The following is a 57671-nucleotide window of genomic DNA, read 5'->3' on the forward strand; positions in this document are numbered from 1 at the left end:
GAGACCGCTCAGGCCGGCACGCGGTCCGCGCGAAAGATTGAGGTTAAATAATGACAAGCAACGCTATTCAATCGGCCGCCGATAATTCTCTCGGCAGCCTCATTCACGATGCGCGACTAAATGCAGGCTTCACGTTCCGCGCACTCTCGGAGGCTTCCGGCGTCGCACAGGGTCAGATATCCAAGCTGGAGAAAGGTCAGGTACTGAAGGTCAATCCGGCGCACATTGCGGCACTCGCCGAACCGCTCGGGCTATCGCTGTACAGCATGTACGCCGCCGCCGGCTACAAAACGCCCGCATCGCTCTCGCAGCTCGGTGACGACCTCGAAGAGAAGATCCGCCGGCTGCCACCGGACGCGGTCGCCCGCCTGGAGCGCTACGTCGAACGCCTGCTGGACACGACCACGACCGAACTTGCACCGGCATCCCTGTACGACATCGATCCGGCGACCAGCAGCTAGCCCAGCTCGGGCAGAAAGGAGGAACAGGGACATGACAAACCACACCACGACCGGTCCGCAGATCGCCGTCTCGTACCTGCGCGTCTCGACCACGAGACAGATGGACACCGGCGCTGACGTCGACGCCGAAGGCAACTCGATTGCCACCCAGCGTGAGGCCAACAACGCCAAGGCCGCTCGGATGGGCGCCCTGATCGAGAAGGAGTTCGTCGAGCCGGGCGCATCGGCGCAGACCATCGACAAGCGGCCGGTCTTCAATCAATTACTCGCCTACCTCGGCGAACATCCGGATGTCTCGCTGGTGATCATCTACATGCGCTCGCGCGCCTTCCGCAACCTCGGCGACGCGGTCATCACCAAACGACGGCTCGAAGCGATGGGCGTCAAACTGGTCTCCGCCAAAGAAGACTTCGGCGAGGGCATCATGGCCGACGCCATGGAAGCAGTCACCGACATCATCAACGAGGTCCAGGTGCGGATGTCCGGAGAGGACATCAAGGTCAAGATGCGGCACAAGGCGCAGATGGGCGGCACCAACGGCCGCGCTCCGATTGGTTACCGCAACGTGCGCATCGAACACGACGGGCGGCAGGTCAACGGCATCGCCGTCGACGAGGAACGTGCACCGCTGATCAAGCAAGCCTTCGAAATGTATGCCACCGGCGACTACTCTATCGACCGCCTCCAAGAAACCATGGCCGACCTCGGGCTCCGGGCTCGCCCGCAGGGACGCGGCGGCGCAAAGGAACTGTCACGATCACACCTGCACCGGATGCTGAGCGACCCGTACTACATCGGCATCGTCCGCTACAAGGGCGAAATCTTCCCGGGTCGACACCAGCCGATCATCCCCGCCGACCTGTTCGAGCGCGTCCAGAAGGTCATCGAAGACCGCTCCGCCCGAGGACAACGTGACCGCGTGCTCTACCACTACCTCAAGGGCCTGCTGTACTGCGAGCGCTGCCGCGTCAACGGTCGCATCTCGAGACTGGTCTACACCGAGGCGAAAGGCAACGGCGGCAACTACGCCTACTACCTGTGTCTGGCCCGCCAACGCGGTGAATGCAATCTCCCGCATCTGCCGGTGCTCGACGTTGAGTGGTACGTCCTCGACCACTACGCCAAGCTCGGACTGCCACCGGAGTTCCTGGACTACATTCGCGAGGCCATCGACGTCGCGATGGCTGATGCGCAGGCTCGTGTCCGTGACCTGTACACCGCCTACTGCAAGAAGCTCGACAAGCTCGCCCAGCAGGAGGAGCGACTGATCGATCTCGCCTCGGACGGTGAGCTCGCGGCCGACAAGATCCGCGCACGGCTGCGCAAGATCCAGGTCGAACGCACCCGCGCGCAGCAGGGCCTCGACGACACCGGCGACCAACTCGAACTCGGTGCCCGCAAGCTCCAGCAATACCTCGACCTGCTCGACGACCCGCAGTCGCTCTACCTGCGCGCGCCCGAGGATGGACGACGCGACCTCAACACCGCCAGCTTCAGCAAGCTCTGGCTCGACGACGGCGGTGTCGTCACCGACGAACTCACACCAGCCATCCATGAGCTGCGCGACGCAGCACATGCGTTCACACGCTGGCAAGACGCCGACACGGAGGCCAGTGACGTCGAAGCACTGCACGTCTCTGACGTGCTGAAAAACCAAAAACTCCCCGGAGATTCCGGGGAGTCTGGATTGAACCATCGGTTCCGGCTCGCCGACATGTTCCGTGTCGGTTCGAGTAAGAACGTTTTGGTGCCCCCGGTGAGACTCGAACTCACACTGGACGGGTTTTGAATCCGTTTCCTCTGCCAATTGGGATACGGGGGCGTTGCGGACACCACTGTAGAGGATCGGGCGAAGCGGGCGCGCACCGGTACCCTTCTTACGTTCCACCCTGCACCGGGGACCGCCAGTACCGAGGGGAAGGCCCGACCATGACCTCCGCGCCGCACGACAGCACACCAACTCCTCGTCGGGTCGTCGTAGCGGAAGACGAGGCCCTGATCAGGCTCGATCTCGTCGAAATGCTGCGCGAGGAGGGCTACGAGGTGGTCGGTGAGGCCGGCGACGGACAGCGTGCCGTCGAACTCGCCGAGGAACTCCGGCCCGACCTGGTGATCATGGACGTCAAGATGCCGCGCCGCGACGGCATTGACGCCGCCTCGGAGATCGCACAGCGGCGCATCGCCCCTGTGGTCATTCTCACAGCCTTCAGTCAGCGCGAGCTCGTCGAACGCGCCCGCGACGCAGGCGCCATGGCGTATCTCGTCAAGCCGTTCTCGAAGAGCGATCTCGTGCCCGCCATCGAGGTGGCCGTCAGCCGCTTCTCCGAGCTGCGCGAGCTCGAGCGGGAGGTGCAAGGGCTCAACGAGCGATTCGAGACCCGCAAGCTCGTCGACCGGGCCAAGGGGCTGCTCATGGAGAAGCATGCGATGACCGAACCGGAGGCGTTCCGCTGGATCCAGCGCGCCGCGATGGACCGCCGCACCACCATGAAGCAGGTCGCGGTGGTCGTCCTCGAGACCCTCGGAAGCGACACCGCCGGCTAGCCGCGCGAACCGGTTTCGAGTGCTCACGGCGCCCGACGCGTTACCGCCACATCAAATCTCCGCCCCGCAGATAACGGTCGTATCACAAGGATTTCGGCCGGGTTCGCGGGGTGCTTCCGACCGCTATGTTTCGACCACATCCGGAATCCGCCGGATGCGGTGTCAGGCGTTCGAAGGAGAGTTGAATGGCAAGACGGACTCTGGTCCGCGCCGTAGCGGTACTCGGTGCTGCGACGCTCGCCCTCACCGGGTGTGGTTCGGACAGCGACGATTCGGCATCCGGTACGTCGGCCGGTGACGAGGGGGCGGCGGCCGCGACGACCGTCGAGACCGACTGCGAACCACAGCAGGCCACAGCAGGGGCGACTCCCGCCACGGGACCGCTGAAGATCGGCACGATTCTCCCCGAGACCGGCAGTCTCGCCTTCCTCGGACCGCCCGAGGTCGCTGCCGTCCGGCTCGCCGTCGACGACATCAACGCCGCGGGCGGTGTTCTCGACCAGGCGGTCGAACTGTTCCCGGGCGATTCCGGGGACACGACGACCGACACCGCGAACACCACCGTCGATCGGCATCTCGCCAACGGCACCCAGGTGATCGTCGGCGCCGCCTCGTCGTCGGTCTCGCTCAAGGTGATCGACAAGATCGTCAGTGCCGGCGTGGTGCAGTTCTCGCCGGCGAACACCTCCGACCAGTTCGTCTGCTACGCCGACCGCGGGTTGTACTTCCGCACCGCCCCGACCGACGTGCTCCAGGCGCAGGCGCTCGCGCAGCTGATCGCCGAGGACGGGGCGCAGCGCGTGTCGATCCTGGCGCTGAACGATCCGTACGGCACCGGCCTCGCCGAGAACACCGTGACCAACCTCGTCGACGCCGGTATCCCGGAGGACCAGATCCAGAAGATCATCTACGACCCCAACGCGCAGTCGTTCAACGCGGAGGTCGACCAGGTGGCCAACTTCGCACCGGATGCTGTGGCACTCATCGGCTTCGAGGAGTCGGCGAAGATCATCACCCGCATGCACGAGGTGGGCATCGGCCCGTCCGACGGCATGGCGGTCTTCGGTGTCGACGGCAACATGGGGAACGCGCTGGGCGAGAACGTCGCCGAAGGACTGCTCGACGGCATGGCCGGCACCACGCCGCTGACCGACACCGGCGAGGAGTTCCAGCAGCGACTGCTCGGCGTCGATCCGGGCCTGATCGACTTCAACTACGCCGGAGAGTCCTACGACGCCGTGATCGTCTCGGCGCTGGCCGCGGAACAGGCAGGGTCGACCGCCGGGGTGGACATCGCCGCGAACATCAACTCGGTGACCCGCGACGGGGAGAAGTGCACCAGCTACCAGCAGTGCCTCGACCTGCTCCGTGCGGATCAGGACATCGACTACGACGGTGCCACCGGCGAACTCACCTTCGTGGATGCGGGCGAACCCGGCGTGGGCTCGTACGGCCGACTCGTGTTCGGTCCCGACAACACCCTGACCACCGAGGACTACATCGTGGTGGGTGAGTGACCCGCCGGTCGTGAGCGAAGGGGTGATCGCCGGTAGGCGGTCACCCCTTCCGCTTCTCCCGGCTGCCGGCGAGAGTGCCGAGATACAGTTCGACGACCTTCGGGTCGTGCATGAGATTGCTGCCGGTGTCGGTGTACGCGTTGCGGCCCTGGTCGAGAACGTATCCGCGATCGCAGATCTGCAGGCAGCGACGCGCGTTCTGCTCGACCATGATGATCGACACCCCCGCCGCGTTGATCTTCTTGCAGCGGATGAAGACCTCGTCCTGGAACATCGGCGACAGTCCCGCCGACGGCTCGTCGAGGAGCAGCACCGACGGCTCCATCATCAGCGCGCGGCCCATCGCGACCATCTGCCGCTCACCACCGGAGAGCGCTCCCGCCTTGACCTTCCGGCGCTCGGACAGCAACGGGAACAACGACGCCACCCGCTCGAACTGCTTCTCGAAGTCCTTCGGACGCAGATAGATCCCCATCTCGAGGTTCTCCTCGATGGTCAGTGAGGGAAACACGTTCTGCGTCTGCGGCACGTAGCCGATCCCCTTGCGCACCAGGATGTGTGCGGGCGCCGAGGTGATCTCGTCCCCGCCGAGCGTGACGGTGCCGCTGCGGATGGGGATGAGGCCGAACAACGCCTTGAGCAGGGTCGACTTGCCGGCTCCGTTCGGGCCGATGATGCCCACGATCTCACCGTCGCGCAGGTAGAAGTTGCAACCGCGCAGAATATCGACCCCGGGGAAGTAACCGGCCACGAGATCGTCGGCGCGCAGGAGAGCTCCGGTCGCCAGGCGCGCATGTTCCTCCGGGGTCGCGGCACGTTCCGCCGGCGTCGTCCCGGTGAGTGCAGGAGTGATGTTGTCGCTCACGGCTTCTCCAGGGTCGTGGCCGTCGCGTCGGTCGACGCCGAATCGGGATCGGACAGGTCGCCTCCGGCCTCGAGGGTCTGCGCTTCCGCGTCCGCGAGGGCGTCGGCGAGTTCGGCGGTCGCGCCCACGGGATTGCCCTCGTCGTCGAATTCGAGTGCCTGGTCGTGGTGACTGCCGAGATAGGCGTCGACCACGGCCGGATCGGACGACAGGGCGTCCGGCGGTGCCTCCGCGATCACCGAACCCTGCGCCATCACCACGACCCAGTCGGAGATGTCGCGGATGACGTCCATGTCGTGCTCGACGAATACCACGGTCGTCCCGTCGTCGCGCAGGGTCTTGATGTGTCCCAGCAGATTCTGCGTGAGCGCCGGATTGACGCCGGCCATCGGCTCGTCGAGCATGACGACGGTCGGTTCGGTCATCAGCGCACGGGCCATCTCGAGCAGTTTGCGTTGACCGCCGGACAGTGAACCGGCGAAGTCGTCGGCCTTCGCGGCCAGACCGAAACGGTGGAGCAGTTCGTATGCGCGCGCGGTGATCTCGCGTTCCTGGCGGCGCCACGTCCACGGCAGCAGTGCACCGGCCATGCGCTCGCCGGTCTGGTGCCGGGCGCCGAGGCGGACGTTGTCGAGGACCGTCATCTTCGACAGCGCCTTGGTGAGCTGGAAGGTGCGCACGATCCCGCGCCGCGCCACCTGATGGGGATGGAGCCGGCCGAGCGGGACGCCGTCCATCGCCCAGGTGCCGGTGTCGGGCCGGTCGAAGCCCGTGAGGAGATTGAAGAGGGTGGTCTTGCCGGCGCCGTTCGGGCCGATCAGGCCGGTGATGCACGAGCGCTGGATCTCGAGGTGGGCCACGTCCACGGCCTTGAGCCCTCCGAATGTGCGGCACAGATCGTCGACGACGAGGATCGGGTCGGGTTTGGCGGCGCCGGGGGCGCGGTCGACGCCGGCGAACAGTGCGGCGCGTTCGTCCGCGCCGAGGACCGTGCGCGGTGGTGTCGGGTCGGGTCGGATCGTGTCAGGCATCGAGTTGCACCTTCCGCTTGCTTCCCAGGATGCCTTGTGGCCTGAAAACCATCATCACCGCGATGAGGATGCCGAGCAGCACGTACCGCATCGCGCCGACCTGTTGTTCGGTGAGCGGGAGCAGCGGGTCGGGTCCGGCGATCGCCTGACGCAGGAAGGCATCCGGGAGGGTGAGCAGGAACCAGAACACCATGGCGCCGAGCACCGGTCCGAAGACCGTTCCCGCACCCCCGAGGATCAGCGCGCCGAACGCGAAGAAGGTCTGCGCGGTCGAGTAGAAGTCGGGGTTGATCGACTTGGTCTGCAGAGCGTTGAAGACGCCGCCGAGACCGCCGATCATGCCGCCGAGTACCAGGGCCTGCATCTTGTAGGCGAAGACGTTCTTGCCGAGCGCGCGGGCAGCGTCCTCGTCCTCACGCACCGCCTCGAGGACCCGCCCCCACGGACTGTGGGAGAGGAGGTAGACCAGCCCGCACAGCAACAGCACGAGGGTCCAGCCGACGACCATCGCCCACAGGTCGTCGCCGTAGAACCGCATACCGAGCAGGTTGTACTGGCGACTCGAATCGAACGGGCTCAGGGACGTGAACGGGTCGGCGAAACCCCACAGGCCGCGGGTCGATCCGGTCACCGAGTCGGACGCGGTCGAGCGGAACATCAGCCGCAGGATCTCCGCCGCGGCGATCGTCGCGATGGCGAGATAGTCGGCCCGCAACCGCAGGGTGGGGATGCCGAGGACGAGCGCGAGCAGACCTGCCAGTGCGAGGCCGACGAGGATGCCCACCCACAACGGCTGGTCGTAGGTGACGGTCATGATGCCCACGCCGTAACCGCCCAGGAGGGCGAAACCGATCTGCCCGAAGTTCAGCAGCCCTGCATAGCCGTAGTGCAGGTTCAGGCCGATCGCGAGCAGTGCGTAGAAGATCGCCGACGGGCCGATGAGCTGGGCGAAGGAAACCTGGAGTACCGACACGATATCCATGGGTCAACCGATCCTTGTCCGACTGCCGAGGATGCCCTGGGGGCGGATGACCAGGATGACGATGAGTACGAGCAGACCGCCGATGTACTTCAGGTCCGGGTTGATCACGAGGGTGGACAACTGGACCAGCAGTCCCACCACGACGCAGCCGACCAGTGCACCGTAGGCGGTGCCGAGGCCGCCGAGGATGATGCCGGCGAACATCAGCAGGAGCAGCTTGAAGCCCATCTCCCACTGCACGCGCCCGCCGAGTTCCGACAGGCCGAACAGCACCCCGCCGAGCGCGGCGAGCCCGCCACCGAGACCCCACACGAAGCGGATGACGTGTTCGACGTCGATCCCCGACGATGCCGCGAGGTCGCGGTTGTCGGCCACCGCGCGCATCGCCTTGCCGATCCGGGTGCGCTGCAGCAGCAGGGCGACCCCGACGAGCACCACCAGGCTGATCACGATGCACGCGAGGTTGACCGGGGTGATCGCGATCGGCCCCCACACCAGTTGCTGCTGTGCCTGGTAGTCGTCGAACGGCTGGGTGCGGTCGGAGTAGAAGGCCAGGATGAGATAGCGCAACGAGATCGCGAGGCCGATCGACACCACCAGCTGGGCGATCAGGCCCGTGTGGCGGCGCCGGAGCGGAGCCCAGATGAGTGCGTTGTTGAGCAGGCCGATGATGACGCCGACGATCACCGCCAGGATCGTGGCCGGTATCAGCTGGACACCGAGGGTGACATTGAAGATCCACGCCGCGACCGCCCCGAGGGTGACCAGCTCGCCGTGGGCGAAGTTCGTCAGGCCGGTCGTGCCGAAGATCAGACTCAGGCCCACTCCGGCGATCGCGATGACCAAACCGAAACGCAGACCGTCGACGATCGTGCGCACCAGCGTCTCGCCCCACGCGACCGTCGAACCGCTACGCGCCTCCCCGAACGAGAAAATCACCGTGTTCGCCCGTCCCGGAGCGACATCGCGGGTCACCGAGGTCTGGACGGTGACGTCGTCGGGCAGGCTCTCGGTGTCGACCTCGAAGACGTACGTGCCCGGCGGAACGGTGAGTTCCCAGCGCCCACCGTCGGCGGACTCCGTCTCGGTGACCACCTCGCCGCTCTCGGTGGTCGCACGGACGACGACACCGTCGAGTCGTTCGCCGGCATTGTTGAGCGTTCCGCGGACGGTCACCCCCTCCGCGGATTCCTCGTCGGGTGCGGCCGGTGCCGTGTTCGCGGGCGGTGAGGGTGGGTCCGGCGGATCCTGGGCGGAGGAGAGGCCGGCGCCGACGAGGACGAACAGGACACTCGCGAGCGTGACGAGTGCGGCGCGGACCGATCGGTGGAGGGTCGAGGTCGGTCGTCGCCGACATCCCGAGGTAGGGGCCACGCAGGTCCTCCCGGTGGGTGCGCTGTCATCGAGCGCGGCACTGCGCCCGGGGCATCATCGTCAACCTCGATGACGCCGGACTACGGTGTCGTGACAGGGGACTCTAGCGGCTGGATCGCACGTCCACGGGAAAAATTGGATCACCCGGACGTTTCGGTCTCGTTTCTTCGGACAACGAGTGTTCGCACATACCGGAGAGGTGCTGGTCGGGCGGTGTGGCCGACGCTGTCGTCCTCGGTCCCTAGACTGGCACGCGTGACCCGTGCATCCACTTCCGCGACGTCCACCGCGGCCACCGACGACCGCCCGACCCTGCTGCTCCTCGACGGCCATTCCCTCGCGTTCCGCGCGTTCTACGCGCTGCCCGCCGAGAACTTCAAGACCCACAGCGGGCAGACCACGAACGCGGTCTACGGGTTCACCTCCATGCTCATCAACCTGCTGCGCGACGAGCAGCCCACGCACGTCGCGGCGGCATTCGACGTCAGCCGCAAGACCTTCCGTGCCGAACTGTTCGCCGCCTACAAGGCCCAGCGCAGCGCCGCACCCGACGACTTCAAGGGGCAGATCGACCTCACCAAGGACGTCCTCGGCGCGATGGGGATCCCGGTGATGGCGATCGAGGGCTACGAGGCCGACGACATCATCGCCACGCTCGCGACGCAGGCGCACGCCCAGGGCTTCCGGGTGCTCGTGGTGACCGGCGACCGCGACGCGCTCCAACTCGTCAACGGCGACATCACGGTGCTGTATCCGCGGCGCGGCGTCTCCGACCTGACGCGCTTCACCCCCGACGCGGTGGAGGAGAAGTACGGACTCACCCCCCAGCAGTATCCGGACTTCGCGGCGCTGCGCGGCGACCCGAGCGACAACCTGCCCGGCATCCCCGGCGTAGGCGAGAAGACCGCCGCGAAATGGATCCGCGAGTACGGAAGCCTGAGCGGACTCGTCGACCGCGTCGACGAGGTGCGCGGCAAGACCGGCGACGCGCTGCGCGAGAACCTGTCCAACGTGTTGCTCAACCGCCAGCTCACCGAGATGGTGCGCGACGTGGCCGTGCCGTACACCCCCGAACAACTCGCCCTCGCCCCGTGGGACCGCGACCGCATCCACCGCCTGTTCGACGACCTCGAGTTCAAGGTGCTGCGCGACCGGCTGTTCGAGACGCTCTCGTCGGCCGAGCCCGAGGCCGAGGAGGGCTTCGAGGTGCGCGGCGGGATCGTCGAGCCGGGTGCCCTCGGCGACTGGCTCGCCGAGCACGCCCCGGCGGGTCGACGTCATGGCCTCGCCGTGGTGGGCACCGGCACTCCCTACGGAGGCGACGCGACCGCGATCGCCGTCGCCGGGGCCGACGGTGAAGGCGCCTATGTGAGCACGGTGGCGCTCACGCCCGAGGACGAGAACGCCCTCGCCGCATGGCTCGCGAACCCCGCAGTGGAGAAGGCCGTGCACGAGGCGAAGTTCGCCATCCACGCGCTGCGCGGACGCGGCTGGACGCTCGCCGGCATCACCAGCGACACCGCGCTCGCCGCCTATCTGGTGCGGCCCGGCCAGCGCTCGTTCAAGCTCGACGACCTGTCGCTGCGCTACCTCAAGCGTGAGCTGCGAGTGGAAGACACCGGCGCGCAACAACTCTCGTTGCTCGACGACGAGGACGCCGCCGACGCGCAAGCGGCCGAGGCGCAGATCCTCGCGGCGCGCGCCGTCGTCGACCTCGCCGCGGCCCTCGACACCGAACTCGGCGAGATCGAATCGGTGCGCCTGCTCACCGAGATGGAACTGCCCCTGCTCGAGGTCCTCGCAGAACTCGAGGCCACCGGCATCGCCGTCGACTCGGCGCACCTGCACGACCTGCAGTCCGAATTCGCGGCCCAGGTCGCCGCCGCCGCGAACGCCGCCTACGAGGTGATCGGCAAGCAGATCAACCTCGGCTCGCCGAAACAGTTGCAGGTGGTGCTGTTCGACGAGCTCGAGATGCCGAAGACGAAGAAGACCAAGACCGGCTACACCACCGACGCGGATGCCTTGCAGAACCTGTTCGACAAGACGGGCCATCCCTTCCTCGAACACCTGCTCGCGCACCGTGAGCACACCAAGATGAAGACCACCGTCGACGGACTCATCAAGTCCATCGCCGACGACGGTCGCATCCACACCACCTTCAACCAGACCGTCGCGGCGACGGGCCGGCTCTCGTCGACCGAGCCGAACCTGCAGAACATTCCGGTGCGGACCGAGGCCGGTCGCCGGATCCGCGACGGTTTCGTGGTGGGCGACGGATTCGACGTGCTGCTCACCGCCGACTACAGCCAGATCGAGATGCGCATCATGGCGCACCTGTCGGCCGACGAGGGGCTCATCGAGGCATTCCGTACGGGCGAGGACCTGCACACCTTCGTGGCGTCGCGGGCGTTCGGGCTGCCGCTCGAGGAGGTCACCCCGGAGCTGCGTCGCCGCGTCAAGGCGATGTCCTACGGTCTCGCCTACGGGTTGAGCGCCTACGGTCTCGCCCAGCAGCTGAAGATCTCCACCGACGAGGCCCGCGAGCAGATGGAGGCCTACTTCACCCGCTTCGGCGGCGTGCGCGACTACCTCTACAACGTGGTCGAGGAGGCCCGCAAGGTCGGCTACACGTCCACCCTCTACGGCCGCCGCCGGTACCTGCCCGACCTCAACAGCGACAACCGGCAGCGCCGGGAGATCGCCGAGCGCGCCGCGCTCAACGCCCCCATCCAGGGCACGGCCGCCGACATCATCAAGGTCGCGATGATCGACGTGCAGAAGGCGCTCAGCGAGGCCGGACTGCGGTCGCGGATGCTGCTGCAGGTGCATGACGAACTCGTGCTCGAAGTGGTCGAGGCCGAGCGCGAACAGGTCGAGGCGCTCGTGCGCGACAAGATGGACTCCGTCATCGAATTGTCGGTGCCGCTCGAGGTCTCGGTCGGTTACGGCCGCAGCTGGGACGCCGCGGCGCACTGAGTCGCGGGGACACCGAGGCGCGGGGACACCGAGTCGCAGGGACACCGGCCGCAGGTACACACACCGTACGTACGACGGCGCCCGCCCCCGGATCACCGGGGACGGGCGCCGTCGACGCGACGAGTGGGTCAGCTCTGCTCGGCGCGAGCCTCCGCGATCTGCTTGCGCACATCGTCCATGTCGAGGTTCTTGACCTGCGAGACGAGATCCTCGAGAGCGGCGGGCGGAAGAGCACCGGCCTGGTTGTAGACGAGGATGCCTTCGCGGAACGCCATGATCGTGGGGATCGAGCGGATGTTCGCCGCCGCCGCGATGGCCTGCTCGGCCTCGGTGTCGACCTTCGCGTGCACGACGTCGGGATGCTTGTCCGACGATGCCTCGAAGGTGGGCGCGAACTGCTTGCAGGGGCCGCACCAGTCGGCCCAGAAGTCCACGAGCACGATGTCATTGCTCGTGACGACCTCGTCGAAGTCCTGCTGGGTGAGAGCCTTGGTTGCCACGGAAATCCTTTCGGTCGGGCGTGTCGACGGGTCCAACATCCGGCCGCCGCTGTTTCTTCCCGTTCGTTCCCGCCGTCACGCGTCGTGACGGGGTTCCTTCCGCCACGCTACGTGACGTGTCCGATCCGGGGGTGTCGTCGGGAGGTGCCGATCGAGGGACGCGTCACACGCCGACCGGTTCGACGGACCGCCGGAAGGTCCGTCGGTAGGCCTGCGGAGTGGTCTGCCGCAGGCGCAGGAAATGCTGGCGCAGCACCGCAGCGGTGCCGAAACCGACGCGGTCGGCCACCACGTCGATCGGAAGGTCGGTCTCCTCGAGCAGGCGTTGCGCGGCCAGGACCCGCTGATCGCGGAGCCAGCGCGCGGGCGTGACCCCAACCTCGGCGACGAACCGCCGCGCGAAGGTCCGCGCCGACATGTGCGCCTTCTGCGCCAGTGCGGCCACCGGGAGTTCCCGGTCGAGGTGCTCGCTCATCCAGTCGAGCAACGGCGCGAGCGACTCGTCCTTGCATTCGGGCAGTGGCATCGCGACGTACTGGGCCTGCCCACCGTCGCGGTGCGGTGGCACCACCATGCGCCGGGCGATCGTGTTGGCGACCTGGGCTCCCTGGGCGGAGCGGACGATGTGCAGGCACAGGTCGATGCCGGCCGCGGTGCCTGCGGCGGTGAGGACCGGATGGTCGTCGACGTAGAGCACGTCCCGGTCGACCTGCGCCGTCGGATAGGTTCGGGCGAGACGGTCGGCGTGCATCCAGTGGGTCGTGCAGCGACGCCTGTCGAGCAACCCGGCCGCACCGAGGACGAACGCCCCGGTGCACATGCTCGCCACGCGCGCGCCGCGGTCGACGGCGGCCCGCAGTTTCGCGAACAACGGTTCGAGGCGCCCGTCGTCGAGCGCGATGCCGTCGCTGTTCACCGCTGGCAGGAGAATCAGGTCGGCGTCGTCGAGGAGATCGAGCCTGTGAGGCACCTCGATGGTGTAGCCGAAGCGGGTGCGCACCGGATCGGAGGTCGCGGCGACGAGGTGGAAGTCGTAGGTCGGCAGGCCGTCGTCGGAGCGGTCGAAGCCGAACACCTCGCACGCCACGCCGAGTTCGAAGGTCTCGACGTAGGGGAGGACGGGGACGACCACCTTCTCGAGCCGGCCGGTGGTTCCAGGTGTTCCGGACACGCAACCCAGTGTGACACCGTGGTGGCAGAAAAACGATGTTCTCCGACGGCTCTGCCACTGTCGGGTGGGACCCCGGCGCGGCAGGCTCGAAGCATGATCCTGCTGGTCCTCGTACTTCTGGCGGTCTTTCTCCTCCTCGACGTGCTGGCCCTCACCGGACGCACGCCCGACACCCATATGGAAGTGACGCAGTTCGGCGACTACCGTTTCTGAACGGCGCACCGTCCCGCTGCTCAGGTGAGCAGCCACTCCCGCTTGGCTTCGCCGTCCCAGCGCCGCACTCCTGCACTCGATCCGGTCAGCTGCCGCTCCGGCGTCTGCGCCGCCAGGACCGCGGTACCGATGCGCGCGGCCGGCACCCGCCGTGCGAGGGTGACGTGCGGCGTCCACTCGCCCGGCCGGATGTGTGCGGGGATGCCGGGGCATTCCGAGAGCACCTCGAACACCCGCGCCTGGAATTCGAGCAGTTCGATCGACGGCACGACCGTGCGGGCGAGCGTCGCGTACCGGCCACCGAAGATCACCACGCCACCGAGCCGGAGGGTGATCCGCCGGACCGTGATGGTGGCCCGCAGCGCGTCCTCGAGTTCGTCCGGCAGGGCATGGGCGACGAACAGCGTCACGTGCGGACGGTTGGATTCGGAACGGACGCGTCCCTGACTGTGCAGGCCGGCGTCGAGCAGCCGGGTCCACTCGTCGCGCACCGCCGTGTCGAGCGGGGCGTCGAGGAGGAGTTCCACCGACTGGACCACGGTAGGCAATGATGACCGGGTGACCGACGACACCGCAACGCTTCAGACCCATCGCATCGGACTTCTCGAGGGGGACGGCATCGGTCCCGAGATCGTGCCGGCGACCCGCAGGATCGTCGACACCGCCGTCGCGGCAGCCGGGGTCGCGGTCGACTGGGTGCCGATGCCCGTCGGTGCCTCCGCGATCGAGACGCACGGCAGCCCGCTGCCGCAGGTCACCCTCGACACCCTCGCCGAGGTCGACGCGTGGATCCTCGGCCCGCACGACAGCGCCTCGTACCCACCCGAGTTCCGGGGTCAGCTCACTCCGGGCGGTCGGATCCGCAAGCACTTCGACCTGTACGCGAACATCCGGCCGGCGTGCGCACTGCCGGGAGCGGCGTCGGTGTCACCGAAGATGGATCTCGTCGTCGTCCGGGAGAACACCGAGGGTTTCTACGCCGACCGGAACATGGCCGTCGGCAGCGGCGAGTTCATGCCCACACCCGACATCGCACTCGCGGTCGGAGTGATCACCCGCGCCGCCTGTGAACGCATCGCGCACACCGCCTTCGACCTCGCGTCGCGTCGCCGCAAGCGCGTGACCATCGTGCACAAGGCCAACGTGCTCGCCAGCACGACCGGCCTGTTCCGGGACGTGTGCCAGGAAGTGGGTCGTCTCTACCCGAGCGTCACTGTCGACGACCAGCACGTCGACGCGATGGCCGCGCTGCTCGTCCGCCGCGGCGCCGAGTTCGACGTGATCGTGACGGAGAACATGTTCGGCGACATCCTGTCCGACCTCGCCGCCGAACTGTCCGGCTCGCTCGGTACCGCGGCGTCGATCAACGCGTCGCGCACCAAGGCCATGGCCCAGGCCGCGCACGGCGCCGCACCCGACATCGCCGGGCAGGGCCGCGCCAACCCGATCGCGCTGATCCTCTCCGCCGCCATGCTTCTCGACCGTGTCGGTGCACGCGCGGACATCGAATTCTCCGCGGCCGCCCGCGCCATCGAGGACGCCGTGCGCGCGACCGTCGCGGCGGGTGTCGCGACCGCCGACCTCGGTGGCACCGCGTCGACGGACGAGTTCACCGCCGCCGTCATCGCCCGCCTCGAAGCCTGAGCTTCGGGTTTGCATTCGGACCCCTCCCTGGTTGGATACTGTGCGACTGTGAATCGAGCAGTGCACACCCGCCGCGTGACCTCGTGGGGGCGTCGTCATGTCCGGACCCTGAGCAGGCTGGCGGCGGGAGCGGCGGTGCTTGCCTTCGCGACCGGGTGCGTGGTGAACAGCGAATCGACCGTGCCGCCCGGCGACCGAGTCACCGTCGAGAAGGTCGACGCCATCGCGAGGCAGTTGCCGCCCGACATCGCCGACGGCGGCACCCTCGAGGTCGGGGTGAACGTCCCGTACGCCCCCAACGAGTTCAAGGACGACGACGGCACCATCGTCGGCTTCGGCGTCGAACTCGTCCACGCCCTCGGCGACGTCCTCGGACTCGAGGCGGTGCTCAACGAAGCCGACTTCGACCGGATCATCCCGGCCGTCCAGGCGGGCACCTTCGAGATGGGCTCGTCGTCGTTCACCGACACGAAGGAACGCGAGGAATCGGTCGACTTCGTCACCTACTACAGCGCCGGAGTGCAGTGGGCGCAGCGCACCGGCGAATCCGTCGACCCCGACAACGCGTGCGGACTGCGGGTGGCGGTACAGACCACCACCATCGAGGACCTCGAGGAGGTCCCCGCGAAGAGCGAGGAATGCGTCGCCCGCGGGCTGCCGCCCATCGACAAGGTCAAGTACGACAGCCAGGACGAGGCTGCCAATGCCCTCATCCTCGGCCGGGTGGACGCACTGTCCGCCGACTCGCCGGTCACGGCGTACGTCATCGCCCGCAGCGAGGAACGACTCGAACCGGCCGGTGAGGTCTTCGACGCCGCGCCCTACGGATTCGTCGTCGCGAAGGGGTCGCCGTTCGGTCCCGTACTGCAGCAGGCAGTGCAGTACCTCATCGATTCCGGTGCGTACGACGAGATCACCGCGCGCTGGGGCATGGAGGACGGCGCGATCACCGCCTCGCAGATCAACGGCGCGACGAGCTGAGAAAGGGAACCATGAGCGAGTCCACGTCCGCGAGATCCGCGGAACCGCGACCGGACGACCCGGAGCCGATACGCGCAGTACCCCTGCGACATCCCGGACGATGGATCTCCGGCGCGATCGTCCTGATCGCACTCGGGTTGTTCGCCTGGGGAGCGGCCACCAACGAGGCCTACCGCTGGGACATCTACGCCCGGTACCTGTTCGACGCCCGCATCACCGCAGCCGCGTGGAAGACCGTGCAGCTGACGGTGCTCGCCATGGCCATCGCCGTCGTCCTCGGCGTGGTGCTCGCGGTGATGCGTCTGTCCCCGAATCCCGTGCTGCGTTCCGTCGCGTGGCTGTACCTGTGGGTCTTCCGCGGTACCCCGGTGTACGTCCAACTCGTGCTGTGGGGACTGTTCCCGTCGATCTACAAGCAGATCGACCTCGGGATCCCGTTCGTCCACCAGTTCGTCCACATCGACGTGCAGGGTCTGAACGCGGCGTTCCTGTTCGCCGTCATCGGCCTGGCACTCAACGAGGCGGCCTACATGGCGGAGATCGTGCGCGCCGGCATCACCTCCGTGCCCGAGGGGCAGCTGGAGGCGTCCACGGCGCTCGGCATGTCGTGGTCGCAGACCATCCGCCGCACCGTCCTGCCGCAGGCGATGCGGGTCATCATCCCGCCGACCGGCAACGAGCTGATCAGCATGCTCAAGACCACCTCGCTGGTCGCCGCCGTGCCCTACAGCCTCGAGCTGTACGGCCGTGCCCGCGACATCTCGGGTGCGAACTTCCAGCCGATCCCGCTGCTGCTCGTCGCCGCGACCTGGTACCTGGCGATCACCAGCCTGCTCATGATCGGCCAGTACTACCTCGAGCGGCACTACTCGAAGGGCCTGAGCCGGCAGCTCACGGCCCGTCAGCTGCAGGCACTCGCCGACGCACAGAACGTACCGGTCGCCGAGGCCGGCAAGCCGACGCCGAAGCCCGGCGCACCGGGGGAGGAACACATATGACGTCCGTCGAGACGCCGATGGTGCGGGCCGACCGGGTCTGCAAGAGTTTCGGCGCCGTCAAGGTGCTCAAGGGCATCTCGCTCGAGGTGGGGCGCGGCCAGGTGACCTGCCTGATCGGTCCGTCCGGATCCGGCAAGTCGACCTTCCTGCGGTGCATCAACCACCTCGAACGCGTCGACGCCGGTCGCCTGTACGTCGACGGCGATCTCGTCGGTTACGCCGAACGGGGTTCGAAACTGTACGAACTGCACCCGCGGGCCGCCGCGAAGCAGCGCCGCGACATCGGCATGGTGTTCCAGCACTTCAACCTGTTCCCGCACCGCACCGTGCTCGAGAACATCATCGAGGCGCCGATCCTCGTGAAGAAGCTCAAGCGTGACGAGGCGGTGGAGAAGGCCCGGGACCTGCTCGCGCGGGTCGGGCTGGCCGACAAGGTCGACGCCTATCCCGCGCAGCTCTCGGGCGGCCAGCAGCAGCGCGTCGCGATCGCCCGCGCGCTCGCCATGGATCCCAAGCTCATGCTGTTCGACGAGCCCACCTCGGCCCTCGACCCCGAACTCGTCGGCGAGGTGCTCGCGGTGATGCGCGATCTCGCCGACGGCGGCATGACGATGGTCGTCGTCACGCACGAGATGGGCTTCGCGCGGGAGGTCGCCGATCAGCTCGTGTTCATGGACAGCGGCGTGGTCGTCGAGGCCGGTGATCCCCGCCAGGTGCTGGCCGACCCGAAGGAGAGCCGGACCCGGGAGTTCCTGTCCCGGCTGCTGTGAGTCGGGATCAGGTGGGTTTGCGGCTGCAGAAGATGGCGGTGCCCGGGAAGATCGAACCGCGCAGCGGGCTCCACTGTCCCCACTCGCGGTCGAGATGCTCGGGCCACTCGGGTTCGACGATGTCGTAGACCTCGAGGCCGGCGGCGACGAGTTCGCGCACCCGGTCGCCCACGGTGCGGTGGTGCTCGGCGTAGGTCGCCCGGCCCGTCGCGTCCACCTCGACGTAGGGGGTCCGGTCGAAATACGGGAACATCGCGACCAGGCCCTGTTCGCCCGGATCGTCGGGGAAGATCCACCGCATCGGGTGGTTCACGGAGAACACCCACCGTCCGCCGGGTCGCAGCACCCGCGCCACTTCGCGCATCACCCGGGCGGAATCGGCGACGAAGGGCACCGCGCCGAACGCCGAGCACACGATGTCGAAGCTTCCGTCGGCGAACGGCAGGTTCTCGGCGCCGGCCTGTACGAGCGGAACCGTCGGGCCGGAACCGGTCATCGCCGCGCGTCCGCGCTGCAGCATCCCCATGGAGATGTCCAGCCCGACCGCCCGCGCACCCTGCCCGGCGATCCAGCGGGCGCACGGCGCCGAACCGCACCCGAGTTCGAGGACGTCGCGTCCGGCAACCGGGCCGAGCAACTGCACATCGCCCTCGTGCAGGCCCTCCGGGCACCACACGAACTCCCCGGCGGCCGAGTCCACGCCCAGGAACTCGCCGTGCGTGCGGTGGTAGTCGTCGGTGTCGGCGTCCCACCAGACCCGGTTCGCGCGTTCGCTCTCGAGGGAGCCGAGGCGGGTCCGGGTGGGTCGGGTCTCGCCGAGGATCGTCTCGGCGTCCGCGTGCCGCGCGGCCTCGTCGTCGGTTCCCTCCGGGACGCCCGAAAGGTCTGGAAAAGGGGGGTTCGCGGAGCCCGGCATGGGTGTGAGCCTATCGGGTGCGGGGGAGCGGTCCCGATATCGGTTTGCCCGGGTCCCCTCGAAGCGCGTAGCCTGGTGATCGCGAGTGTCCGCAGTTCGGCCCCAGGCTCGAACGAGGAACTCGCCGTGACTCGCACATCGCCGTATCGCAGTGGGTGTTTCACGTGCCCGACCGAATTTGACCAACCGACTATCAACCCGTCCGGAGCAACTCAACACATGGCCTCCACCACCGTCACCTCGCCGCAGGTAGCCGTCAACGACATCGGCTCCGCCGAGGATTTCCTCGCCGCCATCGACGCCACGATCAAGTACTTCAACGATGGCGACATCGTCGAGGGCACCATCGTCAAGGTCGACCGCGACGAGGTGCTGCTCGACATCGGTTACAAGACCGAAGGCGTCATCCCGTCCCGCGAGCTCTCCATCAAGCACGATGTCGACCCCAACGAGGTCGTGTCGGTGGGCGATGAGGTCGAGGCTCTTGTTCTCACCAAGGAGGACAAGGAAGGCCGTCTGATCCTGTCCAAGAAGCGTGCCCAGTACGAGCGCGCCTGGGGCACGATCGAGGAGCTCAAGGAGAAGGACGAGGCCGTCAAGGGCACCGTCATCGAGGTCGTCAAGGGCGGCCTGATCCTCGACATCGGCCTGCGTGGCTTCCTGCCCGCGTCGCTCGTCGAGATGCGACGCGTCCGCGACCTCCAGCCTTACGTCGGCAAGGAGATCGAGGCCAAGATCATCGAGCTCGACAAGAACCGCAACAACGTGGTCCTGTCGCGCCGCGCATGGCTCGAGCAGACCCAGTCCGAGGTTCGCAGCGAGTTCCTGCACCAGCTCCAGAAGGGCCAGGTCCGCAAGGGCGTCGTGTCCTCCATCGTCAATTTCGGCGCCTTCGTCGATCTCGGCGGTGTCGACGGCCTCGTGCACGTCTCCGAGCTGTCCTGGAAGCACATCGATCACCCGTCCGAGGTCGTCGAGGTCGGCACCGAGGTCACCGTCGAGGTTCTCGACGTCGATCTCGACCGCGAGCGCGTCTCCCTGTCGCTCAAGGCGACGCAGGAAGATCCGTGGCGCCAGTTCGCCCGCACCCACGCGATCGGTCAGATCGTGCCGGGTAAGGTCACCAAGCTCGTTCCGTTCGGCGCGTTCGTCCGCGTCGAGGAGGGCATCGAGGGCCTCGTCCACATCTCCGAGCTGGCCGAGCGCCACGTCGAGGTCCCGGACCAGGTCGTTGCTGTCGGCGACGACGCGATGGTCAAGGTCATCGACATCGACCTCGAGCGTCGTCGTATCTCGCTGTCGCTGAAGCAGGCGAACGAGGACTACACGGCCGAGTTCGACCCGTCGAAGTACGGCATGGCCGACAGCTACGACGAGCAGGGCAACTACATCTTCCCCGAGGGCTTCGATCCCGAGACCAACGAATGGCTCGAGGGCTACGAGAAGCAGCGTGAGGAGTGGGAGTCCCGCTACGCGGAGGCCGAGCGTCGCCACAAGATGCACACCGCTCAGATCGAGAAGATGGCTGCCGACGAGGCCGCCGAGGCCGCGGCCGGCGTGTCCGGTAGCAACTACTCCTCCGAGTCGGGTGCCGAGGCGGCTCCGGAGACCACCGGTGGATCGCTCGCGAGCGACGCCCAGCTCGCCGCTCTGCGCGAGAAGCTGTCGGGTAACGCCTGATACAGCGCTTCGACGGACGACCCCGCACTGTTCGGTGCGGGGTCGTCCGCGTTCCGGGGGTCATTGTTGCTGTGGCACAAGGGCTCCCGGGCCACAACGGGACCGGCCCCCTCCGAATCGGAGGGGGCCGGTCTTCGTGTGTCGTCGATAGCAGGTGCTCAACTCACGGCGAGCTCATCCCACGGCGGGAGTGGCCCACTGCGCGGGTAGGGCCGTCGCTCGCTTGCGCATCGCGGCGTGGCTGTGGCGCGCGTTCGTCAGCAGCGCGGTGAACCAGTTCCGCCGGTGCTCGGCGAGGGCGGCAGCGACCTCGGGGATGAGGATGCAGTGAACACCGTTTTCCATGCCGAGGCGATGCCGACCTGTGGTTGAGGTGGAGGATCGCATGGCCTGCCTTCTCGAATGCTCCGGACGAGCCGGGACGGATGCTTCGCAACGACGATATCGGACAGTCGGTCGAATTCTCCGCATTTACCCCAGGTAGAAGGGTGTGTGTCCAGTTTCCGAGCGGCGTTGCGACCGCCTCGTGACCCCGCCGTGATCGATGTGTGATCCCCGGCGCCCCTCCGAGGGGAGACGTCGACGGTTCTCTCGGCCGTCCAAGAAGTACACCCGGTTCGTCCCAAGCGACGCGGCGCACCGTGTCCGAGGTCCACACACCTCGACACGGAAGGATTCTCGATGACCACACCGACCCCCGCGAGAAGTACCGCGACGAAACGGATCACGCTGCTGGTGGTGTGCGTGACGACGGCGATGCTCATGCTCGACATCGCCCTCGTCAACACCGCACTGCCGTCGATCGCCGTCGACCTCGACGCGGGCGTCAGTTCACTGCAGTGGGTGATCGACGCCTACACCCTCGCCCTGGCCACAGCCGTCCTCGGCGCCGGGTCGTGGGCCGATCGCCGCGGCCGCCGCCAAGTGTTCGTCGTCGGCCTCGTCTGGTTCACGGGCGCCTCGCTCCTGTGCGCCCTCGCACCGACGATCTGGGTCCTCGATCTCGCCCGGGCAGTGCAAGGCATCGGTGGGGCGGTCCTGTTCGCCTGCTCGCTCGCCCTCCTCGCCGACGTCTTTGACCGAGGGCGGGCGCGGGCGTCGGCCCTGGCCGCCTACGGCGCGACCATCGGCGGCGCCTTCGCGGTCGGTCCGCTCGTCGGAGGTCTGCTCACCGAACTGCTGGACTGGCGCGCGATCTTCTTCGTCAACGTGCCGATCGGTCTCGTGACCCTGCTCCTGACCCTGCGCTGGGTGCCCGAATCGCGAGATCCCCGTCCGCGCCGCCGACGTGCCGGGGCAGCTCCTGGCCGCGGTGGGGCTGGCGGCGTTCGTGTTCGCCGTGCTGCGTGGCCAGGAGATCGGGTGGTCCGATGCGCAGGCCGTCATCGCCTTCGTGCTCGCTGTCGGTGCCCTCGTCGCCTTCGTCGCGCACGAGATGCGCACCGCCGAACCGATGCTGCCCCCGTACCTGCCCGCGACCGTCGCCATGTTCGTCGTCGCCGGTGCGACGGCGAAACTCGATCGTGTCGTCCCTACGTGGGTCTCGTTGTCGTGCTCACTGGCGCTCGTCGCCGTCGGGTTGCTCATGATGACGGTCGCCGAGGCGGACAGTTCGAAGTACGTCCTGCTGCCGGGACTCGTCGTGGCCTGCGCGGCCGCCGGCGTGTTCAACCCGGCGATGAGCGGGATCGTCCTCGGGGAGAGCACCGCGGATCATTCCGGTCTCGCGGCCGGTATCAACGACGCGTTCCGTCAGACCGGCATCGCCGTCGGCGTCGCGGTGCTCGGGATGTTCCTGCCGGCCGAGTCGCTGTTGCCCGGCGGATCACCGCAGGACTTCGTGTCGGGCCTGCAGGGGGCGCTCGTGGCGGCGGCGTTCGTTGCGGCTCTCGGAACCGTGGTGTGTGCAGTCTGCCTGCGTCCCCGGCCGCAGACCGCACCGGTGTTCGGGGACGCCGAGAGCGACACGGTCGAACTCCCGGCCGTGACGGGATGAGAAGTCGCCGCGCACCCGGCGAAAACGTCCTTACACTGCAACGATCGCGTAGTTCGGCCGGGGTCGAGGGGGCTCACCACATGATGTACCGACTGCTCGGACCGCTGGAGGTGGTCCGGGTCGCGTCGACGGCCGATCCGGCGGTGCCCCCGTCGGAGTCGCAGGTCGATCTCGGGCCGCGCAAGCAGCGAGCGGTCTCCGCCGTCCTGCTGCTCAACCGGGGGCGGGTGATCTCCACCGACCGGCTGATCGACGCCCTGTGGCAGGACGAGGCGCCTGCCAGTGCGATGGCGAGCATCCAGGCGTACATCTCCAATCTGCGCAGGGTGCTGCGAGGGGAGAGCGGTGCGGCCTCCCCGATCGTGCGCCAGCCGCCCGGCCACGTCCTCGATATCCCGGCCGAGTCGGTCGACCTGGCCCGCTTCCTCGACGACGCCGAGACTGCCCGTCGGCATGCCGAGAACGGGGAATGGGAGTTCGCACTCGACACCGCCGACCGTGCCCTCGACTCCGTGTCGTCCTACCGGCGGACCGGCTACTACCCGACGGTGTACACCGTCGACTTCGACGAACAGGCGGGCGAGTATGTCGTCGCGCTGTCGGGGCTGACGATGCGCGAGGCCTCGTAGGGACCGCGAAGGTGCCTCGGTGACGTAGTGATGCGAGACTGGGCAACGTGCTGCGAATGGGGTTGACCGGAGGAATCGGCGCGGGCAAGTCGACCGTCGCCAAGGAGCTCGTCGAACTCGGGGCGGTGATCGTCGACTCCGATGTCGTCGCCCGGGAGATCGTCGCTCCCGGCTCCGAGGGCCTCGCCGAGCTCGTGGACGCCTTCGGTGAGGACATCCTGCAGCCCGACGGCACCCTCGACCGTCCTGCCCTCGCCGCGAAGGCGTTCGCCAGCGAGGACGCGCGCGCGGTTCTCAACGCCATCACCCATCCCCGGGTCGGGCGCCGCACCGCCGAGCTGGTCGCCGCTGCGCCCGACGACGCGGTGGTCGTGCAGGACATCCCGTTGCTCGTCGAGGGCGGGATGGCGCCGGCCTTCCACCTCGTCGCCGTCGTGCACGCCGACGAGGCGGAGCGGATCCGGCGTCTCGTCGAACTGCGCGGCATGCCCGAGGCGGACGCCCGCGCGCGGATCGCGGCGCAGGCGACGGAGGAACAGCGACGCGAGGTCGCCGACGTGTGGCTCGACAACACCGGTGATCAGCAGGTGCTGGTCGAGCAGGTCCGGACGCTGTGGAACGATCGCCTGGTGCCGTTCGAGAAAAATCTGCGCACCGGTGTGGTGGTCGAGGCGGATCCGGTTCTCGTGCCCGCGCGCGAGGAATGGCATCGGCAGGCGCAGCGGCTCGTCGCCCGGCTGGCCCTCGCAGCCGGGGGCGCGGCGAAGCGTATCGACCACGTGGGCTCCACCGCGGTGCCCGGTCTGGCCGCCGTCGACGTCATCGACCTGCAGATCACCGTCGGCGATCTCGCGGCAGCCGATGCGCTCGCACCCGCCTTGGCTGCTGCGGGCTTCCCGCGCATCGACCATGTGGTGACCGACGATCCGAAACCGTCCTACGGGGCCGGGGGAGAGACCGACCCGGCGGTGTGGGAGATGCGGTTGCACGGCAGCGCCGATCCCGGCCGTCCGGCGCGGGTGGCGGTCCGGGTGGACGGCTGGCCCGCCCAGCAGTTCGCGTTGCTACTGCGCGACTGGCTGTCCGCGGTCGACACCGCGAAGCGCGAGTACGCCGACCTCAAGGCCGATGCCGCAGTCGGGGCGTCGCAGAAGACGGATCGTGCCGAGGCGGCGGCCACCTACGCAGCGCTCAAGGCGCCGTGGTTCGACCGGGCGCATCACCGCGCGTGGGAGTGGGCCGAGAGCACCGGCTGGTCGGCCTAGGGGGTCCGGATCCCGGGCGGAGACCCGCCCGGGAATCTTCCGGGCGACCCGCCCGTTAGAATAGTTGACAGTTCAACTACGTGACGGAGGTTCGACCGTGCAGTTCGGCATCTTCACCATCGGCGACGTCACGCGCGACCCCACGACGGGCCGGGTCCCCACCGAACATGAGCGCATCGTCGCGATGACGAAGATCGCGCTGAAGGCCGAGGAGGTGGGCCTGGACGTCTTCGCGTCCGGCGAGCACCACAATCCCCCCTTCGTCCCGTCCTCGCCGACGACGATGCTCGGCTGGATCGCCGCGAGGACCGAGAAGCTCATCCTCTCGACCGCGACCACCCTCATCACCACCAACGACCCGGTGAAGATCGCCGAGGACTTCGCGATGCTCCAGCACCTGTCCGGCGGCCGCGTCGACCTCATGATGGGACGCGGGAACACCGGACCGGTCTACCCGTGGTTCGGCAAGGACATCCGGCAGGGCATCCCGCTCGCCATCGAGAACTACCACCTGCTGCGACGGCTCTGGCGCGAACGCGTCGTCGACTGGGAGGGCAAGTTCCGCACACCGCTGCACGGCTACACCTCCACCCCGTGGCCGCTCGACGACACCCCGCCCTTCGTCTGGCACGGTTCCATCCGTTCGTCCGAGATCGCGGAACAGGCCGCCTTCTACGGCGACGGCTTCTTCCACAACAACATCTTCTGGAACAAGGAACACATCCAGCAGATGATCGCTCTCTACCGGCAGCGGTTCGAGCAGTACGGTCACGGTGCCGCAGACCAGGCCGTCGTCGGGCTCGGTGGCCAGGTGTTCATGGCGGAGACCGAGGCCGAGGCGAAACGGATCTTCCGTCCCTATTTCGACAACGCCCCCGTCTACGGCCACGGCCCGTCGCTCGAGGATTTCTCGACGATGACACCGCTGACCGTCGGCACACCCGAGCAGGTCGTCGAACGCACGCTCGGTTTCGCCGACTACGCCGGCGACTATCAGCGTCAGCTGTTCCTCATGGACCACGCCGGCTTGCCGCTCGACGTCGTGCTCGAGCAGATCGAGATCCTCGGCCGGGAGGTCGTGCCGGTACTGCGAGCGGAATTCGAACGCCGCCGCCCCGCCCACGTGCCGTCCGACCCGCCCACACACAGCACGCTCGCCGCGCAGGGAGCCGACTCGGCGCACCGTCAGGTGATCCCGGCCCGCGTCGACCTCGTGCCGGAAGAGGTGGACGCCCGATGACCCGCCGTATCGTCGTCGTCAGCGGTGGCCTGGCCGAGCCGTCCACCACCCGTCTGCTCGCCGACCGCATCGCCGAGGCCACTCGTGTCGCGGTCGGCACGCGCGGAGACGACGCGGAAACCGAGGTCATCGAATTACGCAGCCTCGCGATGGATCTGGCCACCACCTTCACCGCCGGTGTCCCTACCGCAGCGGTCGCACGAGCCCGTGAACAACTCGCGACCGCCGACGGTCTGATCGCGGTGAGCCCGGTTTTCGCCGCCGGTTACTCGGGTCTGTTCAAGATGTTCTTCGACGCGCTCGATCCGGACACGCTCACCGGTGTGCCCACGTTGCTCGCCGCGACCGCGGGTAGCGCCCGACACTCACTGGTCCTCGACCATGCGATGCGCCCGCTGCTGAGCTATCTGCGTGCGCTCGTCGTGCCCACCGGCGTCTTCGCCACCACCGACGACTTCGGAACAGGCGAGGCGGCCACGGCACTGAAGGGGCGGATCGGCAGGGCGGCGGACGAACTCGCCGAGCAGATCACCCGCAGCACGGGATCACCCCGCGGGTTCTCGGACGCCGTGCCCGCCGGACGGCCGCGCGTGTCGGGAAACGCGGTCCGCACGGACGGGCCGTCCTTCCGGGAACTGCTCGGACGTCACCCGGGGTGAGCCCCGACGTCGCGGACCGGTTCGGTCGTCCGCCGGCGGATGCGCGCTGAGCAGGTTCGCGGCGAGAGCGAAGCTCGGCCGCCGGGCCGTTCGCCCGGTGCAGCCCGCCGAGAACGAATCGGCGACTTGTCGTTCCCTGAAGCCACACCTATAGTTCCTTAAGTTATGGGGTCTAACTTAAGGTGACCGGAGGAACGAGCGGGGTGGCCGGCGTCCGCAGACGTGTACGCAAGATCGACATGGAGGACATCATCCGTGTCGGTCGAGCGATCGGGCTGCGACAGTTGAGCCTCAACGCTGTCGCCGCGGAACTCGGCGTCTCCACAACGGCGCTGTACCGCCACGTGGACGGTCGCTGGGGACTCGAACTCGTCGTGGGGGAGAGTCTGCTCGGCGATCTCGTTCTGCATGACGATCCGGAGCACGACATCGAACGGCACCTGCTGTCGTTCGGTCTGCAGCTACGCGCGTTCGTCCTTGCCCATGCGGGCCTGGGAACCTACATGCAGACCCTCTTCCCGCGTGGGGAAGCGGGGCAGCGGCTGATGGTGAGCGAGGTCGAGGCTCTCGTGCGCCGCGGGTACACACCCGACGTCGCGGTCGCACTGGCGAGTGCGGTGGCGAGCGCCGCGATCAACTTCGCGGTCGCCGAGGAAGCGCAGCTCGAGCGTATCTCGGGGCTCCGGCAGCAACGCGACGACGTCGCCGAACGGCTGAGCGCCGACGAACGCTTGGGTGAGGCCCATCGCGACCTTCCGGAATTCGACCACGAAGGATTCTCGACGATGGTCCTCACGGCGACGATCCGAGGTCTACTGGCGGTCGGTCCGGTCGGGCGACCACTGCACGAGGTGGTCGCCGATCTCGGATCGACCGGGATGGGACTGCGATGATGCGGGCCGGATCTCTGCAGGGCCGGCTACCTCGAGTCGGGATCGGTTGCGTCGACGACGAATTCCGGCTTCGGCAGCTCGTCGTTGCCGTGATCATCGAGTTGTTCGATCGGCAGGTCGTCGATGGCGGGATGCTCGATATCGTTCTCATCGATTCCCTCGACGGGGGCAACGAAATCGGTTCGCTCTGCGTCATTGCTCATCCTTCCGGGTTGTCCTCGGCGGTTCTGTGCCCTTCGTGTCGGCGGACCCGACCGTCGGTCGGAGGGCAACCTCTTCGGCGCCGAGCAGTGCCGGACTCAGTAGATCGGCGAGTTGCATACGGGCACGCCTGATCCGGCTCTTCACCGTCTGCACACCCACGCCCTGGTGCGTTGCGATCTCGGCGTAACCGAGCTGCGCATACTCACGCAACACGATGACAACCCGAAACTGTTCGGGGAGAAGGAGAAAAGCTCGCCGGACCACATCACCGTCGACCACGCTCTCGGCGAGAGGCGTTTCCCCGGAGACGTATTCGTCCCCGAGCCGTTCGTCGAGGACCTCACCACGTCGCGTCCGCACGACAGCGAGCGCCGCATTGCTCGCGATGCGATACAACCACGTTCCGGATGCTGCTGTACCACGGAATCTGCCGAGATTCTGCCACGCCGCGATCAGCGCATCCTGCAGTGCATCCTCGGCGTCGTGCCGGTTTCCTGTGATCCGGACGCAGACCGCCCACACGCGTTCCCGTGACGGTGCGACGAGCTCGGCGAACGCTGCCCGATCGCCTGCCCGGCACCGCTCGATCAACTCGGCTTCGTCCATCGAGCCCCCTCGCCATCCCGAGCAGTCACATTGCCCCACATGCGCATTCGAGACTCGGTTCGACGGGCGGCGGAGTTACGAACGTTTCGCGGCCCGAAGTGGTCGACGCCGTCGGGGGCAGCGTCGACCACCCGTCGACAATACCGCGAGATCAGTTCTCGCCCAAGCCTATCTCCTCGGAGCGGACGAATTTCACGTACTGGGTGGCCAAGCGCTGTGACATCGTACGAAGCGAGTCGTTCTCGGGAGCCTCGTTCCCCACCGGCCGCAGCCCGAGAGTTCGGCCACGTACCGCTCGTGGACCATCGACCGTCTCCGCGAGCGCAGCCTCGAAGTCCCGGTGCTCGTGCTCACGACCTTCGGCGACGACGAACTCGTGCTCGCGGCCCTACGTGCCGGAGCCCGGGGATATCTCCTCGAGGACGTCACGCTCGAGCAACTCGCCCGTGCGGTACGGACCCTCGAGGAGGGTGGCACGCTCGTCGCCCCCTCGATCACCGACCGGTTGCTGCGCGCGATCCGCTCCGCTCCACAGCCCGACGACACCCCGGTCGTGCAGGAGTTGACCGAACGTGAACTCGAGGTGCTGCGGTTGATGGCCGAGGACTTCGGCAACCGCATGATCGCCGACGTGCTGTTCCTGGCCGAGGGCACCGTGAAGAACCACGTGTCGTCGATCCTGCTCGAGCTCGGCGCCCGGGACCGCACGAATGCGGTCCTCCGAGCCGTGCGGGAGGGAATCCTGCGGTGACTGTCAGATCAGATCCTCGCCGTCCCGTCGGGCCTGCAGCCACTCCTTGAAGAACCCGCGGCAGAGCGCCGCCAGCACACCGGCGACGAGTACGGGCCAGATCAGGACGTAGACGGTCAGTGCGAGCGTGCTCATCGGTTCTCCTTCTCCGGAGTGGTCGCCGCGGCGTCCGTCTCGGACGCAGGGGTTTTCGCCGAGGCAGGGACGTTCGGCGAGGCAGGGACGTTCGCCGAGGCAGGGGCGTTCGGGGAGTCAGGGTCGGTTTCGGGTGTCACGGCGTCCGCAGCCACGTCGAAGTCACCGACACGCTGCGCGATGACCTCGAAGTCGAAGTTCTCGTCGGAGTTCACGGACATCGCCCAGCACACGACCGTGCTGACCGCGTAGGCGACGAGCGAGGCGCTGAGCACGGCGTAGTCGTGGACCGAGCCGAGCGCGAAGGGCGCCACGACCCCCGCGGCGACGACACCGATGACGCGTGCGGCCCGGAGTCCGAAGAAGCCGAATGCCATCAGACCCGCGATCACGCCGACACCGACGACCGATGCGATGTCCACCGTCCAGGCGAGCACCCCGTCCATCGGGAACCACCCGAAACGCACCGGCAGGAACGCTGCCAGGGCGACGAGCACCGACGTCGTGAACGCCTTGTTGGTGACCTTGTGCCAGTAGAAGCTCGCGATGACGGGGAAGACCAGCGCACCCCAGAGCGCGCCGACGAACACGAGCAGGTCGAGGATGCTCAATCTCATGCTCGCGAACGCCACGGCGGCTGCGGTCGCGACGACCATCGTGGCGCGCCCGATGAAGAGCATCCGCTTGGGATCGGCATTGCGGGTGCCGCCGGCGATGTTCTGGCCGTAGATGTCGGCCATGACGATCGACGACAGCGCCGACAGGTCGGAATCGGCCGTGGACGACAGCGCACCGATGATCATGACGAAGAACACGACGACCAGAGCCGTGGGCAGGAAGGACGCCACCATCTGCGGCACGATGTTGTTGACGTCGCCGTCCATCGGGTCGATGCCCAGGTACAGCGCGAGCACACCGAACATGCCGACGCCGATGACGGTGGCGCCGTAGCCGATCGTCGCGGTGACGAAGGTGGGCTTGATGAGATCCTCCCGCACCGCGAACAGGCGCTGCGCGATCGTCTGGTTGCCGATGGCGTACGCGAGCACGGCGGCGATGTACGGCGCGCCCTGGTTCAGGAAGGCATCGCTGGAGAAGAAGTCGCTCTGCTGGTCGGTGAGGTTCCCGGAACCACCGTCGAACGCGTCGGGGAAGCCGGTGATGAAGAAGACCGCCGGGATGATGACAACGACCGCACCGAGCATCGCCACGACCTGCATGAAGTCGGTGAGCACGGACGCTCGGAAGCCGGACCACAGGGTGTAGAGCAGCACACCGGCGGCGATGAAGACGACACCCTGGACGAAGCCGAACGGCGAGATCAGCGAGATGAGCACACCGCCGGCGATGAAGTTGGACATCAGGCTGATGAGGCTGCCGACGAGATTCGAACCGGCCAGCATGAGCTGGCTCGACCGCCCGTGCCGGGCGAACATGACCTCGGCGAGGGTGTGTGCTTTCGGGGCGACCGCGCGGATGCGCTTCCCGAAGGGGTAGATGAACAGGATCATCAACGCGCCCCACAGCCCGTAGTGGATCGGGCCGGAGATGCCGTAGGTGTATCCGGAGGTCGCCGACGCGTACAGCGAGGACGCCCAGATCCAGGTGGCGGTCATGCTGGCCGCCGACACCCCGAAACCGACCTTGTTGCCGGCGGTCATGTAGCCGTCGGCGTTCTCGTCCTTCTTCCCGATTCGGGCGGAGACGAGAAGCGTTCCGCCGTAGAAGATTACGAGCAGGGCAACGATCGTCGCGGCGCTGAACTGAACGAGCTCGGTGCCGTTCACTGCGACCTCCTTCGTGTTCGCGTCACGTCCGCGGTCGTCGGAGCGCAGTGGAACGCAGGGCGCGCTGCACGCGTCCTGTCTGTCGGTTCCGCTGCGGCGTCGGTCCGATCCACCGCCGGACGGTGGGCATGCGTCGGGCGCCCGATCGGCCACGGGCCGGCGGGCGCGGCATACCGCTCCAGCAGGGCACGCCCGGATCCGGGCGTGTGCCGACGAAGTGATCGGCGGCGTTCTCGTCGGCGCTCGTGGGCTGCACGGGCGCGCGCCGCCGGCGCGAGGGGTGTCCTCGGTCGGGTGATGTGCACGCGGAGGGGCGATCCGGGCCGGCCCCGATGGTCGCCTTCTCGGTGCACTGCTTCGCCGGCCGGGGCAGATTACCATGTCCTTTGCGGCAGTAACTTTTTCGCTCCTGCGCCCCGCTGTCTGCGCAGGTGACGGCACCTGCGCAGCGGTGGTGCGCGTCAGCGCCAGGAGACGGGCGCGCCCCGCTCCCGCAGCCACGCGTCGAGGTCGTGGCCGTGCGCGGCGATGCCGTCCACCGCCCGCAGTGCCGTGTCGATCGCCGTCTCGGCCACGGCCGCGTCGATCATCCCGGCGGTGACCGCGACCACCAGTTCGTCGATGTCCTCGACCGTCGTGTCGCGGCCCGTGCGGACGATCAGGTCGAGATAGTGGTCGTGGGAGTACCAGACGTCGCCCTCGCGCCGAAACTCACCGACGTCGACGTAGCGGTCCTGGTCGCGTTCGTTGCCCGGCGTGAAATGGAAGATCGAGGCCCGCAGACGCAGGTCCGGCAGCAACCACGATTCGAGATAGTGGAACTGCGGGTGGTCGGACGATCGCGCCATGTACAGCCCCCACTCCTCGACGCGGTACTCGTCGACAGCCCGCGCGAAGCCCTTGGGGTCGATGTTGGTCTTCGTGGCGACGTCGAAGATCTCGGTCTTCACGGGATGCGGGGTCGCGGACACGGGATGCACGCTAGCGTGCGAACCGCGCCGCACGCAGGACCGCGATGCGTGTCGGTGGGAGCGCTTACTCTGGATTCCATGGCGTTCGCAAGTGAGCATCCCGTCGTCGCACACTCCGAGTTCCGGCCGGTGGGTGAGATCGAGCGCACCGAGGCCCGTTTCGAGGTCGTCAGCGAGTACGAACCGGCCGGCGATCAGCCGGCCGCCATCGATGAGCTCGAGCGCCGGCTGAGGGCGGGGGAGAAGGACGTCGTCCTGCTCGGTGCCACCGGTACCGGCAAGTCCGCCACCACCGCGTGGCTCATCGAACGCGTCCAGCGACCCACCCTCGTGATGGCGCCCAACAAGACCCTGGCCGCGCAGCTCGCCAACGAGCTGCGAGACATGTTGCCCAACAACGCAGTCGAGTACTTCGTCTCGTACTACGACTACTACCAGCCCGAGGCGTACATCGCGCAGACCGACACCTACATCGAGAAGGACTCGTCGATCAACGACGACGTCGAGCGGCTGCGGCACTCCGCCACCTCGTCGCTGCTGTCCCGCCGCGACGTCGTGGTGGTCGCGTCCGTCTCGTGCATCTACGGTCTCGGTACCCCGCAGTCCTATCTCGACCGGTCCATCCAGCTCGAGGTCGGTGTGGAGGTGCCGCGCGACGCGCTGCTGCGCCTGCTCGTCGACGTCCAGTACGCCCGCAACGACATGGCGTTCACCCGCGGATCGTTCCGCGTCAAGGGCGACACCGTCGACATCATCCCCGCCTACGAGGAACTCGCCGTGCGGATCGAGTTCTTCGGCGACGAGATCGACGCGCTGTACTACTTGCACCCGCTCACCGGCGACGTCGTGCGCAAGGTCGACTCCCTGCGCATCTTCCCGGCCACCCACTACGTCGCCGGTCCCGAGCGCATGGAACGCGCCGTCGCGAGTATCGAGGCCGAGCTCGAGGAGCGCCTGGCCGATCTGGAGAACCGCGGCAAGCTGCTCGAGGCGCAGCGTCTGCGCATGCGCACCCAGTACGACATCGAGATGATCCGGCAGGTCGGCTTCTGCTCCGGCATCGAGAACTACTCCCGCCACATCGACGGACGACCCGCCGGATCCGCGCCGGCGACGCTCATCGACTACTTCCCGGAGGACTTCCTCCTGGTCATCGACGAGTCGCACGTCACCGTGCCGCAGATCGGCGCGATGTACGAGGGCGACATGTCGCGCAAGCGCAACCTCGTCGACTTCGGTTTCCGTCTCCCGTCGGCGGTCGACAACCGGCCACTGACCTGGGAGGAGTTCGCCGCCCGCATCGGGCAGACGGTCTACCTGTCGGCCACCCCCGGCCCGTACGAGCTCGGACAGACAGGTGGCGAGTTCGTCGAGCAGGTCATCCGGCCCACCGGCCTCGTCGACCCGCAGGTCGTCGTCAAGCCCACCAAGGGGCAGATCGACGATCTCGTGCACGAGATCCGCGAACGTGCCGAGCGCGACGAACGCGTCCTCGTCACCACCCTCACCAAGAAGATGGCCGAGGACCTCACCGACTACCTGCTCGAACTCGGTATCCGGGTGCGCTATCTGCACTCCGACATCGACACCCTGCGCCGCGTCGAACTGCTGCGACAACTGCGCCTGGGCGAATACGACGTGCTCGTCGGCATCAACCTGCTCCGCGAGGGTCTCGACCTCCCCGAGGTGTCGTTGGTGGCGATCCTCGACGCCGACAAGGAAGGCTTCCTACGGTCGACGACCTCGCTGATCCAGACCATCGGCCGCGCGGCCCGCAACGTCTCGGGGGAAGTGCACATGTACGCCGACAAGATCACCGACTCGATGGCGCGGGCCATCGAGGAGACCGAACGGCGGCGCGAGAAGCAGATCGCCTACAACACCGAACACGGTCTCGATCCGAAGCCGCTGCGCAAGAAGATCGCCGACATCCTCGACCAGGTCTATCAGGAGGCCGAGGACACCGAGGCCGTCGAGGTGGGCGGCTCCGGCCGCAACGCTTCGCGTGGTCGCCGAGCCCAGGGCGAGTCCGGACGGGCCGTCAGCTCCGGTGTCGTGGAAGGTCGCGACACCTCGACGATGCCGCGCGCCGAGCTCGCCGATCTCGTGCAGCAGCTCACCGACCAGATGATGCAGGCCGCCCGCGACCTGCAGTTCGAGCTGGCCGCACGGCTTCGCGACGAGATCTCCGATCTGAAGAAGGAACTGCGCGGGATGGACGCCGCGGGTCTGAAGTAGTCGCCCGGCCCGATCGGCGCCGGCGACTCGGGTAGGGTCCACTCCCATGGATCCCTCTTCCGCCGGGCGTGCTGCCCGCGCACTCGAGCTGCTGCACTTGGTCGTCTACTTCGCGCCGGACATCGCGGGTGAACTCGCCGCGCTCGGTGTCGACGGACCGGCTGCGCAGTACTTCGGTGGACGCGCGGCACCCCTGGGTGCCGTCGGCCCCGGGGTCGTGACCGCGACGTTCTGCAGCTTCTCGCCCCGCCTGGTGGCATCGGCCGTCCCGGCAGTGTGGGAGACGGCCGAGCCGGCCACGATCATCGCGGCGCGGTTGCGGGCTTTGGACGCACTCCATCGACGGGTCCTCGGGCAGGACGTACTCGGCTCCGCGGAGATGAACGAGGCGGCGGACCTCGCGGCCACCGCGGCGCGGGCGATTCCCGGCCCGGACGGTCGCCCGCTCTACGCCGCCTACGCCGATCTGCCCTGGCCCGAGGAGGCGCACCTGCGCCTGTGGCACGCCCTGACCCTGCTGCGCGAGTATCGCGGCGACGGTCATATCGCGGCCCTGCAGACGGCAGGGCTTTCGGGGCTCGATGCGCTCGTCACCCACACGGCGACCGGTATCGGGTTCGCCACTGATCCGGCCCGGAAGCTGCGGGGCTGGTCGCGGGACGAGTGGGCGGACGCCGAGAAGGGATTGCGCGGGCGCGGCCTGCTCGACAAGCGCGGCGAGCTCACCGGTGAGGGCTTCGAGGTCCGCGAACTCGTCGAGGATCTCACCGACGACCTGGCGGTCGCGCCGTGGACTGCGCTCGGTGAGGAGGGGGTGGAACGTTTGCTCGACCTCGCGTTGCCGTGGCGCGACGCCTTCGTCGACGCCGAGGTATTCCCTGCCGGCCTGTTCGGCCCGCGTTACGGTGACGCGCGGTAACATCAAACCTGATTGTGGGATGAGACCCAAACCTCCCACCCGGGCCGCCCATCCCGCTACTGTCGACGCAGCGTATGGCGGGGGAGCGTGCGTGTCCTCCGTCGACGACGGCATCGGCGGCCCGCGTCGATGGACCACACACTCGATGGAGGATGAATGAGCGCCTACCGGACCATAGTCGTCGGAACCGATGGTTCCGAATCGTCGTATCGGGCCGTGGAGAAGGCAGCTGCTCTGGCCGGCGACGCGGGCGCCCAACTGGTGATCGCCTGCGCCTACTACCCGGCCGACCCCAAGGACACCGCACAGGCCGCCGACGCGCTGCGCGACGAGGCGTACCAGGTCACCGGCTCGGCACCGACCTACGAGATCCTGCGCACCGCACGGGAGAAGGCAACCGTCGCCGGCGCCCGCAAGATCACCGAGCGGCCCATCGTCGGTGCACCTGTCGAATCGCTCCTCACGCTCGTCGAGGAGGTCGAAGCCGATCTCATCGTCATCGGCAATCGCGGCCTCAACACGCTGACCGGGCGGCTGCTCGGCTCCGTCCCCTCGGACGTCGCCCGCAAGGCCCTGTGCGACGTGCTGGTAGTGCACACGGTCCGCTGACGGATCAGCAGTACTCCTCGCGGGCGGTTTCGAGATAGCGCGCGGCGGCGTCGTCCGCCGACATGCGCGAACCCGAGGCGCCCGCGGCGTAGGCGGCGATCGGCCGGAGCGTGACGAGGACGTCGTGCTCCGGCACGCCCGCGCGCAACTGGTCGCACACCCCTCGCACCACCGCAAGCACCGTGTCGTCCGTGACGTCGGCGACCAGACCGGACGCCTCCAGTGCCTCCTTCACCCGCAGGAAACGCGCGTCGGGCGGCGTCGACGAGGTAGGGGATACCGACGTCGTGGACGTCGTGGCCTGCGCCTCGTCCTGGGTCGGCGTGACCGATCCGCACGCGGCGGAGACGAAGAACCCGCTCAGCGCCGCGATCGCAGCGCACCCCGCTCGACGTATCCGGTGGTGCGCTGCCCGATAGGCCACGTGTTCGTTTCCCTCCGCGGATGATCCGTCCCATCTCCTTGCCCCGAAGGACGGTACCGTCCGGTGGCCGGTCCCGGGGTCCGCTCGGCGGTGTCGGCCGAACCGTGTCGGTTCAGCAGCGTGTCGGTCCGGCGATACCGGCCAGCACCTCCGGCAACGCCTCCGAGTGGACCACCCCGAGACGCTGGGTGGCGCGGGTCAATGCCACGTACAGGTCGTTCATCCCGCGTGAGGAATCGGTGAGAATCTCCGCAGGTTCGACGAGCAGCACCGCGTCGAACTCGAGTCCCTTGACCTCCTTGACGGTCGCGACCGTGACCGACTCGGACGCGAGGTGCTCCCACGCACCCACGAGTCGCGCCGGGGCGAGCACGGCAGTCGTACCCGGGCCGGTCTCCGCCTCGAGAGCTGCCTGCACGGTGGCGAGCACCGCGTCCGCCTCGACGTGCTGCGACCACGGCTCGAAACCGGACTCGCGCACCGACTGCGGCGGCACCTGGTCGGGATCGATCTCCGCGAGCACCGCGTGCGCGATCCGCATGATCTCCGCCGGCGTGCGGTAGTTGACCGTCAGTTCGGTCTTCTTCCACCGGTTCGCGACATACGGTTCGAGAATCTGCTGCCACGACTCGGTTCCCGCCGGATCCCCGGTCTGCGCGGTGTCGCCCACCAGGGTCATCCAGCGATTCGGGATGCGGCGCATGATCGTTCGCCACGCCATCGCCGACAACTCCTGCGCCTCGTCGACGATCACATGACCGTACGTCCAGGTGCGATCGCCGGCCGCCCGCTCCGCCGTGGTCTCGTGACGACGGTGGTTCTGCCGTTCGGCGAGCTGGGTGGCGTCGATCAGGTCGTACGCCATGAGCAGTTCGGGATCGAGGTCGCCCTCGAGATCCTGCGGTGCCGAACCGGTGAGGATGTCGAGTGCGCCCTGCGCGTCGGCGATCTGCTTGCGCCAGCGCCGCTTCGCGCGTTCGCGTTCGGCGGCGTCGTCCACCCCGAGCAGTTCGGCGAGCTCGTCGAGCAGTGGAGCGTCGGCGGCGCTGAAGTGTCCCGATGCATCGGGACGGTGCAGCGCATCGATCTGCTCGTCGGTCAGGGCCGGAGCCGCCGACGCGATCCGGTCGCGGGAGGCCAGCAGATCCGAGAGCACCTGCTGCGGGGACAGTTCCGGCCACAGCGCGTCGATCGCACCGACGATGTCGGGATCCGAACGCATCTCGGACCGGATGTCGTGGATGTCCTCCCGGCTCAACAGGTTCGCACCACCGAGCGGGTTCGATCCGATGATCCCGGCCAACTGGTCGGCGAGGGCATCGATCACACCGTTCACGAAGATCGGCCGGGCCAGGTTGTGCGGCCGACGGGACGACCGGGCGCGACCCCGCGCACGGGTCACGATCGTGCGGTCGAGGGTGAGCGCGTAGGTGTCGAAACTCAGCTGCACGGGGGATCGGGGCACCTCCTGCCGGTCGCGGACCGCCTTCTCGAGCACCTTCACCATGTCCAGGGAGCCCTTCAGTTCGCCGGCCATCGGATCGTCCTCGATCGTCGGCGTGACCCCCGGATACAGATCCCCGACCGTCGACAGCAGCACGCCGGTCTCACCGAGCGAGGGCAGCACCTGACCGATGTAGTCGAGGAAGCGGCTGTTCGGACCCACGATCAGCACGCCGCTCTTGGCCAGTTGCTTGCGGTAGGTGTAGAGCAGGTAGGCCGCGCGGTGCAGCGCGACCGCGGTCTTGCCGGTGCCCGGACCACCCTGGACGACGAGCACACTGCGATGCTCGGACCGGATGACTGCGTCCTGCTCGGCCTGGATCGTCGCCACGATGTCGTGCATCTGCCCGGTGCGCGCGGCGTTCAGCGCGGCGAGCAGCGCCGATTCTCCGGCCACGCCACCGGCCGGTGGGGTGTCGGCGTGCTCGAGCGCCGCGTCGAGGTCGAGGTACTCGTCGTGCAGTGCGGTGACGGTGCGGCCGCGGCTGCGGAGGTGGCGGCGCAGCACGACACCGTCGGGCGCGGCGGGGGTCGCGAGGTAGAACGGGCGGGCCTGGGGTGCGCGCCAGTCGAGCAGCAGCGACTCGTAGTCGTTGTCCTCGTCGAGGATGCCGAGGCGGCCGATGTAGCGGGCCTCGACGCCGTCCTCCGTCACGGGGCCGGAGGTGTCCGTCCCGTCGTCCCGCACATCGATGCGGCCGAAGCACAAGCCGTGCTCGGCGGCGTCGTACTTCGCGATGTCCTCGGTGTACATGTGGGTGTACGCCTCGCGTTCGCTGCGCGCCTGTGGGGTGCCTCCGGTCTCGCGCAGCACGCGGGCCAGCCGGGTCTTCGCGTAGGCGCGCAAACCGTCGAGATGCGTGTAGAGCATCGCCACGTAGGCCTGCTCGCGGTCGAGCTCCGGATGGGACGCGCCATCAACCGGCACAGGGACTCCTCGGGGATAGACAGGACGAGATCGCTCGCCGCCGCAGGGGTGGCGCGTCGACGAAAGTGCCCGAGAAGTCTAGTCGCCGCAGGAGGAAAACGGGCAGAAAGCCTGATCACAGCAGTGCGGGCGTGCGATTTCCACGCACGCCCGCACCCTTGTGCCGTAACCGGACTACTACTTCTTCTTCTCGAGCGCCTTCAGGTTCTTCGCGAGCTTCTTCTCCGCCTTCGTGCCCTGCTTGCGCGCGGCCTCGGCACGCAGACGGGCCTTCTCCGCGGCGACGTGAGCCCGAGCGTTCAGGATCGCGGACTGCTCCTCGGCGAGCTTCGCCCATTCCGAGCTGCGATCGACCGTGGTGTCCCACAGCTTCGAGCCACGCTTGCGGGCGACGTCGGCGAGCTCAGGGGTGCGCTCGCGCGCCAGCCCGAGCAGTTCGGTGCCGCGTTCACGGGCGCCCTCGGCGAGTTCGGGGGCGCGCTCACGCGCGACACCGAGGATCTCGGCGCTGCGATCGCGCGCCCGTTCGGTCAGCACCGGGCCGCGGTCGCGGGCGACCTCGAGCAGTCCGCTGCTCCGCTCGCGTGCGGCCTCTGCGAGTTCGGGTGCACGTTCCTTGGCGATCTCGAGGATGTGTCCACCCTGCTCGCCGGCTTCCTCCGTCAGCGTCTTGACCCGCTCGGCGACGGTGTGCAGCGTTTCGGCCGTGTGACCGTCCGAGGAGTGGCCCGGCAGTGCAGCGGCCACCGACTTCTGCGCGGCACGCGCGGCGCGACGGCTCCGCCAGCCCAGCGACGGCTTGCCCTCGGTGTCCACGGCAGCGATGAGCAGACCGCCGATCAGGCTCACGTTCTTGATGAGCTGGGTGCGCTGCTGGGCGCGGGCCTCGGGGTCCTCGACGTTCCAGAAGTCATGGCCCGCGACGGTCGTCGGCACGAGGCTGCCGATCAGCGCGAGAGCGGACAGACGAGGTGCTTTCCCGAGTGCGAACAGGGTCCCGGCGCCGATCTGCACTGCGGCGTTGATCTGGACGAGAGTCTCGGGATTGCTGGGAAGCCGGTCGGTGATCGACGCCGGCAAGGCGTTCACAGCCTGATCGAGCCCGGGCTGCGCGGCACCTGCTTTCGGCTCGGGCTTCCGCAGGGCGTCGATACCCCCGGCGATGAAGATGGACGCGAGCATGGGCCGCGCAATTCTCCGGACGAGCATGTGGTTCCTCCCGTGGTCGGCTGTGTTTCCAAACCCTGACACAGGTACCCCAAGCGTCACGGGAATATGCACGAAGCAGGGCCGAAGGGTGCGAAACGATATTTCGGACCATACGGAAACTCGAAAAAACCCGAATCTCGTCGTCGACGAGCGTCCCCGACATCACCTCGACGGCCGACTCGCCGCGCGGGACGTCGGAATCTCAGGCGGCCGATCCTCAGTAGTGAGCGGCAGATCCGTGACGGTCTCGAACAGGTGCGGACCCGAGGCGGTGTCGACGCTGCGCTCGATGGTCAGGTGCGCGACGCGTCCTCGCGTCCGCAGGGTGGCGATCTGGTTCCCGAAGCTCGGACCTGCCATCTTCGACCACGAGAACGACGTCTCGGGAACGGCCGTCACCGGACCGAGCAGCAACCGCACGACGCGCTCCGCCTTGCGTCCCCATGCGGCGCGGAAGGCGACCCGGACAGCTGCGGGGACGTGGTTGTGCAGGGGCGAACAAGTCAGTTGGTACACCGTGCCGGCGGTCGGCGTCGCGAATCGGACGCGGGCGGCGTAGGCATGGTGCACGTCGCCCGAAAGGACACAGATTGTCGCGGGCGCGCAGCCGGACGTTTCGGCGCGACGCCCGGCAGCGACATCCAGCAACAAACGGGCGAGTCGCTCGAACGAATCGCGGAAGGCCGCCCAGTGTTCGAGATCGGCGGCGCGCCGGAGCTTCTCGGCCCACCGCGCCCATCGGTCACCGCGCACACCGGACGCGAGCTTCTCGTCCCACGCCTCGAGGTCGTGCATCGTGCGGGGGAGGAGCCACGGCAGCGACGTGCCGATCAGGAGGTGGTCGTAGTCGCCGTCGGTCTGCTCCTCGATCCAGTCGAACTCCGGATCGGACACCATGTCGCGCCGGTCGGGCGCGAGCACCCGCCCGCACCGCGAATCGATCACCAGCAGACGCACCGGTCCGAAATCGCGGCGATACGACCATCGCACTCCCGGACTGCCGTCGGCTTCCTCGTCGGCGCCGGACGCGAACGCACGCAAGATCGGTTCGGCGTCCCCGGCACAGTTCCGCACCCGGTCGTAGAGCGGGTCCTCGTCCAGCTCCGAGGGAGCGAGGTTACCGAGATGCTGATAGATCCAGTACGACGCCAACGCCCCGACGATGCGTTCCTCCCACCACGCGGAGGCCTCCATCTCCCTGCGCCACGAATAGGAGGTGTTCCAGTCGTCGTGCACGTCGTGATCGTCGAAGATCATCGAGGTCGGCACGTTCGACAACAGCCATCGGACGTTGTCCTCGGACCACGACCGGCTGTACAGCCAGGTGTACTCCTCGAAGTCGCGTACCTGGGCTCCGGGCGGTTCCGACAGATCGTGACGCTCACCGACCCGTCGCTTCATCTCCTCCGACAGCTCGTCGGCGTAGACCTGATCTCCCAGCAGCAACAGCGCGTCGGGCCATTCGTCGACCGGTAGGGAACGCATGCGCTGCGCGTAGGCGACGAGAGCGTCCTTTCCGAGGACGGCTGTCGGTTCCGCGCTCTCCGAGGCCACCCGGCACGACCCGAAGGCGAGCACTAACTCCTCGGGGTCGTCTTCCGCGGTCCTGATCAGCGGCGATGCAACACCGACGGGCGGCCACACGACCCGGCCGTCGAGATCCACCTCGTAGGGCGTCACCGATCCGGGTTCGAGGTCTCGGACGGTGACGAGCGCGTAATGGTGCCCCGCGACGGTCCACGTGTGTTCGGAACTGCCGAGCACATGCACCGTGCACGGCTCGGACGTCTCCACCCAGATCGTGGCGTCCGTATCGCCGATGTGCCTGAGCACCGGCCCCAGTACGAGATCCGCCACAGTGTCAGGCCTCCGTGCTCGTGCGAGCTCGTCCGGTTTTCGAGCGTACTCGCGGCGGTGGAGCACAGGAGGATTCCGGCGAACTCCGATCCTCGTTCGGCCTCCGCGCCTCTGCGACGGGGCGCACGCTGGAACGGACGCAGCACAAGCGGCCCGCTCGGGTCGTTGCCGCGTGCTGGAAGGGGGCCCGGACATGACCGACGCGGAGAATCCGACCCGCTGGGATCGGCTCGACGACGAAGAGAAACGGCAGGCGAGGGAGAAGGCCGAGGAGATCGACCGCATGTACGAACCGGGAGCGCGGCCGACCACGGTCGTGCCGGGCACGAACGGGATGGTCTCGGGAACGGCCTTCGCAGATATGGCGGGCGAGCGCTCGAGGGACGAGCCCGCCGNGGGTCGGCCGACAGGGACGGTGCCCCCGACTAGACGTCGTGCGAGCACGCTCGGGTGTCACAGATCCGGCCGTCGCAGGCTAGGTGTATGAGGCCATGACGTTGGTGACACCGGTCCGGAGTTTGCTCGCGGGCGGCCGATTACCGACGGCAGTATGCGGACGATGATAGTTGTAGTGCACATTCCACACCTGTAGCGACTGGGCGCGTTGCCGTTCGCTGACCCAGACGCGGGCGTAGAGGAACTCCTCGGCCAGAATCCGGTTGTAGCGCTCGACCTTCCCGTTGTGACGAGGGGTGTACGGGGTGATCCGTTGATGCCGGCCACCGTGGAGCACTTTCGCGAAGTCCTTCGCCCGGTAGCAGGACCCGTTGTCGGTGACCACCCGGTGGATGTGCACGATGCCGTGGGCGGCGAAGAACACCCTCGCCCGGTGCATGAACCCGATTGCCGTGGCGGCTTTCTCGTCGGCCAGGGCCTCGGTGTAGGCGAGGCGGGAGAACCCGTCGACCGCCGAGTGCAGGTAGACGTAGCCGGCGCGGGCACCGGCGGTCTTGGCGCGCTCGACTTTCTTGGCCTGATCCGAGCCCTTGCCGTGGACCCGCCAGCCACCGCCGTCGGGGATTCGGCCGACTTTTTTGATGTCGACGTGCACCATGTGGCCGGGCCAGCGGGCGATGATCCGGCGTGGCTGGCGGTTGTTCTCGCCGTTCGGATCGAGGAACCTGCGCCGGTTCAAGCCGAGGTGAGCGAGGTGCCGGCTGACGGTGCGTACCGAGATGCTGATGCCGTCGGCGGCGAGCTCGTGTGCGATACGAGCCGCGGACCACTTGTGCTTCCGTCGCAGGGTCTCGATCCGCGCCACGGTCTCGGCCGGGGTCGCGGTGGGCTGGTGGTGCGGGACGCTGGGGCGGTCGAGCAGGCCGAGTTCACCGTGTTCGCGGTAGCGGGCCATCCATTTGCTGGCGCAGGCCCGGGAGATCCCCATCTCGGCGGCGACATGGGACAGCGGACGAGTCTGGCACCGCTCGACGAGACGGCGGCGACCTTCGACGGACAGCGGGGCGTTACGGTGGAGCACGGACGGGTTCTTTCGTTCGGCGGATGAGTTGGTGGTACTTCCCATCCTGCCGTCGGAAGGCCCGTCCGCCTTCGTCAGCCCCTGGTGGTGTCTACAACGTCATGACCCGCAACAACTAGCACGTCATTCGATAAACCGTCGGCCTCGATGGCGATTAGGTCTCGAGTGGGGCGGGCGTGTCGCTTGCTCGCCTGATCAGATCGAGTAAGAGGTCTCGCCGTTCCACGAGGTCCGACTTTCTAAGACGCAACCGGTACCGACCCCACTGCGAGTCGTAGTCCATGCGGTCTACCCCGGCCTCATCGAGCATCGCGGTCAGTTCCTCGGTGCGGGGGATCCGAGGTTCGGCGAGTACGAAGTCCTTCCGGATGCGCAGGGTAATGAAGTTGTCGACCACTCCATTTCGGGTAAGTCCGATGTAAAACTTGTTGTACTTGAAGGCCATTCCGGGTGTTATTTCGTTGATCAGCTCGAGCAGCTCGTCGGCGATCGCGATGGTCTCCGGCGTCCCCTTTCCGACCCAGTATGACCGGTCCGTTGCCTGGCCCGGTTCGTCTTCCTCCTCGGTGCCGAGGCTCGTCAGATCCAGCACCGTCGTTGCGTGCAGGGTGAGGACTTCGCTGACCTGGAGCGCTTGCATCTGGATAGCGATGAGCGGGATCGTCTTGTTGAGCAGGCTGATGACGTTGAGGAACCGACTGGTGATGTCTTCGGCGACGATCACGGCAACATGTTCGTACTGGGGATAGCGGGATTTTTCGATGTCCCAGTATTCGATCGTGCGGATGATGTGTGCTTCATCGGTGGCACCGAGTTGGATCTCCACCTCGTACCGACGGTTCGAATCGGGATCGCTCAGCAGCAAGTCCAAGCGACCAGCACGAGGCTGACGTCGCTCGACGTCCTCGACTGCGAGATCGCCGAGGCCGAGTAGCGTGGGATCCTCCACGATCCGCTCTTGCAGCCATTTTTCGTTCAAATGCGGGTGCGCCTTGAGGCTTACCCGTGTCGCCTTGACGAGACGCACATCGCTCACTTTCGTCGCTCACTCTTCGGGTCGATGATCTTGCTCGCGCTCCCCGGATCAGAAGCCGCTGGATGCACCGGGGGCACCGGGAACCAGGGTCTCAGGGATACGCCACTCCCAGCTGATGTCCTTGCCGAGCATGTCAAGGTAGATGCTTTGGGTCCCGACGGGGACGTCGAACGCGTAGGTACCGCGATACGTCGACGCGGGGGCGAGTGGCTCGTCGAATGCATCGTCGTTGAGTTCCTCGCAGTTGAGCGCTGCGGTGCTGATCAAACTCTCGAGGACGGCTCCGTCGGGTCCGATGCCTCTCCAGTTTCCCGCCTTCAGGCTGCGGTCGGCCATCTGTTTGACACTGCGGTTGCCGGCACCGGTGACCGCCTCCATGTAGTTCGGCGCTGTCACGGCTTCGACATCGACGAAGAGGTACTGCCCGTTGGGAGTGAATTGCCAGAAGCCTGTGCACCCCGGGTTCATGCGCGGGTTGCTCAGAGTGAAGGTGAAGGCGGGTTCGCCGCTGACATTGTCGATCAGACCGGCCGCTTCACCAAAGTCCTTCTCGATGCGACCCTGGGCGTTGCGGGGCGGTCCGGACGTAATCGACGCTGATGACGCAGAATCCGAGTTGCTCGTCGTGGCGGAGTCTGTGGTAACACCGGTCGCGCAACCTGATAGAAGGACGACTGATACTGCCGCCCACGCAGTCCGTGTCTTCATGGCGTGAACCTCCCTTACGCTTCGCCGCTCAAACGACTGTCCGCGCTGTTGCCGTTGCCGGGATTGTCGCAGTCCTCAAGGCCCGGAACGTGGAACGACACATCCCATTCGCGCTCCCTCCCTGGAGGGGATGTCTACCCCGCGCCGCCGGGTTTGCCGTGCGCACGGTGTCTCATATCAGTTCTGAATGAGACAACGGGCTGACGTCTGGGTCGAAGGCCGTCTGCCCAGCTCGTGCTGTCTCAAAACTTCGTCTCAAATGTAGTTGTCTCAATATTGCCATCGGGACCAATTATGAGACACAATCGGAGCATGACCGTCGCCCCCGCTGGAACCCGTATCGGCTACATCAGAGTCTCGACCGTTGCTCAGACTCTGGAACAACAGCAGGCCGCACTTGAGGCGAACGGAGTAGAGAAGACGTTCTCCGACACGATGTCCGGTGCCCGCGACGATCGGCCGGGTCTCGCTCAGTTGCTCGAGTACGTTCGCGAAGGCGACACCGTCGTCGTCTGGAAGCTGGACAGGCTCGGCCGCAACACCCTCCACATTCTCGAAGTCGTACGCACGCTCACCGATCGCGGTGTCACCCTGGTTTCGATCACGGACGGCATAGACTCCTCGACCGCCGCCGGACGAATGGTCATTGGGGTGCTGGCGTCGATGGCGGAATTCGAGAGGGAACTCGTCAAGGAGCGCACGGCTCTCAAGCGCGAAGCCGCGCGACGGAACGGCACACGTTTCGGCAGACGTCGTAAGGTCGAGGACGATCGGATGATTGCCACGGCCCGGCGAATGAAGGCGGATGGACACACGGGTCGGGATGTCGCTAAGTACCTCGGCGTCAGCAGGGCCACGCTGTACCGCTTGCTCGCCGAGGAGCCTGCGAGGTAGGTGACGGAGAGTTCGCCTCCGTGCGTGGGCACTTCGGTGACGGCCGTTCAGCTGCGGCGCTTGATGCGCTTCCTGAGTTCCGGGACCGTGTAGGGATGGGGCTTGCGCCGGTGCGCCATGACATGGCAGTTCGCACACAGCGGCACCAGATCCGTAATCGGATCGACCTGATAGTTCTCGCCGATCTGGGAGATCGGCACGACGTGGTGCACCTGGATGTAGCCAGTTCCGATGCGCCCGTACTGGCCTTGGAAGTCCAGCCCGCAGGCCTTACAGGTGGTGCCATGGTGGGCGATGCAGGCTTCGCGCGCTTCGCGGCTGCGCTCGAAGCGGTTTACCTGCACCGTCCGTGACGCGCCTTCCGGGTAGGTGCCTGGCACCTCTTGGTCTTCGTCTTCGTCTTCGGCTGTGTGCTGAGCGTGCTGGGCCCACACTGCTCTGAGTGCAGGCAGTTGCGCGGAGTCGATGGATGTACCGGACCGGTAGATCTTCCTCCACGGAACGCCAGGAACAGCGTTCTCCAGAGCAAGCACGTCGAGGAGGTCGGATTCGGGAAGTAACCAGTCGAACAGGATCTCGACGAAGTTCGATCTCTTGTTCGGATCCTTCGGGTCTTGCTCGTTGAGACGTATGTCGGTCACCGTCGCATGCCCCAGGATCCCCCGGCTGCTGGCATCGATGCCGCCCTGCTTGAGGAACCACGCTTCCGTGCCTGGGCCGATCCCGGTCCGATGATTCGCGATGGACCAGTCAGATGGGCGTGGCCCCCGCTTCCGCACCGAGCGAGCAAATGACTCGTAGTTCCACCCGTTCCACTTCTGGGGGTTCCAGCACAGGAGGATTGCGGTCACCCGACGAAGCTTGTCACACAAGGGCGTTGCTCGCGGACACATCGGTCGAAGCGCAACCACGAATGGGAATGACCGTCCACCGATCTCATGCGACGATCGGCGGATGACAAAGCCGTCAGGACTTGACGCCAGTGACAGATGCTGGGGGGCCGGTCCTAGTTTTACAACGACCCGTGTGGAGCTCGGTCCGGTCCGGTCCGGTCCGGTCCGGCCATCGGCCGAGGTTCGTGCTGAGCTCGTCGCGTTCCTAGAGCGCGACCCGAAGCTGCTCGGCGTGGTCTACCGTCTGCTGCAGGCTGACCGGAGCGCTGACGAAATCGCTTCGAAACTCGAGGTCTCGACCTCGACCTTCGTCTGGATGCACGAGCGCCAGATTCGTAGCCTGCTCGACGGTGACCTGCCGACCGCTCCCACCGTGGCGTTGCAGGTGGCGCGAAAGTTTCGGAGCGTCCTGAAGGCGGGTGAGTGGTCGAACGAATGCACCGCCTACCTCCAGCACAACCTTGCTGAGCTAGAGCGCCGCGCGACCGACGAGTCTGCCCGGTCGGTCGAGGTCCAGCAAGCGAAGTCGCAGACCGAGGAAGCCGAGGCGCGCAACGAGGTCGGCATCTACGTCTACGCCTTGCCGCACTACCTTCTACATCCGTACGAGGCGGACAGCGGGCGCACCCTGATGAAGGTGGGCCGCAGTGACAGTGACGTCATCGTGCGCTTTCGGAATCAGACCCGTACCACCGCGTTACCGGAGGAGCCGATCCTGCTTCGCATCTACCGGACTGCGCCGGGAGCAGCGACCCAGGCGGAAGCGACTTTCCACCGGCTCCTCGAGGCAGCAGACCACCATCGGAGCGTGGCGCGGACGGCGGGACGCGAGTGGTTCGTCACTAACCCCCGGTTCGTTGACGAGGTTGCCCAGGCCCTGGGGTTCGACGCGGTGGTGGTGAACGAAGCCGGTGTGTCGGACGACGATTGACGCCGAGAGCTTCGGGCAAGAGGTAAACCAACTGCACGGCGGGGTGCGAGGGAATTCGCCGCCTGTCCCGATGCGATGCAATAGGGTCTCGGCATGAGTCGGAAGATGACAAGTGTGGGAGTCACTGCCGGTTTGGGGATCACCGGGATGAACGTGAGCCTCTCGGCGACGTTCGGAGCGAGTGATGGTCAGAGCGTCCGCGCACTTTTCGCGCTGCTTGAGTCCAAGCGTGTGTTCCAAGCCGCCCTGGATAAGGAGGATCCGTCTTCATCCGTCGCCTCGGTCTTGGAGGTCAAGAAGGATGCCACGGCCGTCTACGCTGCAGCCCGGAATCTGCAACTGCGGAAAGAGGCCAAGCGCATAGTTGACGCTTGCAACGCATTCCTCAGTGCGGCAGGTAAGGACGGAGAGGACTTCGTTGGTCAGCTCCCACGGTTCGACCAACACCTATCCCTCTTGAGGAGGGGGGTCGCGAATGCATGCAAGATACTCGGGTTCGATTTTGACGTTCCAGTACCTGGGTGGGTATCGCAGTACTGACATGCATGACGAGCTGGGTCACGTCATGGTGGTTCGGCTGCGCTCCGCCGAAGGAATGCCGTTCACTTCACAACTTTGCTCGTGGGTCAATGACACCGTCAGTCCCAGTGCTGGAGCACTTGGATCATGAATATGATCCTGGTGTGCTGAATGAAGGTTGGCGGGACCAGTATGGACGGATGTCGCGGTCCTACAAACGGATGCTTGACGTGGCCACACCGTCGGCTGCACCGCTGAACACGGGTGATGCGCGTGATCTGGCCTACCACTTCTTTCAAGACGCTTTTCACTTGAAGGACTGGTTATCGAACGATCCCGAGACCGCCAAGCTCAACGGTGAACTGCACCGTTTATTCAAGAGCAACCTTGCCCTTGGCGCTGCTGCCGATATCGCAAATGGTGTGAAGCACCTCCACCTCACCAGGTCGTCGTACATAACGGGCGTCAAAGCTGGGCACGCGGAGTTGGCCAGCGAATAAGTCCATGTCAAGGTTCATTTCGGCAGCGACCAACCGGGACTGGTGCACATGCAGTGGACCGTCACCGTGAACGGGACAACGTATGACGCGATCACCCTCGCCAAGCAAGCGGTGGATGAGTGGGACGACTGGTTGGCATCCCAGGCCCTGGATGTGTCGCTCGAATGACTAGACGGTATGGGCAGCCCCGGCGGAAGCTGTGTACCTGGCATGTACCAAAGTTGTTCCTGTCTTGAACGTGACAGGAGTGACAGTTGTCTATTGAGAAGGCTAACACAGCGTGGCTGGCGCAATCTAAGCAAGCGGACTATCGGCGCATTGTCGGCAGTGCCAAGTACGACGACAACGCAGCCTCCCACTACAGCTGGGATAGCTCGGTGGTGCACCACGATGAGGTGCAGCCCGGGGACATTATTGCCATCTGGGACGAGTTCCTGATCGGGGTCTCCGTAATTGAGCATATCGAGGTCGGCGACGGCGTCAAGACTACGACGGCGTGCCGCGCATGCAAGCGTGCGAACGTCGTGCGGCGCAAACGCAAGCTGCCCCCATATCGCTGCGACGACTGCCACGAAGAGTTCGACGAACCGGTGTACGGGGAGAAAGAGGTCAGGACCTACCGCAGCAGCCACGCTCAGGCATGGATCGACCTTGAGGGTCTCCTCGACGGAAAAGCCTTACGGTCGCTATGCGTGCACCCTAAAGAGCAGAACAGTTTCCGGCGGCTCCGCCTCGACGACTTCCGTACGGCGCTAGAGGGCGCAACGGACGGCAACCTCCTGCACATTCTCGACGAAACGTCGAAGCAGATGGTCGGTGGATCGGAGGGGCATGTTGTTCGACCTGTTCGGGTCCGAGTTGGGCAGTCAGGCTTCAGAGCCAAACTGCTTTCCGAGTACGGCGCGCTGTGCGCAGTAACTGGGTTTGCTCCGAGATCGGTTCTCGAAGCGTGCCACCTCTACAGTTACGCCAAAGTCGGCAAACATGAGGATCAGGGCGGTCTGCTACTGCGGCGAGACATTCATCGTCTGTTCGACCAGGGGCTTATTGCAGTGGACGAGTCGGGTGCCGTCGACGTGGCTGAGGAGATCCGAGCCTACCCAGCGTACGGCGACCTCCACGGTAAGGTGCTTCAGGTAGTTCTCACCTCGAAGCAGCGGAAGTGGGTCCGTAGCCACTGGCTCGAATGGCGCGGCCGGTAAGCGAGCGACCCTACAATCCGAAAATTGTCGTTGCGATCAACTCTCGTACGATGTCGACTCTCACTGTTGCGCTGGCGAAGGTGGTGCCTAGGTACCCACGGTGGGGACTGTCCCGGGCCTCACCTTGAGAGGAATGAGGGGCGGACTTCAGTGTTCGGGAGGTCCAACAGGTCCGAATAGGACATGGTTCTCATCTCGGCGACCTTCTCAGCGGCCACGCGCTCGAATTCCTTGACCACCCACTGGTGTGCTCCTTCGATGAGGAGACCGAGATTAGTGAGCATCGGACCATCGAGGTGCTGCGCCCTCATTCCGATATAGAGAATCTCCTGCACTTTCCGGTCGCCGTCATCGGGGCCGATCACCGCGCCGATCGAGTAGGCAGAGTAGGCGCGATCATCGTGAGCGATGTCTTTGTCCCGGAGTCTCTTAAAGTAGGCGAATACTTCCCTGGGCACCCCTTCGTCGTAGATGCATTCGGCTCTCAAAGCCCGACGTTTCGAGGCGCGGTCGAAGCATTTCCGGTAGGTCACGATCGCCGAACGCCAGAGAGCTTCACGGACGATGTCCGGATCATTGGGCGCGTCTCGCAGGCGGACTGCGGCGGCGTGGGCAAACTCGAGATCGCGACGGTGGTCCGCCAGATCGGCGAGCTGTTTGGCATGGGGACCTATGACTGCCGCGAGCTTCACGGCGTCGGGGTAGCCGTCGAGGTATAGTCGGCCCGCTTCGAATCTAACCTTGCCTTGTTCCACTGCGCTCCTTGGGGCATCAACGGTCGTGCGCGCGACGCGACTGTAGCCGAGTGGTTCTGCGCTGTCGTATCGCAGGGTGCTTCGATGCGGTAATGCTCGAGGGCGTTCCCCGACCGGATCCGGTGGTCGCAGCTGGTGCCTCGGCACCACGGGTGACAGCTGCGGTCGATCGCGCACCCGAGGCCTGTCACAAACGCCGGGGGTAGGGAGCCCACGTTACCTCCGGCCCTTTACGGGAACGTCCCAGGAATCGGCAGCGCCAAACCCAGCATGGACGACGAGGACAATCGATCCTGGGTCGAAGTTGGCTACGACACCGAGGATCCTGCGGTGATCGCGCGTTGCCGCTTGTGAGAAGAGTGCTGTCGCCGCCGAAGGACCCGTTAAGCGGGGCCATGCGCGTGCGATCCCGGTTGACATCGACGTCCAGATTCCGGGTCGCCGCGCAGCGCGTATCCGTAGGCTCCCCAGCATGCAGATCGTCCCCGAGCCAGCTTCCGTGGTGGTCAAGCTGATGGAGGCGCATGCTCGGTACCCGAGCCCCGAACGCGGCTCGTCCTACGACGAAGTTCTCGCGGAAGTTCAGGCTCGCGCGGCACAAACGGGGTCGATCGGTAAGGCGGACATCGGGGCGCTGATGCTTTGGAAACGGCTCAACCTGAGCACCATGTGGAGCCGCAAGCTGAACGAAATGCCGGACAGTAAGGTGCGAGCGATCACTCGCAGTGCCATCGAACTCGCCCGGGACTTGTCGGTCCCTACCCCCGAGGCTGCGGGATCGGCACGCAGCGTGCTCCTGACGCTTCCAGGGTGCCGACAGGGCGCAGCCGTCGCTTCGACGATATTGACCGCTGGGGCACCGGACCGGATGGCGGTGTACGACCGCCGGGCGGTCGACGCACTCGTTGTTCTGGGCTATCCGCACCCAAACGGGTACTACAGGCGATTCTTGGCTACGGTCTGCGACTTGGTCGAGTTGCTGAACCAGGAGGCGGGGGTCAACTGGTGCCCCCGAGATATGGACAAGGCGCTGTTCATTCTGGGGGAATGACCACATGTGGAGAACGAGAACTCCTGTCTCGGTGCGGAGGCTCGCCAAACCGATCGGAGCGAGCGAACGCCTCTGCTAGGACCCTGGTACGTACATCTCGCGCGCAGGGCGCGGCGGCTCACTCCCGGACTTCAGCGCTACCGCGAGAGCAAGGCCGAGGACGACCACTTCACATGCCACGAGCGCGAGGATCCCTGCCATCGCAGCCTTTGCCCCGAAGCCGTTCGAGAACAATCCGCATACTGTCGCGCCGAACGCAGAAAGCATCAATACCGCCATCGCTCCAAGGAGGGTGGCGTTGAGGCTCTTTCCGTGTTCGGCTCGGATTCGATCGATGGAAGGCCCGGAAGCGCCTGCCACGAAGAAGACTGCCGCCCCTAGGAATCCGCCTACGACACCCATGACCGTGGCGATTGCAAAGAACATGGGTGCAACTTGATCTTGCTGTTGAATGACCACGATCCGCGCTAGGCCGAAATAGCAGGCCACGCCGATTGCGGCTGCGGTGAGGCGAAGCGCCAGATAGGTGACGATTTTGCGGACGGTCGCCTGCTTCGGACCTGCTGTCATGCATCACCCCGGCATTCTTCGAACACGTGTTCTATTATAGGCCGATCGCGTCCTGCAATGCCTCTTGCATCGATACGAAAGCGTTCTGAATCTCGGCAAAGATCCTGACCTCCGGTAGCGATCTTGTCGCGCCATCTCCGCCCACCTCGATCTCGAAGCTTTTTGTGAGCTTGTGCTCGAGGAGGTTGATCACTTCTACGCGACCCCCCTCAAGAGGGCGAGCATTGACTACGGCGCGATCGAACGGCACGCCCCGGCTGTGAAGATCTGCCGCGTCTCGTGCCATATCCAGCATGCGGGCTCGGTTTTCCTGCGCTGGACGGCCACGACCAGCAGATACGTGAACCTCAACCCGGAGTCCGTCTTCGTAGTCAAAGTACCGGTCGAACATGCCGCCGAGCATTCCTCGACGGTCTCGGATAGTGGCTGGTTTTACTGCGAATGTCGCACTAGTAACTTCGCCCATCTCTTGGAGAGCGAGGTAACGCTCTTCGTCGACAATTGGCTGCGCGAACCACCTTGCGGCTTGACCGTACCCCGCTGGTCTGCAGTGCTGGTTCAACCACTGCGCCAGGGCTGCATGGGTCGGGGCAGAGTTCGTCGACCGGACTAGCCCTACGATGTTGTTGCTGAAGAACCGTACGAAGGTTTCCTCCACCGGCTCCCACTCATTACCGAGGGTTTGCATTTCGGCACGCTCGGGTCTGGTGGTGTTGCGTTGCCGGGGGGTTGTAGGGCGATCGACCGCAAGCGACAGGGTCATCTCGTGCTTCGTGCCGCTGACCAACCCCTCCAGTGCGGAACCGTTGTACTCGCACTCGTGTGTGCTCCCGAGTCCGAGGGCTCGAAGTGCATCCTGCCAGTTGAATCCGTCGACCCGAACGCGGTCCGGAGCGATCACCAGTTCGAAGAAGTGGACGACACAAACCTTCGTGCGAGATGTAGCCATTGATTGGTCTCCAGCCATAGAGTGACGCGCTCAAAGTGGCGGACCTCGAGCTCAGGCTCGAGGTCCGTGGATCGATCTGTATGCCGGTAGGAAGCGTCTACCAGCCCCGCTCGCGCCACTCGCCGAGATGCGGACGTTCGGCTCCGAGGGTCGAGTCCTTGCCGTGTCCGGGGTAGAAGATCGTCTCGTCGTCGAAGCGGTCGAAGATCTTGGACTCGACGTCGCCGAGGAGCGATCGGAAGGCGTCGTCGTTCGGGGTCTTGCCGACGCCGCCGGGGAACAGTGAATCGCCGGTGAAGATGTGCGTACGACCCGTGCCCCGTTCCGTGAGGACCAACGCAACCGACCCCGGAGTGTGTCCTGAGAGGTGGATCACCTCGAGATTCAGCTCACCGATCTGCACGGTGTCGCCCTCGGCCAGGATCCGGTCGGGCGTCACCGGCAGGGGATCGGCGTCGAGTTCGTGTGCGGCGGTAGGCACACCGGTCTCCGCGGCGACCCGCTCGAGACCCTGCCAGTGATCCCAGTGCTGATGGGTGGTGACGATGAGCTCGAGCTCCGGCGCGTTGTCGCGGAGGAATCGCACGAGACGGTCGGGTTCGTTTGCGGCGTCGATGAAGACGGATTTGCCGGTGGCGTCGTCGGTGACGAGATAGGTGTTGTTGTTCATCTCGCCGACGGCAAGTTTGACGATGCTCGCTCCGGGAATGCTTCGGCGTTGCGCGGGTCCGCCGGGAGTGACGTCGCCGGTGTAGGTGTCTTCGATGATCACGGGCTGCTGCGTCATGCAGCCAAACCTACCTTCGGGTGCGCGCGCGTGAGCCTGAGGCGCGCGGTTGTTCGTCACGGAAACGTGTCGGTACCCGCGCCTACCATGGCTGAGGGCCGAATTCCGGCCTTGTCTACAGGAAGGATGTGGCGTGGCAGACCGCCTGATCGTGCGTGGAGCCCGGGAACACAACCTGCGTGGTGTCGACCTGGACCTGCCGCGCGACAGTCTGATCGTGTTCACCGGGCTGTCGGGTTCGGGCAAGTCGAGCCTCGCGTTCGACACCATCTTCGCCGAGGGGCAGCGGCGCTACGTCGAGTCGTTGTCGGCCTACGCCCGCCAGTTCCTCGGTCAGATGGACAAGCCGGACGTCGACTTCATCGAGGGCCTGTCGCCTGCGGTGTCGATCGACCAGAAGTCCACCAACCGCAACCCGCGGTCCACCGTGGGCACCATCACCGAGGTCTACGACTACCTGCGTCTGCTGTACGCCCGGGCCGGCACTCCGCACTGCCCGGTCTGTGGCGAGCAGATCTCCCGGCAGACGCCGCAGCAGATCGTCGACCAGGTGCTGGAGATGGAGGCCGGGGCCCGTTTCCAGGTCCTCGCGCCCGTCGTGCGCACCCGCAAGGGCGAGTTCGTCGACCTCTTCGAGCAGCTGACCGTCCAGGGCTACTCCCGCGTGCGTGTCGACGGGGTCGTCCACCCGCTGTCCGATCCGCCGAAGCTGAAGAAACAGGAGAAGCACGACATCGAGGTCGTCGTCGACCGCCTCGCCGTCAAGCCCAGCGCGCAGCAGCGACTCACCGACTCCATCGAGACCGCGCTGCGGCTCGCCGAGGGTGTCGTCGTGCTCGACTTCGTCGATCGTGAGGAGGATGCCCCCGATCGCGAGCGTCGGTTCTCCGAGAACCTGGCGTGCCCGAACGCGCACCCGCTGTCGATCGACGAACTCGAGCCGCGGTCGTTCTCCTTCAACTCGCCCTACGGTGCGTGCCCCGAGTGTGCGGGTCTCGGTGTGCGCAAGGAGGTCGATCCCGATCTCGTCGTGCCCGACCCGGATCTGAGCCTGGCCGACGGCGCGATCGCGCCCTGGTCGATGGGCCAGGGCGCCGAATACTTCGGCCGACTGCTGTCCGGCCTGGCCGACGCCCTCGAATTCGACATCGACACCCCGTGGCGGAAACTGCCCCTCAAGGTGCGCAAGGCCGTGCTGGAGGGCAGCACCGAGCAGGTGCACGTGCGCTACAAGAACCGCTACGGCCGCGTCCGTTCGTACTACGCCGAGTTCGAGGGCGTCATGCCGTTCCTGCACCGCCGTCTCGAGCAGTCCGAGTCCGAGCAGGCGAAGGAACGTTACGAGGGCTACATGCGGGAGATCCCGTGCCCGGCCTGCGCCGGTGCCCGCCTTCGTCCCGAGATTCTGGCCGTGACGGTCAGCGCGGGCGACTTCGGTGCGATGTCCATTGCCGAGGTGAGCGACCTGTCGATCGCCGAGTGCGCACGCTTCCTCGACGGTCTCGTCCTCGGCGCCCGCGAGGCCGCCATCGCTGGGCAGGTCCTCAAGGAGATCCAGGCCCGGCTCGGCTTCCTGCTCGACGTCGGACTCGACTACCTCACCCTCTCGCGCGCCGCGGGCACCCTCTCCGGTGGTGAGGCACAGCGCATCCGTCTCGCCACGCAGATCGGATCCGGTCTCGTCGGCGTTCTGTACGTGCTCGACGAGCCGTCGATCGGTCTGCATCAGCGCGACAACCGTCGTCTCATCGACACCCTCACGCGACTGCGCGATCTGGGCAACACGCTCATCGTCGTCGAGCACGACGAGGACACCGTCCGTGCCTCCGACTGGGTCGTCGACATCGGACCGCGCGCGGGCGAGCACGGCGGGACGGTCGTCCACAGCGGCACTTACAAGGAGCTGCTCGACAACCCGGAATCGCTCACCGGCGCCTATCTGTCCGGACGCGAGGAGATCGAGATCCCCGCGCTCCGGCGGCCGATCGACAAGGGCCGGCAGGTCACGGTCGTCGGCGCCCGCGAGAACAATCTGCGCGAGATCGACGTGGCGTTCCCACTCGGCGTCCTCACCTGCGTCACCGGTGTCTCCGGCTCCGGGAAGTCGACACTCGTCAACGACATTCTCGCGACGGTGATGGCCAACAAGCTCAACGGCGCGCGGCAGGTTCCCGGACGGCACACCCGCATCAACGGACTCGACCAGCTCGACAAGCTCGTGCAGGTCGACCAGTCGCCGATCGGCCGCACCCCGCGCTCGAACCCCGCGACCTACACGGGTGTATTCGACAAGATCCGCAGCCTGTTCGCCTCCACCACCGAGGCGAAGGTGCGCGGCTACCAGCCGGGTCGGTTCTCGTTCAACGTCAAGGGCGGGCGGTGCGAGGCGTGCTCGGGCGACGGCACGTTGAAGATCGAGATGAACTTCCTGCCCGACGTGTACGTGCCGTGCGAGGTGTGCCACGGCGCCCGCTACAACCGCGAAACGCTCGAGGTGCATTACAAGGGCAAGACCATCGCCGAGGTGCTCGACATGTCGATCGAGGAGGCGGCGGAGTTCTTCCGGCCGGTCACCTCCATCCACCGCTACCTCAACACGCTGGCGGAGGTCGGTCTCGGTTACGTGCGCCTGGGCCAGCCGGCGACGACCCTGTCCGGCGGTGAGGCGCAGCGCGTCAAGCTCGCCGCCGAACTGCAGAAGCGTTCCAACGGGCGCACCGCGTACATCCTCGACGAGCCCACCACGGGCCTGCACTTCGAGGACATCCGCAAGCTGCTCGGGGTCATCAACGGTCTGGTCGACAAGGGCAACACCGTGATCGTCATCGAGCACAACCTCGATGTCATCAAGACCGCCGACTGGATCATCGACATGGGTCCCGAGGGCGGTTCCGGTGGCGGCACGGTGGTCGCGGAGGGTACTCCGGAAGAGGTGGTCACGGTGGAGGAGAGCTACACCGGACGCTTCCTTGCGGAGATCCTCGACGGGCGGATCACTGCACCTGCTTCCGCGCCGGTACGCAAGCGCGCGACGAAGGCGACCAAGGCGACCGCGACCAAGACTGCCGCTACGAAGTCGGCCACGAAGGCGAAGACCGCCAAGAAGAAGGTGGCGGCCGCGAGCTGACGAATCGAGCCGCCCGCCTCGGAAGAGGCGGGCGGCTCGATCTCGTGGCTCGTGAAGCAGCCGGGGAGCGTGAAGTCGGCGGGACTCCGGTTCGGCTCAGTAGACCGGGCCGGTGTACTTCTCGCCCGGGCCCTTGCCGGGCTCGTCGGGCACCGCCGACGCCTCGCGGAAGGCGCGCTGCAGTGCCTGCAGTCCTTCGCGCAGCGGGCCGGCGTGCGGACCGAGATATTCCACCGACGAGGTGATCAGGCCGGCGAGTGCGGTAATCACGCGGCGGGCCTCGTCGAGGTCACGTCGCGCGCTGCTGTCGGGATCCTCGTCGGCGAGACCGAGCTTCTCGGCAGCCGAACTCATGAGCATCACGGCTGCGCGGCTGATCACCTCGACGGCCGGGATGTCGGCGAGTTCGCGCACATCCTCCGCCGCAGCGTCCTGATCGGGGGTCTCGGGAGCATCCGTCATAGCGTCGAGCATAGGGTCGCGCCGCTCGGCGCCGACCGTGCGGGTGCGGCGCCGACGCGCCGATTCGTCGTCGACGTGGCTTTTTGTTAGACTTGATCCCACGACCGCCCGCGGTGATCCTCCGTGGGCAGCAAAGTGGAGTCCGACTCCCACCTCTGGCGGCACATCGATGCAGCTGAGAGGTCCGGTCCTCCGGGCGTAGAAGCCCGGATGTCCGCCCTGCATCGGGCGGTGCGGATCACGCAGCGTGAGCTGGGTGCCGTCGACCGGTCGGTATCGGACCCCGCGTGGAGCCTCGGCACCACAGCGGGGTCTTCTTGTCGAGGAGTAGGGCCACGTGCTGCGGTGCGGTCAAACCGAC

55 protein-coding genes, 1 tRNA gene and 1 pseudogene (1 of these 57 running past the window's edge) are annotated in these 57671 nt (G+C 66.6%); 29 read left to right on the forward strand and 28 right to left on the reverse strand.

Annotation, left to right across the window (positions count from 1 at the left end):
- The first annotated feature begins 50 nt into the window (after positions 1-50).
- Positions 51-461, forward strand: coding sequence for a helix-turn-helix domain-containing protein (locus QR64_RS25425; protein ID WP_084222266.1), 411 nt, complete (start codon positions 51-53; stop codon positions 459-461).
- Between the two features lie 100 nt (positions 462-561).
- Positions 562-2250: a recombinase family protein gene (locus QR64_RS28780; protein ID WP_411908071.1), complete on the forward strand. Its 1689-nt coding sequence runs from the start codon at positions 562-564 to the stop codon at positions 2248-2250.
- Here the strand turns inward: QR64_RS28780 and QR64_RS02800 are convergent.
- A tRNA-Leu gene (locus tag QR64_RS02800) sits at positions 2207-2283 on the reverse strand. The two genes, QR64_RS28780 and QR64_RS02800, sit on opposite strands and share 44 nt — an antisense overlap.
- Before the next feature lie 107 nt (positions 2284-2390).
- On the opposite strand from QR64_RS02800, the gene QR64_RS02805 reads away from it, so the two are divergent.
- The gene (locus QR64_RS02805) at positions 2391-3005 is read left to right on the forward strand and encodes an ANTAR domain-containing response regulator (protein ID WP_006554018.1); all 615 of its coding nucleotides are present in this window, start codon (positions 2391-2393) and stop codon (positions 3003-3005) included.
- 185 nt (positions 3006-3190) lie between these two features.
- Positions 3191-4522: an ABC transporter substrate-binding protein gene (locus QR64_RS02810; RefSeq protein ID WP_006554017.1), complete on the forward strand. Its 1332-nt coding sequence runs from the start codon at positions 3191-3193 to the stop codon at positions 4520-4522.
- A 40-nt stretch (positions 4523-4562) separates the two neighbouring features.
- On the opposite strand, the gene QR64_RS02815 is transcribed toward QR64_RS02810, so the two are convergent.
- Genes QR64_RS02815 through QR64_RS02830 form a run of 4 tightly spaced genes read right to left on the reverse strand, consistent with a single transcriptional unit; the run spans position 4563 to position 8774 of the window.
- Entirely contained in the window at positions 4563-5387 is an 825-nt protein-coding gene (locus QR64_RS02815) for an ABC transporter ATP-binding protein (RefSeq protein WP_006554016.1), read from the reverse strand.
- A complete protein-coding gene (locus tag QR64_RS02820) occupies positions 5384-6418 on the reverse strand; it encodes an ABC transporter ATP-binding protein (protein WP_039583995.1) in 1035 nt (344 codons plus the stop codon). The genes QR64_RS02815 and QR64_RS02820 overlap by 4 nt, the downstream gene beginning before the upstream one ends.
- Positions 6411-7400: a branched-chain amino acid ABC transporter permease gene (locus QR64_RS02825; protein WP_006554014.1), complete on the reverse strand. Its 990-nt coding sequence runs from the start codon at positions 7398-7400 to the stop codon at positions 6411-6413. The genes QR64_RS02820 and QR64_RS02825 overlap by 8 nt, the downstream gene beginning before the upstream one ends.
- A 3-nt stretch (positions 7401-7403) precedes the next feature.
- Positions 7404-8774 carry a branched-chain amino acid ABC transporter permease gene (locus QR64_RS02830; protein ID WP_019289672.1) on the reverse strand — a complete coding sequence of 457 codons (1371 nt, stop codon included), beginning with the start codon at positions 8772-8774 and terminating at the stop codon, positions 7404-7406.
- Between the two features lie 255 nt (positions 8775-9029).
- Between QR64_RS02830 and polA the strand changes: the two genes are divergently transcribed.
- Positions 9030-11753: a DNA polymerase I gene (polA, locus tag QR64_RS02835; RefSeq protein ID WP_024101177.1), complete on the forward strand. Its 2724-nt coding sequence runs from the start codon at positions 9030-9032 to the stop codon at positions 11751-11753.
- A gap of 128 nt (positions 11754-11881) precedes the next feature.
- Here polA and trxA read toward each other — a convergent pair whose 3' ends face one another.
- The 3 genes from trxA to QR64_RS02850 all read right to left on the reverse strand — a co-directional run bounded on the left by trxA (position 11882) and on the right by QR64_RS02850 (position 14176).
- Positions 11882-12253: a thioredoxin gene (gene trxA, locus QR64_RS02840; RefSeq protein ID WP_006554011.1), complete on the reverse strand. Its 372-nt coding sequence runs from the start codon at positions 12251-12253 to the stop codon at positions 11882-11884.
- Positions 12254-12416: 163 nt separating this feature from the next.
- Positions 12417-13424 carry a GlxA family transcriptional regulator gene (locus QR64_RS02845; protein ID WP_197483237.1) on the reverse strand — a complete coding sequence of 336 codons (1008 nt, stop codon included), beginning with the start codon at positions 13422-13424 and terminating at the stop codon, positions 12417-12419.
- 233 nt (positions 13425-13657) lie between these two features.
- Positions 13658-14176 (reverse strand): 2'-5' RNA ligase family protein, encoded by a 519-nt coding sequence (locus QR64_RS02850; RefSeq protein WP_039583997.1) that lies wholly within the window; start codon positions 14174-14176, stop codon positions 13658-13660.
- A 19-nt stretch (positions 14177-14195) separates the two neighbouring features.
- Here QR64_RS02850 and QR64_RS02855 point away from each other — a divergent pair, with 19 nt between their 5' ends.
- The 4 genes from QR64_RS02855 to QR64_RS02870 all read left to right on the forward strand — a co-directional run bounded on the left by QR64_RS02855 (position 14196) and on the right by QR64_RS02870 (position 18030).
- Complete coding sequence (locus QR64_RS02855) at positions 14196-15281, forward strand: isocitrate/isopropylmalate dehydrogenase family protein (protein WP_039583998.1); 1086 nt, start codon at positions 14196-14198, stop codon at positions 15279-15281.
- 108 nt (positions 15282-15389) lie between these two features.
- Positions 15390-16262 (forward strand): ABC transporter substrate-binding protein, encoded by an 873-nt coding sequence (locus QR64_RS02860; RefSeq protein WP_170318567.1) that lies wholly within the window; start codon positions 15390-15392, stop codon positions 16260-16262.
- 11 nt (positions 16263-16273) lie between these two features.
- Complete coding sequence (locus QR64_RS02865; RefSeq protein ID WP_006554006.1) at positions 16274-17260, forward strand: amino acid ABC transporter permease; 987 nt, start codon at positions 16274-16276, stop codon at positions 17258-17260.
- A complete protein-coding gene (locus QR64_RS02870) occupies positions 17257-18030 on the forward strand; it encodes an amino acid ABC transporter ATP-binding protein (RefSeq protein WP_019289663.1) in 774 nt (257 codons plus the stop codon). Before QR64_RS02865 ends, QR64_RS02870 begins: the two co-directional genes overlap by 4 nt.
- A gap of 7 nt (positions 18031-18037) precedes the next feature.
- Here the strand turns inward: QR64_RS02870 and QR64_RS02875 are convergent, their stop codons facing one another.
- Entirely contained in the window at positions 18038-18946 is a 909-nt protein-coding gene (locus QR64_RS02875) for a class I SAM-dependent methyltransferase (RefSeq protein ID WP_006554004.1), read from the reverse strand.
- A gap of 219 nt (positions 18947-19165) precedes the next feature.
- On the opposite strand from QR64_RS02875, the gene rpsA reads away from it, so the two are divergent.
- Positions 19166-20626, forward strand: a complete 1461-nt coding sequence (rpsA, locus tag QR64_RS02880) for a 30S ribosomal protein S1 (RefSeq protein WP_006554003.1) — start codon at positions 19166-19168, stop codon at positions 20624-20626.
- Positions 20627-20800: 174 nt separating this feature from the next.
- Here rpsA and QR64_RS02885 read toward each other — a convergent pair whose 3' ends face one another.
- Positions 20801-21013: a hypothetical protein gene (locus tag QR64_RS02885; protein ID WP_016934979.1), complete on the reverse strand. Its 213-nt coding sequence runs from the start codon at positions 21011-21013 to the stop codon at positions 20801-20803.
- Positions 21014-21388: 375 nt separating this feature from the next.
- Between QR64_RS02885 and QR64_RS27480 the strand changes: the two are divergent.
- The 7 genes and pseudogenes from QR64_RS27480 to QR64_RS02915 form a co-directional block, all read left to right on the forward strand.
- Positions 21389-21877 (forward strand): annotated as a pseudogene (locus QR64_RS27480) (MFS transporter); the annotation flags it as partial.
- Between the two features lie 37 nt (positions 21878-21914).
- The gene (locus tag QR64_RS27485; RefSeq protein WP_235366977.1) at positions 21915-22622 is read left to right on the forward strand and encodes a hypothetical protein; all 708 of its coding nucleotides are present in this window, start codon (positions 21915-21917) and stop codon (positions 22620-22622) included.
- Between the two features lie 80 nt (positions 22623-22702).
- Positions 22703-23251 carry a winged helix-turn-helix domain-containing protein gene (locus QR64_RS02895; RefSeq protein WP_039584002.1) on the forward strand — a complete coding sequence of 183 codons (549 nt, stop codon included), beginning with the start codon at positions 22703-22705 and terminating at the stop codon, positions 23249-23251.
- Between the two features lie 47 nt (positions 23252-23298).
- Positions 23299-24516: a dephospho-CoA kinase gene (gene coaE, locus QR64_RS02900; RefSeq protein ID WP_197483235.1), complete on the forward strand. Its 1218-nt coding sequence runs from the start codon at positions 23299-23301 to the stop codon at positions 24514-24516.
- A gap of 97 nt (positions 24517-24613) precedes the next feature.
- Entirely contained in the window at positions 24614-25756 is a 1143-nt protein-coding gene (locus tag QR64_RS02905) for an LLM class flavin-dependent oxidoreductase (protein WP_019289657.1), read from the forward strand.
- Positions 25753-26415, forward strand: coding sequence for an FMN reductase (locus QR64_RS02910; protein WP_039584004.1), 663 nt, complete (start codon positions 25753-25755; stop codon positions 26413-26415). Before QR64_RS02905 ends, QR64_RS02910 begins: the two co-directional genes overlap by 4 nt.
- A 182-nt stretch (positions 26416-26597) precedes the next feature.
- Positions 26598-27308 (forward strand): TetR/AcrR family transcriptional regulator, encoded by a 711-nt coding sequence (locus tag QR64_RS02915; RefSeq protein ID WP_235366973.1) that lies wholly within the window; start codon positions 26598-26600, stop codon positions 27306-27308.
- Positions 27309-27334: 26 nt separating this feature from the next.
- On the opposite strand, the gene QR64_RS26765 is transcribed toward QR64_RS02915, so the two are convergent.
- The gene (locus QR64_RS26765; RefSeq protein WP_019289654.1) at positions 27335-27511 is read right to left on the reverse strand and encodes a hypothetical protein; all 177 of its coding nucleotides are present in this window, start codon (positions 27509-27511) and stop codon (positions 27335-27337) included.
- A complete protein-coding gene (locus QR64_RS02920) occupies positions 27501-28118 on the reverse strand; it encodes an RNA polymerase sigma factor (RefSeq protein ID WP_006553994.1) in 618 nt (205 codons plus the stop codon). Before QR64_RS02920 ends, QR64_RS26765 begins: the two co-directional genes overlap by 11 nt.
- Positions 28119-28458: 340 nt before the next feature.
- On the opposite strand from QR64_RS02920, the gene QR64_RS02925 reads away from it, so the two are divergent.
- Positions 28459-28869: a LuxR C-terminal-related transcriptional regulator gene (locus QR64_RS02925; protein WP_235366975.1), complete on the forward strand. Its 411-nt coding sequence runs from the start codon at positions 28459-28461 to the stop codon at positions 28867-28869.
- Between the two features lie 3 nt (positions 28870-28872).
- On the opposite strand, the gene QR64_RS27490 is transcribed toward QR64_RS02925, so the two are convergent.
- From QR64_RS27490 to QR64_RS02940, 3 genes are all read right to left on the reverse strand, one after another.
- Entirely contained in the window at positions 28873-29004 is a 132-nt protein-coding gene (locus tag QR64_RS27490; protein ID WP_006553992.1) for a putative transporter small subunit, read from the reverse strand.
- On the reverse strand, positions 29001-30791 hold the full coding sequence (locus QR64_RS02935; protein ID WP_039584046.1) for a sodium:solute symporter family protein: 1791 nt from the start codon (positions 30789-30791) through the stop codon (positions 29001-29003). The genes QR64_RS27490 and QR64_RS02935 overlap by 4 nt, the downstream gene beginning before the upstream one ends.
- 461 nt (positions 30792-31252) lie before the next feature.
- Entirely contained in the window at positions 31253-31771 is a 519-nt protein-coding gene (locus QR64_RS02940; RefSeq protein ID WP_039584047.1) for a DUF402 domain-containing protein, read from the reverse strand.
- A gap of 69 nt (positions 31772-31840) precedes the next feature.
- Here QR64_RS02940 and uvrB point away from each other — a divergent pair, with 69 nt between their 5' ends.
- The 3 genes from uvrB to QR64_RS02955 all read left to right on the forward strand — a co-directional run bounded on the left by uvrB (position 31841) and on the right by QR64_RS02955 (position 35528).
- Positions 31841-34000 carry an excinuclease ABC subunit UvrB gene (gene uvrB, locus QR64_RS02945; RefSeq protein WP_019289647.1) on the forward strand — a complete coding sequence of 720 codons (2160 nt, stop codon included), beginning with the start codon at positions 31841-31843 and terminating at the stop codon, positions 33998-34000.
- Positions 34001-34046: 46 nt separating this feature from the next.
- Positions 34047-34919, forward strand: a complete 873-nt coding sequence (locus QR64_RS02950) for an SCO6745 family protein (protein ID WP_039584007.1) — start codon at positions 34047-34049, stop codon at positions 34917-34919.
- Positions 34920-35075: 156 nt separating this feature from the next.
- Positions 35076-35528 (forward strand): universal stress protein, encoded by a 453-nt coding sequence (locus QR64_RS02955; RefSeq protein WP_006553987.1) that lies wholly within the window; start codon positions 35076-35078, stop codon positions 35526-35528.
- 4 nt (positions 35529-35532) lie between these two features.
- Here the strand turns inward: QR64_RS02955 and QR64_RS27250 are convergent, their stop codons facing one another.
- The 7 genes from QR64_RS27250 to QR64_RS26415 all read right to left on the reverse strand — a co-directional run bounded on the left by QR64_RS27250 (position 35533) and on the right by QR64_RS26415 (position 44670).
- Entirely contained in the window at positions 35533-35952 is a 420-nt protein-coding gene (locus tag QR64_RS27250; protein ID WP_033097705.1) for a DUF732 domain-containing protein, read from the reverse strand.
- Between the two features lie 112 nt (positions 35953-36064).
- Complete coding sequence (locus tag QR64_RS02965; RefSeq protein WP_039584010.1) at positions 36065-38383, reverse strand: HelD family protein; 2319 nt, start codon at positions 38381-38383, stop codon at positions 36065-36067.
- A 177-nt stretch (positions 38384-38560) separates the two neighbouring features.
- Entirely contained in the window at positions 38561-39592 is a 1032-nt protein-coding gene (locus QR64_RS02970) for a DoxX family protein (RefSeq protein ID WP_039584012.1), read from the reverse strand.
- 162 nt (positions 39593-39754) lie between these two features.
- Positions 39755-41449, reverse strand: a complete 1695-nt coding sequence (locus tag QR64_RS02975) for an alkaline phosphatase D family protein (RefSeq protein WP_039584014.1) — start codon at positions 41447-41449, stop codon at positions 39755-39757.
- A 475-nt stretch (positions 41450-41924) separates the two neighbouring features.
- Complete coding sequence (locus QR64_RS02985; protein ID WP_039584049.1) at positions 41925-42926, reverse strand: IS481-like element ISRae1 family transposase; 1002 nt, start codon at positions 42924-42926, stop codon at positions 41925-41927.
- 154 nt (positions 42927-43080) lie between these two features.
- Positions 43081-43962: a hypothetical protein gene (locus QR64_RS02990; RefSeq protein WP_152640898.1), complete on the reverse strand. Its 882-nt coding sequence runs from the start codon at positions 43960-43962 to the stop codon at positions 43081-43083.
- A gap of 48 nt (positions 43963-44010) precedes the next feature.
- Entirely contained in the window at positions 44011-44670 is a 660-nt protein-coding gene (locus tag QR64_RS26415) for a hypothetical protein (RefSeq protein ID WP_152640899.1), read from the reverse strand.
- A 312-nt stretch (positions 44671-44982) separates the two neighbouring features.
- Between QR64_RS26415 and QR64_RS03000 the strand changes: the two genes are divergently transcribed.
- Entirely contained in the window at positions 44983-45564 is a 582-nt protein-coding gene (locus QR64_RS03000; RefSeq protein ID WP_039584018.1) for a recombinase family protein, read from the forward strand.
- Between the two features lie 47 nt (positions 45565-45611).
- On the opposite strand, the gene QR64_RS25120 is transcribed toward QR64_RS03000, so the two are convergent.
- Positions 45612-46415 (reverse strand): HNH endonuclease, encoded by an 804-nt coding sequence (locus QR64_RS25120; protein WP_200886461.1) that lies wholly within the window; start codon positions 46413-46415, stop codon positions 45612-45614.
- 175 nt (positions 46416-46590) lie between these two features.
- Between QR64_RS25120 and QR64_RS03010 the strand changes: the two genes are divergently transcribed.
- From QR64_RS03010 to QR64_RS03025, 4 genes are all read left to right on the forward strand, one after another.
- The gene (locus QR64_RS03010) at positions 46591-47388 is read left to right on the forward strand and encodes a GIY-YIG nuclease family protein (protein WP_039584019.1); all 798 of its coding nucleotides are present in this window, start codon (positions 46591-46593) and stop codon (positions 47386-47388) included.
- A gap of 93 nt (positions 47389-47481) precedes the next feature.
- Complete coding sequence (locus QR64_RS03015; RefSeq protein WP_039584020.1) at positions 47482-47928, forward strand: hypothetical protein; 447 nt, start codon at positions 47482-47484, stop codon at positions 47926-47928.
- Positions 47929-48035: 107 nt separating this feature from the next.
- Complete coding sequence (locus QR64_RS03020) at positions 48036-48407, forward strand: hypothetical protein (RefSeq protein ID WP_152640900.1); 372 nt, start codon at positions 48036-48038, stop codon at positions 48405-48407.
- 254 nt (positions 48408-48661) lie between these two features.
- The gene (locus QR64_RS03025; RefSeq protein WP_084222270.1) at positions 48662-49609 is read left to right on the forward strand and encodes an HNH endonuclease signature motif containing protein; all 948 of its coding nucleotides are present in this window, start codon (positions 48662-48664) and stop codon (positions 49607-49609) included.
- 119 nt (positions 49610-49728) lie between these two features.
- Here the strand turns inward: QR64_RS03025 and QR64_RS03030 are convergent, their stop codons facing one another.
- Positions 49729-50364: a hypothetical protein gene (locus QR64_RS03030; RefSeq protein ID WP_039584022.1), complete on the reverse strand. Its 636-nt coding sequence runs from the start codon at positions 50362-50364 to the stop codon at positions 49729-49731.
- Positions 50365-50836: 472 nt separating this feature from the next.
- On the opposite strand from QR64_RS03030, the gene QR64_RS27255 reads away from it, so the two are divergent.
- On the forward strand, positions 50837-51415 hold the full coding sequence (locus QR64_RS27255; protein WP_200886463.1) for a hypothetical protein: 579 nt from the start codon (positions 50837-50839) through the stop codon (positions 51413-51415).
- A gap of 75 nt (positions 51416-51490) precedes the next feature.
- Here the strand turns inward: QR64_RS27255 and QR64_RS03040 are convergent, their stop codons facing one another.
- The 3 genes from QR64_RS03040 to QR64_RS03050 all read right to left on the reverse strand — a co-directional run bounded on the left by QR64_RS03040 (position 51491) and on the right by QR64_RS03050 (position 53721).
- Positions 51491-51985, reverse strand: a complete 495-nt coding sequence (locus QR64_RS03040) for a hypothetical protein (RefSeq protein ID WP_039584023.1) — start codon at positions 51983-51985, stop codon at positions 51491-51493.
- Between the two features lie 34 nt (positions 51986-52019).
- A complete protein-coding gene (locus QR64_RS03045; RefSeq protein ID WP_039584025.1) occupies positions 52020-52934 on the reverse strand; it encodes a hypothetical protein in 915 nt (304 codons plus the stop codon).
- Between the two features lie 97 nt (positions 52935-53031).
- A complete protein-coding gene (locus QR64_RS03050; RefSeq protein ID WP_019289644.1) occupies positions 53032-53721 on the reverse strand; it encodes an MBL fold metallo-hydrolase in 690 nt (229 codons plus the stop codon).
- A gap of 133 nt (positions 53722-53854) precedes the next feature.
- Here QR64_RS03050 and uvrA point away from each other — a divergent pair, with 133 nt between their 5' ends.
- Complete coding sequence (gene uvrA / locus QR64_RS03055) at positions 53855-56848, forward strand: excinuclease ABC subunit UvrA (protein WP_039584026.1); 2994 nt, start codon at positions 53855-53857, stop codon at positions 56846-56848.
- Between the two features lie 96 nt (positions 56849-56944).
- Here uvrA and QR64_RS03060 read toward each other — a convergent pair whose 3' ends face one another.
- Positions 56945-57310 carry a DUF1844 domain-containing protein gene (locus tag QR64_RS03060; protein ID WP_016692782.1) on the reverse strand — a complete coding sequence of 122 codons (366 nt, stop codon included), beginning with the start codon at positions 57308-57310 and terminating at the stop codon, positions 56945-56947.
- Between the two features lie 317 nt (positions 57311-57627).
- Between QR64_RS03060 and infC the strand changes: the two genes are divergently transcribed.
- Positions 57628-57671 carry the 5' portion of a translation initiation factor IF-3 gene (gene infC, locus QR64_RS03065; RefSeq protein ID WP_033097706.1) on the forward strand. Its footprint extends 679 nt past the window's final position, so the window shows 44 of its 723 coding nt (coding positions 1-44); its start codon is at positions 57628-57630; the stop codon falls past the right edge of the window.

The sequence above is a fragment of the Rhodococcus sp. Chr-9 genome (genome assembly GCF_000801125.1).
Classification (GTDB): Bacteria; Actinomycetota; Actinomycetes; order Mycobacteriales; family Mycobacteriaceae; genus Rhodococcus; species Rhodococcus pyridinivorans.

Coding starts and splice junctions, on each gene's coding strand:
- QR64_RS25425 (WP_084222266.1), top strand. CDS start 51: ATGACAAGCAACGCTATTCAATCGGCCGCCGATAATTCTCTCGGCAGC.
- QR64_RS28780 (WP_411908071.1), top strand. CDS start 562: ATGGACACCGGCGCTGACGTCGACGCCGAAGGCAACTCGATTGCCACC.
- QR64_RS02805 (WP_006554018.1), top strand. CDS start 2,391: ATGACCTCCGCGCCGCACGACAGCACACCAACTCCTCGTCGGGTCGTC.
- QR64_RS02810 (WP_006554017.1), top strand. CDS start 3,191: ATGGCAAGACGGACTCTGGTCCGCGCCGTAGCGGTACTCGGTGCTGCG.
- QR64_RS02820 (WP_039583995.1), bottom strand. CDS start 6,418: ATGCCTGACACGATCCGACCCGACCCGACACCACCGCGCACGGTCCTC.
- QR64_RS02825 (WP_006554014.1), bottom strand. CDS start 7,400: ATGGATATCGTGTCGGTACTCCAGGTTTCCTTCGCCCAGCTCATCGGC.
- QR64_RS02865 (WP_006554006.1), top strand. CDS start 16,274: ATGAGCGAGTCCACGTCCGCGAGATCCGCGGAACCGCGACCGGACGAC.
- QR64_RS02870 (WP_019289663.1), top strand. CDS start 17,257: ATGACGTCCGTCGAGACGCCGATGGTGCGGGCCGACCGGGTCTGCAAG.
- QR64_RS02875 (WP_006554004.1), bottom strand. CDS start 18,946: ATGCCGGGCTCCGCGAACCCCCCTTTTCCAGACCTTTCGGGCGTCCCG.
- rpsA (WP_006554003.1), top strand. CDS start 19,166: ATGGCCTCCACCACCGTCACCTCGCCGCAGGTAGCCGTCAACGACATC.
- QR64_RS02885 (WP_016934979.1), bottom strand. CDS start 21,013: ATGCGATCCTCCACCTCAACCACAGGTCGGCATCGCCTCGGCATGGAA.
- QR64_RS02895 (WP_039584002.1), top strand. CDS start 22,703: ATGATGTACCGACTGCTCGGACCGCTGGAGGTGGTCCGGGTCGCGTCG.
- QR64_RS02910 (WP_039584004.1), top strand. CDS start 25,753: ATGACCCGCCGTATCGTCGTCGTCAGCGGTGGCCTGGCCGAGCCGTCC.
- QR64_RS26765 (WP_019289654.1), bottom strand. CDS start 27,511: ATGAGCAATGACGCAGAGCGAACCGATTTCGTTGCCCCCGTCGAGGGA.
- QR64_RS02920 (WP_006553994.1), bottom strand. CDS start 28,118: ATGGACGAAGCCGAGTTGATCGAGCGGTGCCGGGCAGGCGATCGGGCA.
- QR64_RS27490 (WP_006553992.1), bottom strand. CDS start 29,004: ATGAGCACGCTCGCACTGACCGTCTACGTCCTGATCTGGCCCGTACTC.
- uvrB (WP_019289647.1), top strand. CDS start 31,841: ATGGCGTTCGCAAGTGAGCATCCCGTCGTCGCACACTCCGAGTTCCGG.
- QR64_RS02950 (WP_039584007.1), top strand. CDS start 34,047: ATGGATCCCTCTTCCGCCGGGCGTGCTGCCCGCGCACTCGAGCTGCTG.
- QR64_RS02955 (WP_006553987.1), top strand. CDS start 35,076: ATGAGCGCCTACCGGACCATAGTCGTCGGAACCGATGGTTCCGAATCG.
- QR64_RS02970 (WP_039584012.1), bottom strand. CDS start 39,592: ATGCTCGTCCGGAGAATTGCGCGGCCCATGCTCGCGTCCATCTTCATC.
- QR64_RS26415 (WP_152640899.1), bottom strand. CDS start 44,670: ATGAAGACACGGACTGCGTGGGCGGCAGTATCAGTCGTCCTTCTATCA.
- QR64_RS03000 (WP_039584018.1), top strand. CDS start 44,983: ATGACCGTCGCCCCCGCTGGAACCCGTATCGGCTACATCAGAGTCTCG.
- QR64_RS03015 (WP_039584020.1), top strand. CDS start 47,482: ATGAGTCGGAAGATGACAAGTGTGGGAGTCACTGCCGGTTTGGGGATC.
- QR64_RS27255 (WP_200886463.1), top strand. CDS start 50,837: ATGCAGATCGTCCCCGAGCCAGCTTCCGTGGTGGTCAAGCTGATGGAG.
- QR64_RS03040 (WP_039584023.1), bottom strand. CDS start 51,985: ATGACAGCAGGTCCGAAGCAGGCGACCGTCCGCAAAATCGTCACCTAT.
- QR64_RS03045 (WP_039584025.1), bottom strand. CDS start 52,934: ATGGCTACATCTCGCACGAAGGTTTGTGTCGTCCACTTCTTCGAACTG.
- QR64_RS03050 (WP_019289644.1), bottom strand. CDS start 53,721: ATGACGCAGCAGCCCGTGATCATCGAAGACACCTACACCGGCGACGTC.
- QR64_RS03060 (WP_016692782.1), bottom strand. CDS start 57,310: ATGACGGATGCTCCCGAGACCCCCGATCAGGACGCTGCGGCGGAGGAT.